General features: G+C 54.4%; 51 protein-coding genes and 1 tRNA gene (1 of these 52 running past the window's edge). 21 read left to right on the top strand and 31 right to left on the bottom strand.

The genetic code is table 11. The features are described 5' to 3' along the window. Window positions 1–394 carry the beginning of a LysR family transcriptional regulator gene (locus D9N13_RS14375; RefSeq protein WP_290591537.1) on the bottom strand. 518 nt of this gene lie to the left of the window's left edge, so only the first 394 of its 912 coding nucleotides appear in the window; the start codon lies at window positions 392–394; its stop codon lies beyond the left edge, outside the window. A 90-nt stretch (window positions 395–484) separates the two neighbouring features. Here D9N13_RS14375 and D9N13_RS14370 point away from each other — a divergent pair, with 90 nt between their 5' ends. The 5 genes from D9N13_RS14370 (at window position 485) to D9N13_RS14350 (ending at window position 5,222) form a co-directional block, all read left to right on the top strand. Then, entirely contained in the window at window positions 485–1,699 is a 1,215-nt protein-coding gene (locus D9N13_RS14370; RefSeq protein ID WP_290591535.1) for an acyl-CoA dehydrogenase family protein, read from the top strand. 25 nt (window positions 1,700–1,724) lie between these two features. Next, on the top strand, window positions 1,725–2,546 hold the full coding sequence (locus D9N13_RS14365) for an SDR family oxidoreductase (protein WP_290591533.1): 822 nt from the start codon (window positions 1,725–1,727) through the stop codon (window positions 2,544–2,546). A gap of 21 nt (window positions 2,547–2,567) precedes the next feature. After that, the gene (locus tag D9N13_RS14360) at window positions 2,568–3,641 is read left to right on the top strand and encodes a phosphotransferase family protein (RefSeq protein ID WP_290591531.1); all 1,074 of its coding nucleotides are present in this window, start codon (window positions 2,568–2,570) and stop codon (window positions 3,639–3,641) included. A 13-nt stretch (window positions 3,642–3,654) separates the two neighbouring features. Next, the gene (locus tag D9N13_RS14355) at window positions 3,655–4,350 is read left to right on the top strand and encodes a histidine phosphatase family protein (RefSeq protein ID WP_290591529.1); all 696 of its coding nucleotides are present in this window, start codon (window positions 3,655–3,657) and stop codon (window positions 4,348–4,350) included. Between the two features lie 101 nt (window positions 4,351–4,451). Beyond that, window positions 4,452–5,222, top strand: a complete 771-nt coding sequence (locus D9N13_RS14350) for an SDR family oxidoreductase (RefSeq protein ID WP_290591527.1) — start codon at window positions 4,452–4,454, stop codon at window positions 5,220–5,222. A 434-nt stretch (window positions 5,223–5,656) separates the two neighbouring features. Here D9N13_RS14350 and D9N13_RS14345 read toward each other — a convergent pair whose 3' ends face one another. Further along, complete coding sequence (locus D9N13_RS14345) at window positions 5,657–7,003, bottom strand: alpha/beta hydrolase (protein WP_290591525.1); 1,347 nt, start codon at window positions 7,001–7,003, stop codon at window positions 5,657–5,659. Between the two features lie 164 nt (window positions 7,004–7,167). Next, window positions 7,168–8,514: an alpha/beta hydrolase gene (locus D9N13_RS14340; protein WP_290591523.1), complete on the bottom strand. Its 1,347-nt coding sequence runs from the start codon at window positions 8,512–8,514 to the stop codon at window positions 7,168–7,170. A 309-nt stretch (window positions 8,515–8,823) separates the two neighbouring features. On the opposite strand from D9N13_RS14340, the gene xseA reads away from it, so the two are divergent. From xseA to D9N13_RS14320, 4 genes are all read left to right on the top strand, one after another. Next, window positions 8,824–10,179 carry an exodeoxyribonuclease VII large subunit gene (gene xseA / locus D9N13_RS14335; RefSeq protein WP_290591521.1) on the top strand — a complete coding sequence of 452 codons (1,356 nt, stop codon included), beginning with the start codon at window positions 8,824–8,826 and terminating at the stop codon, window positions 10,177–10,179. A gap of 54 nt (window positions 10,180–10,233) precedes the next feature. Beyond that, a complete protein-coding gene (locus D9N13_RS14330; RefSeq protein WP_290591519.1) occupies window positions 10,234–11,196 on the top strand; it encodes a LysR substrate-binding domain-containing protein in 963 nt (320 codons plus the stop codon). A 61-nt stretch (window positions 11,197–11,257) separates the two neighbouring features. Beyond that, entirely contained in the window at window positions 11,258–13,648 is a 2,391-nt protein-coding gene (locus D9N13_RS14325; protein WP_290591517.1) for an efflux RND transporter permease subunit, read from the top strand. A 60-nt stretch (window positions 13,649–13,708) separates the two neighbouring features. Then, on the top strand, window positions 13,709–14,536 hold the full coding sequence (locus D9N13_RS14320; protein ID WP_290591515.1) for a DUF2914 domain-containing protein: 828 nt from the start codon (window positions 13,709–13,711) through the stop codon (window positions 14,534–14,536). Window position 14,537: 1 nt separating this feature from the next. Here D9N13_RS14320 and D9N13_RS14315 read toward each other — a convergent pair whose 3' ends face one another. From D9N13_RS14315 to D9N13_RS14250, 14 genes are all read right to left on the bottom strand, one after another. Continuing rightward, window positions 14,538–15,200: a class II aldolase/adducin family protein gene (locus tag D9N13_RS14315; RefSeq protein WP_290591513.1), complete on the bottom strand. Its 663-nt coding sequence runs from the start codon at window positions 15,198–15,200 to the stop codon at window positions 14,538–14,540. Window positions 15,201–15,291: 91 nt separating this feature from the next. Then, on the bottom strand, window positions 15,292–16,713 hold the full coding sequence (gene der / locus D9N13_RS14310; RefSeq protein ID WP_290591511.1) for a ribosome biogenesis GTPase Der: 1,422 nt from the start codon (window positions 16,711–16,713) through the stop codon (window positions 15,292–15,294). Then, complete coding sequence (gene bamB, locus D9N13_RS14305; RefSeq protein WP_290591509.1) at window positions 16,713–17,912, bottom strand: outer membrane protein assembly factor BamB; 1,200 nt, start codon at window positions 17,910–17,912, stop codon at window positions 16,713–16,715. The genes der and bamB overlap by 1 nt, the downstream gene beginning before the upstream one ends. Then, complete coding sequence (locus D9N13_RS14300) at window positions 17,912–18,598, bottom strand: YfgM family protein (protein ID WP_290591507.1); 687 nt, start codon at window positions 18,596–18,598, stop codon at window positions 17,912–17,914. The genes bamB and D9N13_RS14300 overlap by 1 nt, the downstream gene beginning before the upstream one ends. Before the next feature lie 4 nt (window positions 18,599–18,602). Beyond that, entirely contained in the window at window positions 18,603–19,880 is a 1,278-nt protein-coding gene (gene hisS / locus D9N13_RS14295; protein ID WP_290591505.1) for a histidine--tRNA ligase, read from the bottom strand. 63 nt (window positions 19,881–19,943) lie between these two features. Continuing rightward, a complete protein-coding gene (ispG, locus tag D9N13_RS14290; RefSeq protein ID WP_290591504.1) occupies window positions 19,944–21,068 on the bottom strand; it encodes a flavodoxin-dependent (E)-4-hydroxy-3-methylbut-2-enyl-diphosphate synthase in 1,125 nt (374 codons plus the stop codon). Window positions 21,069–21,140: 72 nt separating this feature from the next. Then, window positions 21,141–22,163, bottom strand: a complete 1,023-nt coding sequence (locus D9N13_RS14285; protein ID WP_290591502.1) for a RodZ domain-containing protein — start codon at window positions 22,161–22,163, stop codon at window positions 21,141–21,143. Window positions 22,164–22,166: 3 nt separating this feature from the next. After that, window positions 22,167–22,949 (bottom strand): type IV pilus biogenesis/stability protein PilW, encoded by a 783-nt coding sequence (pilW, locus tag D9N13_RS14280; protein ID WP_290591500.1) that lies wholly within the window; start codon window positions 22,947–22,949, stop codon window positions 22,167–22,169. A 58-nt stretch (window positions 22,950–23,007) separates the two neighbouring features. Then, entirely contained in the window at window positions 23,008–24,171 is a 1,164-nt protein-coding gene (gene rlmN / locus D9N13_RS14275) for a 23S rRNA (adenine(2503)-C(2))-methyltransferase RlmN (RefSeq protein WP_290591498.1), read from the bottom strand. Window positions 24,172–24,277: 106 nt separating this feature from the next. After that, a complete protein-coding gene (gene ndk / locus D9N13_RS14270) occupies window positions 24,278–24,709 on the bottom strand; it encodes a nucleoside-diphosphate kinase (RefSeq protein WP_290591496.1) in 432 nt (143 codons plus the stop codon). A gap of 117 nt (window positions 24,710–24,826) precedes the next feature. Continuing rightward, window positions 24,827–25,972, bottom strand: coding sequence for an IscS subfamily cysteine desulfurase (locus D9N13_RS14265; protein ID WP_290591494.1), 1,146 nt, complete (start codon window positions 25,970–25,972; stop codon window positions 24,827–24,829). A 92-nt stretch (window positions 25,973–26,064) separates the two neighbouring features. Continuing rightward, window positions 26,065–26,556, bottom strand: a complete 492-nt coding sequence (gene iscR / locus D9N13_RS14260) for a Fe-S cluster assembly transcriptional regulator IscR (protein ID WP_290591492.1) — start codon at window positions 26,554–26,556, stop codon at window positions 26,065–26,067. A gap of 75 nt (window positions 26,557–26,631) precedes the next feature. After that, window positions 26,632–27,426: a serine O-acetyltransferase gene (gene cysE, locus D9N13_RS14255; protein WP_290591490.1), complete on the bottom strand. Its 795-nt coding sequence runs from the start codon at window positions 27,424–27,426 to the stop codon at window positions 26,632–26,634. A 26-nt stretch (window positions 27,427–27,452) separates the two neighbouring features. Beyond that, on the bottom strand, window positions 27,453–28,226 hold the full coding sequence (locus D9N13_RS14250) for an RNA methyltransferase (protein WP_290591488.1): 774 nt from the start codon (window positions 28,224–28,226) through the stop codon (window positions 27,453–27,455). 147 nt (window positions 28,227–28,373) lie between these two features. On the opposite strand from D9N13_RS14250, the gene D9N13_RS14245 reads away from it, so the two are divergent. Next, entirely contained in the window at window positions 28,374–29,171 is a 798-nt protein-coding gene (locus tag D9N13_RS14245) for an inositol monophosphatase family protein (RefSeq protein WP_290591486.1), read from the top strand. A gap of 63 nt (window positions 29,172–29,234) precedes the next feature. Beyond that, a complete protein-coding gene (locus tag D9N13_RS14240) occupies window positions 29,235–29,387 on the top strand; it encodes a hypothetical protein (protein ID WP_290591484.1) in 153 nt (50 codons plus the stop codon). Between the two features lie 113 nt (window positions 29,388–29,500). On the opposite strand, the gene secF is transcribed toward D9N13_RS14240, so the two are convergent. The 5 genes from secF to queA all read right to left on the bottom strand — a co-directional run bounded on the left by secF (window position 29,501) and on the right by queA (window position 34,913). Continuing rightward, entirely contained in the window at window positions 29,501–30,418 is a 918-nt protein-coding gene (gene secF / locus D9N13_RS14235; RefSeq protein ID WP_290591482.1) for a protein translocase subunit SecF, read from the bottom strand. An 8-nt stretch (window positions 30,419–30,426) separates the two neighbouring features. Beyond that, complete coding sequence (secD, locus tag D9N13_RS14230; RefSeq protein ID WP_290591480.1) at window positions 30,427–32,292, bottom strand: protein translocase subunit SecD; 1,866 nt, start codon at window positions 32,290–32,292, stop codon at window positions 30,427–30,429. Between the two features lie 72 nt (window positions 32,293–32,364). Continuing rightward, complete coding sequence (gene yajC, locus D9N13_RS14225) at window positions 32,365–32,700, bottom strand: preprotein translocase subunit YajC (protein WP_317622510.1); 336 nt, start codon at window positions 32,698–32,700, stop codon at window positions 32,365–32,367. Window positions 32,701–32,721: 21 nt separating this feature from the next. Beyond that, entirely contained in the window at window positions 32,722–33,843 is a 1,122-nt protein-coding gene (tgt, locus tag D9N13_RS14220; RefSeq protein ID WP_290591478.1) for a tRNA guanosine(34) transglycosylase Tgt, read from the bottom strand. Window positions 33,844–33,890: 47 nt separating this feature from the next. Then, window positions 33,891–34,913 carry a tRNA preQ1(34) S-adenosylmethionine ribosyltransferase-isomerase QueA gene (queA, locus tag D9N13_RS14215; protein ID WP_290591476.1) on the bottom strand — a complete coding sequence of 341 codons (1,023 nt, stop codon included), beginning with the start codon at window positions 34,911–34,913 and terminating at the stop codon, window positions 33,891–33,893. A 125-nt stretch (window positions 34,914–35,038) separates the two neighbouring features. Between queA and D9N13_RS14210 the strand changes: the two genes are divergently transcribed. Continuing rightward, window positions 35,039–35,125: transfer RNA gene (locus D9N13_RS14210), tRNA-Leu, on the top strand. A 15-nt stretch (window positions 35,126–35,140) separates the two neighbouring features. Further along, a complete protein-coding gene (locus D9N13_RS14205) occupies window positions 35,141–35,653 on the top strand; it encodes an RDD family protein (protein ID WP_290591474.1) in 513 nt (170 codons plus the stop codon). A gap of 4 nt (window positions 35,654–35,657) precedes the next feature. Here the strand turns inward: D9N13_RS14205 and lptG are convergent, their stop codons facing one another. Beyond that, complete coding sequence (gene lptG, locus D9N13_RS14200; protein ID WP_290591472.1) at window positions 35,658–36,719, bottom strand: LPS export ABC transporter permease LptG; 1,062 nt, start codon at window positions 36,717–36,719, stop codon at window positions 35,658–35,660. Further along, window positions 36,716–37,840: an LPS export ABC transporter permease LptF gene (lptF, locus tag D9N13_RS14195; protein WP_290591470.1), complete on the bottom strand. Its 1,125-nt coding sequence runs from the start codon at window positions 37,838–37,840 to the stop codon at window positions 36,716–36,718. The genes lptG and lptF overlap by 4 nt, the downstream gene beginning before the upstream one ends. Window positions 37,841–37,944: 104 nt before the next feature. On the opposite strand from lptF, the gene D9N13_RS14190 reads away from it, so the two are divergent. The 6 genes from D9N13_RS14190 to D9N13_RS14165 all read left to right on the top strand — a co-directional run bounded on the left by D9N13_RS14190 (window position 37,945) and on the right by D9N13_RS14165 (window position 45,393). Beyond that, on the top strand, window positions 37,945–39,438 hold the full coding sequence (locus D9N13_RS14190; RefSeq protein ID WP_290591469.1) for a leucyl aminopeptidase: 1,494 nt from the start codon (window positions 37,945–37,947) through the stop codon (window positions 39,436–39,438). Further along, window positions 39,435–39,851: a DNA polymerase III subunit chi gene (locus D9N13_RS14185; protein WP_290591467.1), complete on the top strand. Its 417-nt coding sequence runs from the start codon at window positions 39,435–39,437 to the stop codon at window positions 39,849–39,851. The genes D9N13_RS14190 and D9N13_RS14185 overlap by 4 nt, the downstream gene beginning before the upstream one ends. A gap of 16 nt (window positions 39,852–39,867) precedes the next feature. After that, window positions 39,868–40,734, top strand: a complete 867-nt coding sequence (locus D9N13_RS14180; RefSeq protein ID WP_290591466.1) for a hypothetical protein — start codon at window positions 39,868–39,870, stop codon at window positions 40,732–40,734. Between the two features lie 218 nt (window positions 40,735–40,952). Next, window positions 40,953–43,817: a valine--tRNA ligase gene (locus D9N13_RS14175; protein ID WP_290593076.1), complete on the top strand. Its 2,865-nt coding sequence runs from the start codon at window positions 40,953–40,955 to the stop codon at window positions 43,815–43,817. Window positions 43,818–43,835: 18 nt separating this feature from the next. Then, window positions 43,836–44,501, top strand: a complete 666-nt coding sequence (rrtA, locus tag D9N13_RS14170) for a rhombosortase (protein WP_290591464.1) — start codon at window positions 43,836–43,838, stop codon at window positions 44,499–44,501. After that, a complete protein-coding gene (locus tag D9N13_RS14165) occupies window positions 44,479–45,393 on the top strand; it encodes a DUF1853 family protein (protein WP_290591462.1) in 915 nt (304 codons plus the stop codon). Before rrtA ends, D9N13_RS14165 begins: the two co-directional genes overlap by 23 nt. Window positions 45,394–45,439: 46 nt before the next feature. On the opposite strand, the gene D9N13_RS14160 is transcribed toward D9N13_RS14165, so the two are convergent. Further along, window positions 45,440–47,323 carry a 7TM diverse intracellular signaling domain-containing protein gene (locus D9N13_RS14160; RefSeq protein WP_290591460.1) on the bottom strand — a complete coding sequence of 628 codons (1,884 nt, stop codon included), beginning with the start codon at window positions 47,321–47,323 and terminating at the stop codon, window positions 45,440–45,442. 146 nt (window positions 47,324–47,469) lie between these two features. On the opposite strand from D9N13_RS14160, the gene D9N13_RS14155 reads away from it, so the two are divergent. Continuing rightward, window positions 47,470–47,682, top strand: a complete 213-nt coding sequence (locus D9N13_RS14155; protein WP_290591456.1) for a DUF1653 domain-containing protein — start codon at window positions 47,470–47,472, stop codon at window positions 47,680–47,682. A 20-nt stretch (window positions 47,683–47,702) separates the two neighbouring features. Here D9N13_RS14155 and D9N13_RS14150 read toward each other — a convergent pair whose 3' ends face one another. Both D9N13_RS14150 and D9N13_RS14145 read right to left on the bottom strand, forming a co-directional pair. Next, window positions 47,703–48,869 carry a two-component system response regulator gene (locus D9N13_RS14150; RefSeq protein WP_290591454.1) on the bottom strand — a complete coding sequence of 389 codons (1,167 nt, stop codon included), beginning with the start codon at window positions 48,867–48,869 and terminating at the stop codon, window positions 47,703–47,705. Between the two features lie 119 nt (window positions 48,870–48,988). Further along, on the bottom strand, window positions 48,989–49,705 hold the full coding sequence (locus D9N13_RS14145; RefSeq protein ID WP_290591451.1) for a TetR/AcrR family transcriptional regulator: 717 nt from the start codon (window positions 49,703–49,705) through the stop codon (window positions 48,989–48,991). Between the two features lie 247 nt (window positions 49,706–49,952). Here D9N13_RS14145 and D9N13_RS14140 point away from each other — a divergent pair, with 247 nt between their 5' ends. Continuing rightward, entirely contained in the window at window positions 49,953–51,665 is a 1,713-nt protein-coding gene (locus D9N13_RS14140; protein WP_290591448.1) for a hypothetical protein, read from the top strand. A gap of 12 nt (window positions 51,666–51,677) precedes the next feature. Here the strand turns inward: D9N13_RS14140 and D9N13_RS14135 are convergent, their stop codons facing one another. The 4 genes from D9N13_RS14135 to D9N13_RS14120 form a co-directional block, all read right to left on the bottom strand. Beyond that, window positions 51,678–53,747: a TonB-dependent receptor plug domain-containing protein gene (locus D9N13_RS14135; protein ID WP_290591445.1), complete on the bottom strand. Its 2,070-nt coding sequence runs from the start codon at window positions 53,745–53,747 to the stop codon at window positions 51,678–51,680. A 275-nt stretch (window positions 53,748–54,022) separates the two neighbouring features. Further along, window positions 54,023–54,814: a citrate/2-methylcitrate synthase gene (locus tag D9N13_RS14130; RefSeq protein ID WP_290591442.1), complete on the bottom strand. Its 792-nt coding sequence runs from the start codon at window positions 54,812–54,814 to the stop codon at window positions 54,023–54,025. Beyond that, window positions 54,811–55,641: a citryl-CoA lyase gene (locus tag D9N13_RS14125; RefSeq protein ID WP_290591439.1), complete on the bottom strand. Its 831-nt coding sequence runs from the start codon at window positions 55,639–55,641 to the stop codon at window positions 54,811–54,813. The genes D9N13_RS14130 and D9N13_RS14125 overlap by 4 nt, the downstream gene beginning before the upstream one ends. Continuing rightward, the gene (locus D9N13_RS14120) at window positions 55,634–57,373 is read right to left on the bottom strand and encodes a thiamine pyrophosphate-binding protein (protein ID WP_290591436.1); all 1,740 of its coding nucleotides are present in this window, start codon (window positions 57,371–57,373) and stop codon (window positions 55,634–55,636) included. Before D9N13_RS14120 ends, D9N13_RS14125 begins: the two co-directional genes overlap by 8 nt. Between the last annotated feature and the right edge of the window lie 298 nt (window positions 57,374–57,671).

Below are 57,671 nucleotides of genomic sequence, written 5' to 3'. Positions count from 1 at the left end.
GCACACTGCTAAACTGCATCAGAGGAGCCTGATCTTCCAGCTCGGCCACCAGCTCCGGCAGCAACACTGATTCCACCACCCCGCGCATGGCCAGCACCACCTGCTTGCTGTTGGTGGCGGGGTCGAACACCTGGGGCGCGGCGAAGGTGGTCTGCAATTGCTGCAGGGCTTCACGCACCGGCTGAATGATGGAGCGGGTCACCGTGGTGGGCACCATACGATTGCCGGAGCGCACAAACAACTGATCCCCGTAGGTCTCCCGCAACCGGGCCAGCGCATGACTGACGGCAGGCTGGGTCAGGTTCAAGCGGGCCGCCGCCCGGGTGATGGAGCCCTCACGATAAATGGCATCCAGTACCACAAACAGGTTCAGATCGACTCGACCAATATGCATACAATTTATAACCTTTGATAAGGACTATTCATTGGTTTAATTATGACAAGTCTTCTAATCTAGGCGCAAATCATAAAAAGGAGCCCCGCCATGGATTTCTCTCACTCCCCCAAAGCACAGGAAATGATTGCCCGTGTACAAGGCTTTATGGATAAGCACATCATCGCCAACGAGCTGAAATACATGGAGCAGGTGGATGAACACAACGGTGACTGGACCCAATGGCAGGTGCCACCGCTGATGGAAGAATGGAAAGAACGGGCCAAAGAGGAAGGCCTGTGGAACCTGTTTCTGCCGGATGAGGAATACGGCGCCGGCCTCAGTAACAGCGAATACGCCCCCCTGGCGGAAATCATGGGTTATTGCCCGTTTGCCTCGGAAGCCTTCAACTGCAGCGCGCCGGACACCGGCAATATGGAAGTGCTGGTGAAGTACGGCTCTGAACAACAGAAAAAACAATGGCTTGAACCGCTACTGGCGGGCGACATCCGCTCTGTTTTCTTTATGACCGAGCCTGGCGTGGCCTCCTCCGATGCCACCAATATGGAAGCCACCTGTGTGGTGGACGGTGATGACGTGGTGCTCAACGGCCGTAAATGGTGGAGTTCCGGTGTGGGCCACCCCCACTGCAAAATCGGAATCTTTATGGGCGTCACGGATCCGCAGGCCCCCCGCCACAGCCAGCATTCCATGGTGTTGGTACCCTTGGACACCCCCGGCGTCAAGATCGAGCGCATGTTGCCGGTATTCAACCGCTTTGACGCACCGGAGGGTCACGGGGAAGTGTCCTTCACCAATGTGCGGGTGCCCAAGGAAAACATCATTGCCGGCCCGGGCCGGGGCTTCGAAATCGCCCAGGGGCGGCTTGGCCCGGGCCGCATTCATCACTGCATGCGCCTTATCGGGGCGGCGGAGCGGGGCCTCAAGCATTTGATCGAGCGCTCCCTGCAACGCACCGCCTTCCACAAGCCTCTGGCCAAATTAGGTGGGAACGGTGACATCATTGCCAATTCCCGGGTGGAAATTGACATGGCGCGCCTGTTAACTCTCAAAGCCGCCTACCTGATGGACACCGTTGGCGTGTTCGGCGCCATGACCGAAATCTCCGCCATCAAGGTGGTAGCACCAAATGTTGCAACAAAAGTGATCGATGCGGCCATTCAAATCCATGGGGGAGGTGGTGTATCTAATGACTTCCCATTGGCACTGCTCTATGGCTACGCCCGGGTACTGCGTTTGGCCGATGGCCCGGACGAGGTGCACCGCGGCCTGATTGCCCGTATCGAGTTAAATAAATACAAGTAATACACAAGGTATCAGTAGGCACGATATGACAAATCAGGTAAAAACAGTCGCCATCACCGGTGGCGCCAGCGGACTAGGTAAAGCCATGGCGCTGCGTTATGCCAGGGCCGGTTGGGGTGTCGCCATTGCTGACATTCATGAGGAACGCGGCGCAGCCACACTGCAGGAACTGAAAGACCTGTGTGGCGACGCCTGCTACCAACAGGTGGATGTGCGGGATGCCAGCGCGGTTGAGGCCTGGCGCGACACCATTCTGGAACGCTGGGGCCACATCGATGTGGTGATCAACAATGCGGGCATTGCCTCCCATGGCGGCATCGCGGAAAGCTCACTGGAAGACTGGGAGTTCACCATCGACATCAATCTGATGGGTGTGGTGCGCGGCTGCAAGTTGTTCAGCCAGGTGATGAAACAACAGGGCCACGGGCATATCGTCAATATTGCCTCCATGGCCGGCTTGATTCATTCGCCGGAGATGAACAGTTACAACGCCACCAAAGCCGCCGTGGTCGCCCTGTCGGAAACCATGCTGTTTGAGCTGGCGCCGTTTGGCATTGGCATCACCGTGGTGTGCCCCGGCTTCTTCCAGACCAATCTGGCGGAATCCACCCGCTCACCGGACTCCCACGCCCAGGCACACGTGAGTAAAATGTTGGCCACATCCGACATAACAGCGGATGATATAGCAGACCAAGTGTTCACGGCGGTGGCCGGCAATCAGTTTATGTTGCTGCCCCACAAAACCTACCGCAACACCTGGTATTGGAAACGGTTTATGCCGTCACTGTATAACAACAAAATGGGACAATACGGCGCCAAGCTGGCAGCCATGCGCCGACAAACTTAAAGATTCTGATGGAGTGACTACATGAGTGAAGTGTTAGACCAGGCTGGGCAGGTTCGGGAAGGCGAAGAGCTGGATCCCAAAATCATCACCGATTACATCAAATCCGTGGTACCGGATGTTAAAGGGGAAGCGGTGATTACCCAGTTCCCCGGTGGCGCCTCCAACCTTACTTATTCCGTGAAGTTCGCCAACCGGGATTACATCCTGCGGCGTCCGCCCTTTGGCACCAAGGCCAAGTCTGCCCATGATATGGGGCGCGAATACAAGGTCATGAGCAAGCTCAAGCCGGTCTATCCCTACGTGCCGGAAATGATTTCTTTCTGCGCCGAAGAAGGCAGTCCGTTGGGTTGTGAGTTCTACATCATGGAACGCCTGGTGGGGATCATTCCCCGCAACGAATTGCCCGCCGGCCTGAACCTGACCACCGACCAGGTGCGCAGGCTCAGTGAGAACGTGGTGGATCGCTTCGCCGAGTTGCACAACGTGGATTATGAAGCCGCCGGCCTGCAGGATCTGGGCAAAGGCATGGGTTACGTGGAGCGCCAGATCGGTGGCTGGTGTAAACGCTTTGCCGCAGCCAAGACCGACGACGTTCCTGATTTCGAAAAAATCATGGGCTGGCTGAACGACAACATCAAGCCCCAGGCAAAAGTCACCCTCATACACAACGATTACCGCATGGATAACGTGGTACTGAGCCCGCAGGACCCAACGGAAGTCATCGGTGTACTGGACTGGGAAATGGCCACCCTGGGTGATCCCCTGATGGACCTGGGTAACTCACTGGCCTACTGGATCCAGGCGGATGATCCCGCCGAGCAACTGATGATGCGCCGCCAACCCACCCACCTGCCCGGCATGCTGACGCGGGATGAAGTGGTGGCCCGTTATCTGGATAAAACCGGCCTGCAATGCGACGATTTCCTGTTCTACAAAGTCTACGGGGTGTTTCGTCTGGCGGTCATTCTCCAGCAGATCTACTACCGCTATTATCATGGCCAAACCACAGACAAGCGCTTCGCTGCCTTTGGCCCCGGTGTGGCTGTGCTGGAACGACAGGCAGCCAAACTGCTGCAGGACGCCGGCCAACTGTGATGGGTGATGATTGATGGCTGCCATCTATTTGATTCGCCACGGGCAGGCTTCGTTTAACAGCGATGACTACGATCAACTGAGCCCCGTTGGCAAACAGCAATCTGAAGCTTTGGGTGCCGCGTTACAGCAACGCGGCATCCGCTTTGATGCCGTCTATGCCGGCTCCATGAAACGCCATGCGCAGACCGCCTCAGGCTGTCTCAAGGCCATGGGCTGCACTATCACCCCCACTGTCCTTGCAGGCTTCAACGAATACGATCACGAAGAGGTTCTGCAGCGGCACCGGCCCGAGTTCGGCAACAAACTGCAACTGGCGCAATACCTGTCGCAGCACCCCAATCCGCGGAAAGCCTTTCAGACCGAGTTTGAACTGGCGCTGCATCGCTGGCGGGCGGGGGATTACGATCATGAATACAATGAAACCTGGGAGCACTTCAACCAGCGTTGCAGCGCTGCCCTGAATCACGTACGCGATCACAGCGGCGATGCAAAATCCATTGCCGTGTTTTCCTCCGGCGGCCCCATCGCCATCGCCACCGGACACTGTCTGGATCTGAACGACGAGCACGTTGCCGAACTGAGCTGGTCAATCATGAACGCATCGGTGACCTGCCTGCTGTTCAACCGGGATAAAATCACGCTGCGTTACTTCAATGACTTTTCCCATTTTGATTATGGTGAGGACAAATCACTGCTCACCCATCGCTAAATTATTACGCCATGAGAAAATCCGCTGAGACGAATGGTTCACTATCAGCAGATCATAATAATGGCACCAAGCTCACCCACTATTGAGAAGAGGCCCAACCCATGGACATGAAAAACCCTTTTGACCTCAGTGGTCGCATTGCCCTGGTGACCGGCGCGTCCCGCGGCATCGGCGAAAGCATCGCAAAATTGCTGGCAAGCCAGGGTGCCCACGTAATCATATCCAGCCGCAAAATCGATGACTGCCAACGGGTAGCGGACGACATTAAAAACGATGGCGGCAGCGCCGAAGCCTGCGCCTGCCACATCGGGGATATGGAGCAAATCAGCAGTATCTTTGCCCACATCAAAAATACCCACGGCAAACTCAACATACTGGTCAACAACGCTGCGGCCAACCCCTATTTCGGCCACGTGCTGGATACTGATCTGGGTGCCTATCAGAAAACTGTCGATGTGAATATTCGGGGCTATTTTTTTATGTCGGTGGAAGGCGGCAAACTGATGCGTGAGGGCGGCGGCGGCTCCATTATCAACGTTGCCTCGGTCAACGGCATCATCCCCGGGGCCATGCAGGGCATCTACTCCATCACCAAAGCGGCGGTGATCTCCATGACCAAGACCTTTGCCAAGGAGTGTGCCGGTGCCGGCATTCGCGTTAACGCATTACTGCCCGGTGCAACCGATACCAAATTTGCCTCGGCACTGGTGAAGAATGACGCCATTTTGAATCAATTGTTACCCCATGTTCCCCTCAACCGGGTTGCTCAGCCGGACGAAATGGCCGGCGCCGTTTTGTATCTGGCATCCGATGCCTCCAGCTACACAACCGGCACCAGCCTGGCAGTGGACGGCGGTTACCTGATCGGCTAAATCGATTCATGATCAGAGCATCCCGCCTTACAACGGGATGTTCTAACGCATGCTTTTCATCCTGTTTTTATTCCTTTTGCTTGTATGCAACCCCTGCTAATGCACCCTGGTTATAGGTAAGATCCTGTTACAAACCGCCACGTTGACGATTGCCTGCCATGGGCGCACCATGGGTTCGTCAACGCGCAATGTCGCGCGTGTCGAAATTGATATCACACTGATATTGATCACGACAAGACACAGGAGACTGACTCATGAAAATTGCGTTTGATAAAGACGTGCTGTTCAGCCTAACCAGCAAAGAAGAAGAACAGATGTTGAACAGGCTACATGAATATTTGGATTATATGTATTTTGCCAATTGAAGATGACTGAATTTAAAAAGGGCTCCCGCATGGGAGCCTTTTTCTTGATACCGACTTTGTGCGCATCAATTACAACGCGTTCAACCAGGCGGCCATTGCTGGAAAGGACACCAGCGGCGCCTGATTACCATTAACCACATCAATGTGGCCACTACCGGGCACCTCGATCCAGCTGTCACGGGGATCTTTGGTTTTACCATCAAACAGAATACCCACCATGGTTTCCGTATCCACCAGCGCCGACGACTCAGAAAATACCGCAAATGCCGGCACCGTCATTCTGGACATGTTATCCCCATAGTAATAATAACCATCACCAACAGTACGATCCGGCGGCATCACCACATCACGGTTTTCATATCCATTCTGCCAGTGCTCCCGAAACACACCATTGATCGCCCAATCGGAATACTGGGCCGTCACCCCCATATAAAAACTGGAAATCACCAGCCGCGCGTGAAAATCCTCTACATAACCGTTCATATTTGCCGTGCGCCAGAAATCCAACGCACCGAAAATATTAGCCCACTGCGGCAAACCGCTTGGAAACGCGTTGGCAAAAGCCGTAATCGTCTTAAAGGTCAGATCCAGGGCGCCGGAAACAATAACCGGTGGCAGCAAAGACATAACCCAGGGCAACACGGCATCCAGATCCACTAGCCCGCCCTGCGCCAAGCCGGCGAACATCGAAGGATTATCCAACAGCCAGGTATAGGGGTAGAAGGGAATCCCGGCCGGGTCCAAGCCGAGAAATCCCAGCACTTGTTGATTACGTATCTGCGCCAGCTCAGCACTGGACGTTACGTGTGGCAAATAATTCCCGGCGGCAACCACAGCCGCATCCATGGTAATGCCCTGCAAGTAAAGATAGGCGCACAGCCCCCCGGTGGAGTGGCCGCCGATGACCGGCCGTTTGTTGGTGACTGCGATCACTTTTTCAATGGCCGCCGGCACATCCAACGCACACCAGACATCCAGATTGGCGTTGGGATGCCCGTGCTCACTGTCATAGCCACCGCGACCCACCCCCCGGTAATTGGGCATCCACACATCGTAACCCTGGCGGTACAGGTAATGGGCAAGGCTGAAATATTTGAGATTGTCTTTCTCGATTGCAGCATCCGACCATGCCCATTCCGGGGCGTCATCGGGCAAGCGATAGTTATAGCTGTTGAGCCACGCCGGCGAATGCACATCGAACTGATGATTATTCAGGGTTATACCAGGGAACAACACCACGGGAGTGCCATTGCTATAGGCTGCACCCGGGTCGGGCCGGTAACGACGCATTTTAATATTGATGCCGTCTGCAGTGTTGGCCACATATAAGCCTTCAACGCCGCTACCACCACATGCGGTTAATAACAGAGTGAACAGCAACAGGATTGAGAGGGGCGCTATCCTTAAATCCAGCATGACGGATTCCAGCCTTGTTTTTGTTAGGTCATCTACGGTTGACCACTGTATTTGGGTGTCATGGGTAGCAGGAAGCCGAGCACAAAAAAATGGCCTCTCTGACAGCGCAGAGAGGCCATTTCAAATTGCTTTACTACAAGCCTGCTGGTGCAGGCCTGGCCTTTTTACAGGCTATCCAACCAGTCAGCGATGGCCGGGAATGAAACCGTCGGCGCCTGGTTTCCGTTTACCACATCGATGTGGCCGGAGTTGGGCACTTCGATCCAGGCATCTTTGCTGTTGTAGGTTTTACCATTGTAGATGGTATCCACCATAGTGGCAGTATCCACCAGACCCGAGCTGGCCGAGAACACAGAGAACGCCGGTACAGTCATACGGGACATATAGTCATTGAAGTAGTAGTAACCATCGCCCGGTGCACGGTTAGGTGGCACTACCAGGTTGGCGTTCTCCTGACCATTCTGCCAATGCTCGCGGAACTCACCGTTGATACCCCAATCCGCATACTGTGCGATGCCGCCCAGATAGAAAGAGGAGAACGCGATACGGCCAGTGAAGTCTTCTACATAGGGATCCATGTTCACCACACTCCAGAAATCCAGTGCGCCGAACAGGTCCGCCCAAGCAGGCAGATAGTTGGGGAACGCATCCGCCAGATTACCAATGGTAATAAACACCAGGTCAATTGCGCCACTGGTGATCACCGGTGGAAACAGGGACATGACCCATGGCATCACCGCATCCAGGTCAATCAGAACTTCCAATGCCAGAAGGTCGAAAATCAATGCGTTGTCGATCAGCCATTCATAGGCCAGAATGGGCGAGCCAGCAGGATCAATACCAACAAATGCCAGGGTATTGGCGTTGCGCTCAGCCGCCAGGGCTGCACTGGAGGTCACATGGGGCAGGTACTCACCGGCCGCCACAGTGGCCGCGTCCATGGTGACGCCCTGCAGGTACAGATAAGCACACAGGCCACCGGTGGAATGCCCGCCAATAACAGGTTTCTTACCGGTTACCGCACGCACCTTATCCACTGCCGCCGGGAAATCCAGAGCACACCAGACATCCAGATCCGTGTTGCCGTTGCCCTCTTCACTGGCATAGTCATCACGACCCACACCGCGATAGTTCATCATCCATACGTCGTAACCGCGCAGATACAGATAATGCGCGGTGCTGAAGTATTTCATGTTGTCTTCCTGGATGATGGGGTCGTTCTTGGCCCAGGCGGGTGCATCATCCGGTAATTCAAATTTGTAGCTGTTCAAGTATGGTGGTGTAAACGTATCCCACTGGTGGTTGTTAAGAGTGATCCCGTTCGCCAGCAGAATGGGCGTACCGTTACTGTAATTGTGACTGGGTGATGGACGATAGCGTTTCATCCCAATTTTAACGCCATCTGCGGTGGTGGTATTGTAGAGGCCTTCCACGCCACCGCCGCCGCAACCGGTCAATACGATTGCAACGCACATCAACAGCGCGCTGCCTAATGGTTTTATCAATTTCATAAATTACCCTACCCTAAACTCTGTTGTCTCATTTTTTTTATCGTGCAGTTTTTATTATCCAGCTCTTCACGAGCTTTCCTGGATTGTGTAAACCACCAAATCATCCTAACAAAGATCAGTCCCGGAAATTTGTATCAGTGGGACAGTTACTACAGGCTGTGACCATTTCCAGCCGATATTTACCCAAATAGGCGTAACTTTATGTAATCGTAGCGGATACCTAAGTTTCGGTTCTGTAACGTTTTTCTTGAAAGCCCTATTAAGTCAAGTGATGTAGCGCCGTTATCAGGAATTGAGTATGATGCGGCCATGAACGAAGACATACCCGCCCTACCACAACGACACGTTTTCTCGGTGTCAGAACTCAATAACAGTGTCAAACGTTTGCTGGAACACCAGTTTCCGGCCATCTGGCTTGAAGCGGAAATATCGAATCTGGTTCAGCCCCGTTCCGGCCACCTGTATCTGACGCTGAAAGACGATCAGTCCCAACTGCGATCCGCCATGTTTCGCGGCAACAATATCCGCCTGCCATTTCAACCCAAGGATGGCATGCAGGTGCTGGTACGGGGGCGCTTGAGCCTGTTTGCCCCCCGCGGTGACTATCAGTTGATTATCGATCATATGGAAGAAGCCGGATTGGGGGCCCTGCAACGGGCCTTCGAGCAGCTGAAGGCAAAACTGGGGGCAGAAGGGCTGTTTGAAGCAGATCGAAAGCAACCGGTTCCCACCCGTCCGCGGCGCATCGGCGTGGTAACCTCTGCCACCGGTGCGGCCATACACGATATTCTGTCAGTACTGAAACGCCGCTTTCCGCTGACTGAAGTGGTGCTGTACCCCTCCCTGGTGCAGGGCAGGGAAGCCGTAAATGCCCTTTGCCAGGCCATCGCTGCCGCCAACCGCCGCAACGAATGTGATGTATTGATTGTGGGCCGCGGTGGCGGCTCATTGGAAGACCTCTGGTGTTTTAACGACGAGCAGGTAGCCCGCGCCATTACCGCCAGCAAGTTGCCCGTGGTCAGCGCGGTGGGGCACGAAACGGATTTCACCATAGCGGATTTCGTGGCCGACGTCCGGGCACCGACGCCATCGGCGGCAGCAGAATTGCTGAGTGCCGATGGGCGGGAACTGCTGGACAAGCTGTCGGGCTTTCAGACCTGGCTTACAGAACACCTGCGGCGGCGCTTGATGGAGCAGCAGCAAACACTGGACTGGCTGAGCCGCCAGCTCAAGCATCCCGGCAAACGCCTGCAGGAACACAGCCGGCGCCTGGAAGAGCTGGAATGGCGTCTGCGGCAATCCATACAACGCACTTTGCAACTGCAGCAGAATCAACTGCACAGTGCCCGGATTCGCCTGCACAACCAAAGTCCCGGCATGCAGATCAACACACTGGCCAAGGACATTGCACAACTGGAGGCCCGGCTCAAACGCGGCTTCAGCCAACACGCCGGAAATCGTTCCACGCAGCTCCAGCACCTGGCGCAACGGCTCAACACGGTGAGTCCGCTGGCAACCCTGTCGCGGGGCTATTCCATCACCAAAACCCGGGAAAACACCATTCTGCGCAGCAGTGATCAGGTCCAGCGCGGCGACACGATCCGGACCCAGTTACACCAGGGGGCTCTGATCTGCACAGTGGAGCAAACCGAAAAGCCGCAATAGTACCGGCACCTGCTATAATCAGATGATTCAAATTCATCCGAGAACCAGTGCGAAATGGCATATAAAGGCCCTTCCCTACAGACGTTACGTGTTTTTCAGGTCGCCGCCAGAGAACTCAGTTTCAAGCGCGCGGCGGCTGAACTCAATGTGACCCCATCCGCCGTCAGCCACCAGATCAAAGGGTTGGAGCAACAGCTGCAGTTCAGCCTGTTTCGACGCCTGAACCGGGCTCTGGGCCTGACCCCGGCGGGGGAGGAGTTGCTGCAGGCCGTGGATCTGCATCTGTCGCAGCTGCAGAGGGCGGTGGGGCAGGTCAGCCGCCGCCACGGCGCCCCCGCCATCCGGGCCCATATTCTGCCGTTCATGGCCACCGAAATCGTAATTCCCAGGCTCTACGAGTTCCAGCAGGACAATCCCGGCCTGGAACTGCGCATCGAAACCAGTTACTCCTCCAGTGACCAGTTCACCCTATCCGACTGCGATCTGGGCGTGCGCTTCGGCACCGGCAGCTGGCCCGGACTGATGGCGGAAAAACTCATGAGCCTGCGCGTAACACCGGTGTGCTCGCCTGAATTCCAACGCCAGCACAAAATGAAAACCCTGGCGGATATTCGCGGCAAGACCCTGATCAATCTGCCCATGGAACCCAATCCGTGGCAACGCCTGGCAGAGGAATCCGGCATTGCCCCCCTGCCCCCGCACCAGGAAATCACCCTGGACAATTACCTCAGCAATCTCACCGCCGCGGAACAGAACCTGGGACTTGCCCTGGGGTTGCTGCCCATGGCCTTCCCCATGCTGCAAAAGAACCGCTTGATCGCCCCCTTCGACGTGCACTTCAGCATAGATGAGTCATACTGGGTGGTGTACCGACCGCAGGACGCGCAGCGGCCGGAAGTGCAGACATTCAAACGCTGGCTGATTGGGCTCTTTGCCACCCTGCAGAACAGTTCAGATGAATTTTATTCATTCGAGGCGCAAAAGGTTTCGTTTGTCGCTAATCCACATACCCACTAGCCTCAAATATCCACTTGTGACCTTACATTGAATCTTAACCCGACAAGAGCGTTCATCCGTTATGCTGCAGGACCGCCTGAATCACTATCTGGTTAACCATCCGCTGCTCATCATTGCCTTCAGCCTGGTGCTGGTCGTTGCCCTTGGGGCCGGCCTGCCGCCACAAATCACCACTGATTTTGAAGAATTCTTCCCCGACGAAGACGAAAACCTGGTGGCTTACCACCATCTGCAAACCACCTATACCAACGTGGACAACGTCTACTTTGCCATCGCTCCCAAAAGCGGGGTGGTGTTCGATCAGGATACGCTGGGCATCATCGCCCACATGACCGAACAGGCTTGGCAGCTGCCCTATTCCCAACGGGTGGATTCCCTCACCAATTTCCAGCATACCGTTGCCGAAGAAGATGACCTGCTGGTGGAAGATCTGGTTGTGAACCCCCGCCAGGCCAGCCGGGAACAACTGACAACAGCCAAAGCAGTGGCCCTGGCGGAACCACAACTGGTCAACCGCCTGGTGGACCCCGCTGCCCGGGTGGCCGGGATCAACGTCATCGTTAATTTTCACAATGCCGCCGACAAAAGCACGGCCATACCTGAAGTGGTGCAGGCCGCCCGCGCCTTTCGGCAACAGTTCGAGGCCAAATACCCACAGGCGGATTTTTATCTGGTGGGTAAAGTGATGAACAACAACGCGTTCAAGGAAGCCACCCTGTACGACATGAAAACCCTGGTGCCCATCGCCTTTTTGTTCGCCCTGGCCTGCGTTGCCGCGTTTATGTTTTATGCCAGCGGCAGCGTACTGACCAGCATCATGGGCACCCTGGCCACCTTGACCGTGATCGTCACCTCCGTGGTGGCGGCCATGGGTGCCATGTCATGGCTGGGTATTCATATCTCCCCCCCGGTGGCCAATGCTCCCACCATGATTCTGACCCTGGCCATTGCCGACAGCATGCATATTCTGGCCACCTACTTTCAAAATATGCAGCAGGGCATGAACAAACGCGCAGCGATGGAAAGCAGCCTCAACCTGAACTATCAGCCGGTGATGCTCACCAGCCTCACCACGGTGATCGGTTTTCTATCATTGAATTTCAGCGCCTCACCACCGTTCCGTGATCTGGGTAACGTGGTGGCCATTGGTGTGTTTGCCGCCTGGATCTTTTCCATTGGTCTGCTGCCCGCACTGGTGGTGTTGCTGCCGTTCAACATCAAGCAACATAAATTGCAACAAGGGGCAAGCAACGATGCATTGGCCAATTTCGTCATTCGGCGCCGCGTACCAATTTTCATTGCCGCCAGTGTCCTGATTGTCATCAGCACTTCCTTCCTGCTGGACAACCGCCTCAATGATGTTTGGGCGGAGTACTTCGATGAGCGCACAGAGGTGCGCATGCATTCTGATTTTGTCCGCAACAACCTGACCACCAACAATACCATCTCCTTTTCGCTGGATTCCGGCGAGGAAGGCGGCATCAGCGATCCGGCGTTTCTGCAAACCAGTGAACAATTTGCCCGCTGGTTGCAGGCGCAGCCGGAGGTGATTCATGTGGCAACCTATACGGACATAATGAAACGCCTCAACAAGACCATGCATGGCGATGATCCCGCCTGGTACCGATTACCCGAAGAGCGGGAACTGGCTGCGCAATACCTGTTGCTGTACGAGTTCAGCCTGCCGTTCGGACTCGACACCAACAATCTGCTGGATGCCGGCAAAGCGTCGACCCGCATCACCGCCACGGTGGCGGACTCCTCCACCGATAACATTCTCGGCCTGCAGCAACGTTCGCAACAATGGCTGCGGGACAATGCACCCAGCGCCATGTACCACCCGGGCACCAGTTCCGACATCATGTTTGCGCACATGGGCTACAGTAACATTCGCAGCATGCTGGAAGGCTCTGCCCTGGCATTGCTGATCATTTCCCTTATTCTGGGCTTTGCCCTGCGCTCGGTGAAATTCGGTCTGATCAGCCTGATACCCAATCTGATTCCAGCGGCGGTTGGCTTTGGTGCCTGGGGTATGCTGGTGGGACAGATTGGTCTGGGGCTGTCTGCCGTGGCCGGCATGACACTGGGCATTGTGGTGGACTATACGGTGCACTTCCTCAGCAAGTACCTGCGCGCCAAGCGGGAGCAGAACCTGAACGAACCGGATGCCATCCGTTACGCCTTTCGCACAGTGGGCACCGCCCTGTTCGTCACCACGTTGATTCTGACCGCCAACTTTGGTGTACTGGCGCTGTCCGATTTTCGACTCAGCTCGGACATGGGGATACTCACCGCCGGCACCATTATCGTTGCTTTGCTGGTGGACTTTTTCTTTCTGCCACCCCTGCTGATGTTCCTTGCCCGTAAACCGTCGTCACAATCGATACCGGGCACCGACGACAATCCCCAGCAGCCTCATTCCACTCCGAAATCACCACTGGAATCATTGTGATCCCGCTGCAAACTGGCTATGCTCGTGGCCTTTAAATCAAGGCCACGGGCAGCCACCGGCATGAGTAAAACTGAGCGCACTGAGTTCAATCATTACCAACACAACGCACCGGAATACACAGAAGACATTCTCTGGCATCGTGTCTATGGTGTGATCGGGGGGATTGTATTGATCATCGCCCTGCTGGGCTTAGGGGCGTACAGTTTATTCAGCAGCGGCAATCCGGAACCCACATTCAATGTGGAGACACTGGCAGCGAGCGGCGCCATCCCGGCTGCCGAAGACAGCAGCACTGCTGCATCACCCCAGGCCGCGCCTGTGACAAAGCCAGTGACGAAAGAGGCACAGGCTAATGCGCCGTTGCTGAGCAGTGAACGGGGGCATGCACAGCCGGTTGAGGATCAGCCGGTTGACGAGATCCAGACTCAGACCCAGGCAATATTGGCGACAGAGCCAGCACCGGCTCAAACTCAATCGCAAACTCAAACCACACAAGCGGATAATGGTACCGCCACCCCTGCCGGTCATGAAGTGCACATCACCATCTTAAGCGACGACCTGAGCGCTGCAATTCTGACCGACGCCATGGATGGCCTGGCGCCAAAGAGGCAACTGAGTCACACCGACGAGCTGGGCGAAGGTTTTATCAAACTGTACTTTTATACCGATTTACAGGGCCGCGCGGGGGACACCCTCACCTACAGTTGGTACCGCAATGACAAACGGGTGGCCAAAGTCAGAATTCCGGTGGGCAGTGACCGCTGGCGCAGCCATGCCAGCAAAAACATCAGTGCCAGGATGCGAGGCAACTGGAAAGTGGTGGTGACGGATCACCGGGGTAACAGGTTGGCCGAATCAGAATTCTATTTGCCCACGCCGGCTTCCTGAATCAATGCTGGCTAAAATAGTGCTCATCCAGTTGATGGGCATCCAGCACTGCCTGCAATAATCGGGAGCCGGCGTTTTCCACATCCGCCCCATAGACGATGATGCCATCCTCATGGCCCTGCATGGCGATGATCCCTTCTGCTGTGTCATCTTCCACAACCAGCCTGCGTACGGCATCGGCCATGGCTGGCGTGCCATAGGCAACACTGCGCGGTGTCATCTTCATGTTCAGTTTTTCGGCCCGCTGCCATAGCAATGGGGAATGCACATGGATAACCGTTTGAATGGCAGTGGCAGCCTGATAGAGCGCAGCATGGGTCAGGGCTTCTGACGAGGGAGGTAATGGGCCACGGGCGCGGATACGGTTGCGCCGGACATCGGTTTCTTCCACCAGCACGTAATGTTCCCGGCACAACAACGGTAAGTGTCCGGTCTGGGTGCCGGAAATCACAAAGCTGTCCTGCTCTGCCCGATGGCTCAGGTTGCCATAACCCAAGCCGCCATAACGGGCTGGATCCTGACCGATAAAACCCAGGCGATGCAGGTAGCTTCGCCACACGTTGAGTTCGGCAAACTGGGGGCAGTCGATATAGTGATCCGTAACAAAATCCAGCTGATACTGGATTACGCCTTCTTGTGGTGGGGTGTCAGGTCGTTGTCCCATGCCAGCACTCCGCTTGTAATGCTCGTCTGACGGCTCAAGCCAGCCACCGGGGTCTGATGAGAGGGCCCAATTTCTTGGTCGACTTCAGACCTTAGCGTTTTTTCTTTTTCTTCTCCAGCTTTTTATGATGAGTCACCATGCGCTTTTTCTTGTGAATCTGCCTTGGCGTCAGCGTATTACGGCGCCCGGCATAGGGATTGTCGCCGGTTTTGAATTCGATACGAATGGGGGTGCCTTCGATATCCATAATGCGCCGGAAGGTGTTTTCCAGATAACGCCGATATGATTTAGGCACACTTTCGGTCTGATTACCGTGAATCACCACCAATGGCGGGTTGCTGCCGCCCATGTGGGCATAGCGCAATTTGATCCGGCGCCCGTTTACCATCGGGGGTTGATGATCGGACAACGCATCTTCCAGAATTTTGGTGAGAAACGGTGTCGACAGTTTTTTAAACGCACACTGGTAGGCTTTCTGGATGGATCGGTACAGCTCACCCACGCCGGTACCGTGTTTGGCGGAGATAAAATGTATTTTTGCGAAATCCACAAAGACCAGGCGACGCTCCAACTCAGACTTGATGCGCTCTTTCGCTTCCGCCTCCATGCCATCCCATTTGTTGATGGCGATCACCAGGGAGCGGCCGCTTTCCAGTACAAAGCCCAACAGGTGCAGATCCTGTTCCACAATGTTCTCACGGGCATCCAGCACCATCACCACCACATTGGCGTCTTCGATGGCCTGCAGGGTTTTGATCACCGAAAACTTTTCCACTGCCTCGTTGACACGGCCCCGTTTGCGAACGCCCGCCGTATCGATGATGGTGTAACGCTGACCATGACGCTCGTAAGGTATATAGACACTGTCGCGGGTGGTACCCGGCATATCGAACACCACCACCCGGTCTTCCCCCAGCATGCGGTTAACCAGGGTCGACTTGCCCACATTGGGGCGGCCGACAATCGCCATCTTGATGCCTTTCTCTGCCTCTTCCTGCGCTTCGGCTGATTCCTGTACCGGTTCGGGCATCTCTTCAAAAACGTGATCGATCAACTGGCTGACGCCACGACCATGAGCCGCTGCGATGGCCAACGGATCGCCCAGGCCCAGGCTGTAAAAATCCGCCACCACCACATCCTGATTGAGGCCATCGATTTTGTTGACCACCAGGAACACCGGTTTTTGACGGGCCCGCAGCACCTGCGCCAGCATCTCATCTGCCGCCGTCACCCCCGCCTGGGCATCCACCAGAAACAACACCATATGGGCTTCTTCAACCGCCTGCAGAGATTGATCGCGCATATAGGAATCGATGCCTTCCTCGTCACCGGAGATACCACCGGTATCAATCACAATGAACTCACGCTCGCCCAGCCGGGCATCGCCATACTGGCGGTCACGGGTCAGCCCCGGCATGTCGGCAACGATGGCGTCGCGGGTCCGGGTCAAACGATTGAACAGTGTGGATTTACCCACATTGGGGCGGCCTACCAGCGCGATTACCGGTTTCATTATTCCTCAACTACCTTATAGGCAGCCAGCTCACCACTGTTGCCCTGCACATAAACGATATCATCATAGACCACCGGTTCCGCCCGTAAACCATCGGCCGGGTCGGTGACGCGACGTAACGACTGGGCCTTCTGGCTGGCAAACTGGTAACGCTTGACCCCCACCTTGGCGCGGGCCAGAAAACTGCCATCCCGATAGGAAAGCCAGTACAGAAACCCTTCAAAATCCCCCACCAGCACGTAACGATCATAAGCCGTGGGGGCACCCAGGCCACGCCCTTTCAAATCGTCCAACTGCCAGATATCGGTACCGGAGACTGAATCCTTGGCGTACAAAACACTGTCTTCATCCACCACATACACTTGGGACAGAAACTCAGAAACGCCGCTGTAGGAAGACAAGGGCTTGCTCCACAGCACCCGGCCGGAGGGAACATCAATGGCCGCTAGGCCACCCTGATACGTGACGGCATAGACGATCTTACCGGACACCCAGAAACGGCCATCCAGATCAATCAAACGCTCCAGCTCGGAGCGCCCTTTGGGTTCACCGATCAAGCGTTCCCAGGCCACGAAGCCACTGTCCGTATCCAGTGCCACCAGCTTGCCATTGGCAAATCCCGCCAGCGTAGCCCCACCCATTACCACCGGGCTGCTCTCACCCCGCAAGGTAAGAATGGGAATGCTGGTATCAAACAGCCAAACCGTTTTGCCATCCTGGCGGTCCAGGCCATGCAGACGACCGTCAATGGTTTGCACCACCAACCGCTCACTGCCGAACGCCGGAGCCGACATGATTTGCCCGCCCAGCGCTTTTTCCCACAGGATGCTGCCATCCTCTTCGTTCAGAACAATGATTTCACCGTTGGCGGAACCCAGGGCCACCATGCCATAGGCCGCACTCACACCACCGGTGATTTTTCGATCCAAATCCACACGCCATTCACGGGCACCAGTCTTGCGATCCAGCTTGTACACTTCACCATCGATTGCAGCAGCAAAGGCCCAACGCTCCGTCAGCGCAGGCTTCAGGCTCAGATACGCCTCACCCACCCCATCACTGATGCGCGCGGTCCACAGCTTTTCGATATCCAGCTGGGCTTTGAATTGTGGTACGGGGGAAGGGGCCACCACGCTTTCGTCACTACTGCAGGCCATCAGCAGCAACGGCAGCAGTAAAACCAGTACTCGGTAACCCATCAGTTCCCCGCCACCAGCAAATTATCGTACTTGAATTTCAAAATGGGACGACTCTGGCCTTCATTCTGGTCGGCACTCAGCTCCATGGCTTTTTTGTAGGCCTCCCGTGCTTTGTCCTGATCGCCCATGGCCACATAGATGTCACCGCGCACTTCCTCGTACGCATCCGCCTGTGAGCCGGGCTGAACTGAATCCAGCGCCGTCAAGGCGGCATCATACTGTTCCTGCGCCGCCAGCACCCGGGCCAGCCGCAAATTGGCAATCAAACGGGTAGCCGCACTGCTGGTATGCTCCATGGCCCACTTCAGCTGCGGCGCGGCAGATTCCTGGTCGCCTTCCATGACGGCTTCCTTGGCCAGCATCAATGCACCAAATACAGCGTATTCACTGTCGCTGAAGTCGGTCTTCAGCTGTTCACCCAGGTGGTTCAAGGTTGCCAACTGGCCTTCCAGCTCTTCGGTATTGCCCTGCATCCGGTTCTGATCCGCCGCCGTTGCCGCTTCGATCACCTGCCCGTAGAGCATGGCTGCGGCTTCGCTGTTTTCCTGCTGGCTTTGAGTCCAGCTGTGATAACCGAAGACGGCCGCAATGGCCAGTACAATACCGATCAGCACGCTGTTACCGTTGGTTTGCCACCATTTCTTGATTGCTTCGATTTGTTGTTCTTCTGTGCTGTACACGTCCACGTTATTACTCCTGGCTAATCAGGTTTTCTGCAAAAAAGTTTGATAGTTGATCCTGCATAATGACCACCTGCTCGCGTTGCTCACGTAAAAATTTGACGGCCACCTGCTGATTCTGAATTTCCTGTTCCCCCAACACCAGGGCCACACGGGCTCCGGAATCGTCGGCTTTCTTGATCTGCTTTTTGAACTTGCCGCCACCGCAGTGGCATTGGACACGCAATGCGGGTAATTGGTTTCGCACTCTTTCCGCCAGCAACAGGCCCTGAATACTGTCTTCAGAGATGATGTACACATCCGGTGCCGGATTGATATGGCCAACCACGTCGCAGGCTTCCAGCAGCAGCACCAAACGCTCGATGCCCATGGCAAATCCCACCGCCGGCGTGCTTTTACCACCCAATTGCTGTACCAGCCCATCGTAACGGCCACCGGCACACACGGTGCCCTGGGCACCCAAGGCGTCGGTCACCCATTCAAAAACGGTTTTACAGTAGTAGTCGAGGCCACGCACCAGGTTCGGGTTTATCTCGTATGACACTCCGGCGGCATCCAGCGTTGCCTTCAGTTGCTCAAAATGGAGGCTGGACTCTTCATCCAGGTAATCGTGCAAACTGGGAGCATGCTTCAGTATTGCCTGGGTGGCTTCATCTTTACTGTCCAACACGCGCAAGGGGTTGCTCTCCAGGCGGCGCTGACTGTCGGCATCCAACTGTTCGGCGTGCTGCTGCAGAAACGCGACCAGGGCATCACGGAATTCAGCCCGCGCCTCGTTGGAGCCCAGGCTGTTAAGCTGCAGTGTTACCCGATCCGCAATGCCCAGCGCTTTCCACAAACCCGCGGTCAGCATGATCAGCTCGGCATCGATATCCGGACCCGCCAGGCCGAAGGTTTCCACACCAATCTGGTGAAATTGACGATAACGCCCTTTCTGCGGCTTTTCATAGCGAAACATGGGGCCCATATACCATAGGCGCTGAACCTGGTTGTAAAGCAGCCCATGCTCTTCTCCGGCCCGCACGCAACCGGCTGTCCCCTCAGGGCGTAAGGTCAGGCTCTCCTGATTGCGATCCAGAAAGGTATACATTTCTTTCTCGACGATATCAGTGACTTCACCAATGGAACGTTTGAACAGATCGGTGTATTCCACGATCGGCAGGCGGATTTCCCCATAGCTGTATTGATTCAACAGCTGACGTACAGTGCTCTCAAGGTACTGCCAAACAGCGGAATCCTGCGGCAGGATATCGTTCATGCCGCGGATGGCTTTGATTCGCTTGCTCAATTCTGATGTTCCTAACTCAATTCGCTGACGGAGACAATTAAAAGCGGCCGATTATAAGCCAGATCAGGCTCCGAGTGTTATTTTTACCGGTGTTTCGCCACCTTCAGCGTCCACCTCTTCCGCCTTGGCCCGGATCACTTTTTCCAGCTCGGCAATCAGATCCGAGTTATCCACTTTGTGACTGGGCTTGCCTTCGCGGAAGATCAGGTTATTGGGGGAGCCACCAGTGAGCCCGATATGGGCTTCCTTGGCCTCGCCGGGGCCATTCACCACACAGCCGATAATGGCCACATCCAGGGGTGTTTTAATGTCTTCCAAACGGGATTCCAGCGCGTTAACCGTACTGATGACGTCAAAGTTCTGCCGGGAACAACTGGGGCAGGCAATAAAATTAATGCCCTTGGTACGCAACCCCAGGCTCTTAAGAATATCAAATCCCACCTTCACTTCTTCGACCGGATCGGCCGCCAGAGAGATGCGCAGGGTATCGCCAATCCCTTCCATCAACAGAGAGCCCAGGGCAATGGCGGACTTCACGGTACCGGAGCGCAGCCCCCCGGCTTCCGTCACCCCCAGGTGCAGGGGATTATCGATCTGGGCTGCAATCAGGCGATAGGCCGCAACGGTCATAAACACGTTGGACGCTTTCAGGCTCAATTTGAAATTTTGAAAGTCCAGCTTGTCGAGGATGTCCACATGCCGCATGGCCGATTCCATCAAAGCCTCCGGCGTGGGTTCGCCATACTTTTTCTGCAGGTCTTTCTCCAGCGATCCGGCATTGACCCCGATGCGAATGGGGATGTTCTTGTCCCGCGCACAATCCACGACGGCCCGGATGCGGTCCTCGCGGCCGATATTGCCTGGGTTGATACGCAAACAATCGACCCCCTGCTCCGCCACCGCCAAGGCAATCTTGTAGTCAAAGTGGATATCCGCCACCAGGGGTACAGAAACCTGCTTTTTTATCGCACCAAAGGCTTCCGCTGCGTCCATGGAGGGCACGGAAACCCGCACGATATCCACACCGGCCTCCTCCAGGCGCTGGATTTGGCCTACCGTGGCGGCCACATCGGTGGTTTCGGTATTGGTCATACTCTGCACGCTGATCGGCGCATCACCACCCACGGGTACATTGCCAACCATAATCTGACGGGATTGACGGCGTTTTATTGGTGATTCAAAGTGCATGTTGGACTCCTACCCTAGCTGGACAGGGCGGTATGTTAAGGCTTATTGCGGTGTATTGCCATGCAGGCGGTGCTATTCGCCCAATCGGACCCGAACAACATTATGAGGAGGAACGCGGAACGAAACCGGCTGACCATTATAACGGACCGATACCACATTGCCGTTACCCAATTTGGCCTCCAGGGGAGGCTCGCCGGTAATACTCAGTGACTCGCCATTACGCCGCAGATTGGAGTAGATGAGCGCACCGCTGGCATCCCGGATCTCAACCCAGCAATCGCCGGTGAACGCCATACTGATCTGGCCCTGAGGCGCGGTGACCTGGGAGTCCGGCAGGGCGGCATCCGACGCCAAATCTGCAGCGGCCTGCAGCGCCGGTTGCATCACCTCTGCGGCATCGGGTTCGGGCGCCGGCGTATCCGGGTCAATGACCGGTTCAATATTCTCGGCTTCTGCGGCCTCGGCTTCTTCAGGCATGGGCTCGGATGACACCAGCGCTTCGCGCTCAAGCTCAAGGGAAACCTCGGTATCGAGGCTGTCCGCAGCGGGCTGGTCTGGCGGCGTAACCGGTTCGGCATCAACGGCCGGTGTGGTCTCGATTACAGCCTCACCCTGTGGCGCAGCCGCGTCTTCTGCCAACGGAGCAACGGCCTCCGGTTCACCGCTTGCGGGCCACAGCAGATAGGCCACCATCACCACCACCAAACCCAGCAGTCCAAACCGCAACGGCGTGGCGAAACGGGGGGCGGTACGGGGGGTCTCAATGGGCTGTACCGGCTGTGGCTTCCCACTGCCGGTGATGGCTTCATAGGAACGGACCAGCTCTTCGCCACCGATCCCCAACAAGCGGGAGTAACTGCGCAAATAGCCCTTCACGAAGGTGGCGTTGGGTAAGGCGCGATAGTCATCGGCTTCCAGCGCCTTCACCACACCCGGGGACAGATGCAGGGCGTCCGCAGCTTCATTGACCGTCAGGTTTGCCGCTTCCCGGGCCCGTTGCAAGCGCGCCCCCGGGGAGGAAGCCAGCAACTTGTCGACCCCGCTTCCATTATCCGGCGAGGCGTTTGCAGCTGGTTTTCCGGGCAATGCAGTCATAACTTACAATGATGCCTTATATGCTTTGTATTCATCCGAGCCAGGGAACAGGTTTTTTAACGCAAGTTCATAACTGGCCAGCTTGTTCTGGTCGCCCAGCACCCGTTGCAGGCGTATTCCCAACCACAACTGTTTTGGTGAGGGTTTGGCAACCGATTCATGCTTTTTCAGGTAGCGGGCGGCCATCATATTGTTGCCCTCCGCCATCGACAATTCAGCCATCTCCAGCAAGGATACCGGCAGGTTTGGATTCAACTGCAACGCCCGGTTGAACGCCGCTTTGGCAGATTCAATGTCGTCTTTTTCCAGGTAGCAGATACCCAGATTCTCAAACGCCTTGTAACGCCGGGGGTAACGATAATCCTTGGTCACCCGCTCCAGCTGTTTGATGGCATCGTCGTAGCGCTTTTTCTCAAACAGGTAAGCCGCATAGTTATTGCGTGCCTGGGAAAACTCCGGATCCACCGATAACGCTTTATCGAAGTGGCGGACCACTTGCTCATCTTCGCCTTCCATGATGTAAAACAGAGCCAGCGCATTGTTGACCGCTGGATCATCCGGCGCAATTTCATAGGCGCGGGTGAGGGTGCGATTGGCGTGCTCCATCTGCCGCAGTTTCATATACTGGGTACCGGCTTCCACATAGTTGCGAGCGGCCTTCGCCGGGTCACGGTTCTGGGCAAGTGGATCATTGGTCTCAGTAACGCATCCAGCGAGTCCCTGCCCCAGCAGCAACCCCAGCAACATTGCCTTGAATATCGTTCTGTACGGATCCAGCTGCCTCAATTTCTCCATCCTTTTTTTGTAGATCTATCAACAAACACGCAAGCAGCCTGCTGCAGTATCAGGAGCCTGCCTGGTGTACCGGTATCTTGTTATTTCCTTGTGCCGCGACCTTGGCCCGCCACTGGGCCGAACGCCGGGTTCGATCCTGAACCTTGCCCACCAGCTGACCACAGGCCGCATCGATATCATCACCGCGGGTGGTACGGATAGTGGTTACGAATCCTGCTTTCATCAGCCTGTCCTGAAACGCCTTGATACGCAAGCCATTTGGGCGCTTATATCCGGAATCGGGAAAGGGATTAAACGGAATCAGATTGATTTTGGAAGGCACATTTTGCAGTAACGCTATCAACTGCTCCGCGTGCTCGAATTTGTCGTTCACCCCATCAATCAGCACATATTCCATCGTTACCCTGCGCGTGTCCGGGAACCTGTCCACATATTCACGGCATGCCGCCATCAATTCCGACAGAGGGTACTTTTTATTAACAGGAACAAGCACATCACGCAACTCATCAGTGGGCGCGTGCAATGAAACCGCCAGGGCTACGTCTATACGGTCATACAGCTCGTACATCCTGGGCACTACTCCGGACGTGCTCAAGGTGAGGCGTTTCTTCGCCACACCATAACCCAGATCATCCTTCATCAATTCCATTGCACTGATGACGTTCTCAAAATTCAGCAGGGGCTCCCCCATGCCCATCATCACCACATTGGTAATGTTGCGCACGCCCCGGTTTTCCGGCGCACCAAAGGAACGTTGTGCGATCCAGACCTGGCCGACGATTTCAGCCACGGTGAGATCACGATGAAAACCCTGCTTGCCGGTGGAGCAAAAGCTGCAGTCCAGGGCGCACCCCACTTGCGAGGATACGCACAAGGTACCGCGCTTGCCATCCGGGATAAATACCGTTTCAACTTTGTTGCCCTGATCCAGCTCCACCACCCATTTGCGGGTGCCATCATTGGAAAAATGCTCCAGGGCAACCTTGGGGCCCCGAATCTCTGCCAGCTGAGCCAACTTACCGCGCAGCGCCTTGCCCAGGTTTGTCATCGCTTCAAAATCATCAGCCCCAAAGAAATGAATCCACTTCATGACCTGGTGGGCACGAAACCGTTTTTCTCCAATGGACTCGAAGAAATCCTCCATTTGCTGACGGGTCAACCCCAGCAAATTAACCTTGTTCGTGCTGTCATTTTGAACAGACTCGGAACTCATGATGACACCTGTCTTGGGCCTGAATAGCCCTGTTTAGATATGACAAATGGAGTCATCAAGACTCCATTTGTCATTAAGCGTAGCGTAAATTGCTGTTTTCAGGCAATTATCGGGTGCGCGGACACAATTCGCTTTCGGCGAAGAAATACGCAATTTCACGGGCGGCAGAGGTTTCTGAGTCGGAACCGTGCACGGCATTCTCATCAATGGTTTGAGCGAAATCGGCGCGGATAGTTCCCGCCTCGGCTTCTTTAGGGTTGGTGGCCCCCATCAGTTCACGGTTCAGTGCCACCGCATTCTCACCTTCCAGTACCTGCACCACCACCGGCCCGGAGGTCATGAACTTCACCAAATCAGCAAAGAAAGGGCGCTCTTTGTGTTCGGCGTAAAAACCACCGGCAGTCTGCTCTGACAGATGAACCATTTTGGAAGCAACCACTTTCAGACCGGCTTTTTCGAAGCGGGTCAGGATTTCACCAATAACATTCTTGGCAACTGCGTCAGGCTTGATGATGGAAAAGGTGCGTTGTACCGCCATGGGTTTCTCCAAATTATATTAAATTTCAAATGGTTAGAATAAAAGATCGTGGACGTTTCCGTGGCAACAGCCCAGCTTCGCCGCGATTATACTCAGGTTTTGTGGCAATGAATACAATCAGCCCCGCAGGCGGCTCACCGTGTCGGTGACACGCTGGATAGCAAAATCGATTTCTTCTTCAGTGGTGAAGCGCCCAAGGGAGAACCGCACCGAGGACAAGGCCAGCTCATCGCTTATCCCCAAACTCTTTACCACATAGGAGGGCGCCACCGTGGCTGAATTACAGGCGCTGCCGGAGGACACCGCCAGGTCATCCAGCGCCATCATCAGGGTTTCACCTTCGACCCCGGAAAACGCCACATTTAATATGCCACATACCCGTTGCCGGGGGTGCCCGTTCATTCGCACCCCTCCCAGCGGTTCAATACCTTGCCACAGGCGCTGGCGCAGCTGTTCGATGCGGGCGGATTCCTGCGGCCACTGCTGTTGGGCCAACTGAAACGCCTCCCCCATGCCCACAATCTGATGGGTTGCCAGGGTGCCCGAGCGCATGCCTCGCTCGTGGCCACCACCATGAATCTGCGCCGCCACGCGCACCTGGGGATTGCGCCGTACGTACAATGCCCCCATCCCCTTTGGCCCATAGACTTTGTGGGAAGACAGGGACATCAGATCCACCGGAGTTTGCTGCAGATCGATGGCCATTTTACCGGCACTCTGCGCCGCATCCACATGCAACAGCACACCACGCTCCCGGGTAATGGAGGCTATCGCATCCATGTCCGTGATGGTGCCCAACTCGTTGTTCACCTGCATCAGGGATACCAGCACCGTATCGTCCCCGATCGCTGCGGCCACGGCATCTGGTTGTATAATGCCATCCTCATCCGGTTGCAGATAGGTCACCCGGCAGCCCCTACTCTCCAGATATTGACAGGTGTCCAGTACCGCCTTGTGCTCAATGGCCGAAGTGACAATGTGATTCCCCCGCTCAGCGTAGGCCTCCATTACCCCTTTGATGGCCAGGTTATCCGACTCGGTCGCACCGGAGGTCCAGACGATTTCCCGTGGTTCCGCGCCAATCAGGCCGGCCACCTGGCGGCGCGCCGATTCCACCGCCTCTTCTGCCTGCCAGCCATACAAATGCGAACGGGAAGCCGGATTGGCGAATATGCCAGCCAGAGTAAGGCAATGCCCCATCTTTTCCGCAACAACAGGGTCAACTGGGGTGGTGGCAGCGTAATCGAGGTATACCGGTCGCATGAGAGAGATCAGAAAATGAAATGAGGGCGGGATTATAAAGCAGGCTGGCGGACCGGGCAAAAATCATTGACCGGTTCGCACCAGGATGCACCCTAATTGATTTCGCTTAAGGGTACCCGATCGGAACCCTTACTGTTGCGTTCCTGCTGGTATTTGTCCTGCCGTTCGGCAACCGCCCGCACTTCTTGACGGTCGACCAGGTTCTGCAGGCTGATACCGGACAGAAAATCATGCAATTGCTTGCTCAGATCCTGCCACAAATCATGGGTCAAGCAGGTTTCCCCATCCTGGCAATCACCGTTCCCGCTGCATCGGGTGACATCCACTTTTTCATCCACGGCATCAATGATTTGCGCCACGTAAACCTGGGCGCCGTCACGACTCAAACGATAGCCTCCACCCGGCCCCCGAACACTGGAAACCAGATCATTCTTCCGCAGTTTGGCAAACAGCTGCTCCAGATAGGAGATGGAAATACCCTGGCGCTCGGAAATATCTGCCAGGCTGACAGGCCCGGTTTTCGCGTGCAGCGCCAGATCCAGCATGGCAGTCACCGCGTACCGACCTTTGGTGGTGAGTTTCATAGATTGGGGGCCTCCAGTAATACTGCCACTCTGCCGCAACAGAGACTGACCCCCATTTTGCTATCTCCTACTATTTCAGTCAACTTTTGATGAGGTGGATGCCGGACTCTCTTTCGGCTCTTCCTCAAACAGCTGATCCCGTATCTCCGGCAGGGATTTACCGCAATCGGACCCTAATGCCTCCAAGGCCTTGCCCATGGCATTGACCTTCTGATCCACGGCATGCATATGATCCAACATATTCTTGATGGAGTGGGCAATGGGGTCGGGCATGTCCGGCGTCATCCCATAGGCATCAAAGCCTATTTTACTGGCCATCGCCTGGCGCTTGCGCTCCTCTGCGCAGTCACCATCCCCTTCTTTGCAGATGATACGACCGGGAATGCCCACCACGGTGGCCTCACCGGGCACATCCTTGGTCACTACGGCGTTGGAACCCACCCGGGCGTTCTCACCCACCGTGATCGGGCCCAACACCTTGGCCCCGGCGCCTACCACCACTCCGTTTTTCAGGGTAGGGTGACGCTTGCCTTTGTTCCAGGTGGTGCCCCCCAGGGTAACACCGTGATAGATCGTAACATCATCGCCCACTTCCGCCGTCTCGCCGATCACCACACCCATGCCATGATCAATAAAAAAACGACGGCCGATGGTGGCGCCGGGGTGTATTTCAATACCGGTTAGCCAGCGGGAGAAACTGGATATAAAACGGGCGCTTAGTTTGAAATCCATTGTCCACAACTTGTGCGCCAGCCGGTGCATCAACACCGCATGCAGGCCCGGGTAATTCAGCAGCACTTCCACACTGGTGCGGGCTGCCGGGTCTCGGTGAAACACCGAACGAATGTCTTCGCGAATGCCTTCAAACATGGGGGGTCCTTGAGTTTACCCTGTAGCTAACTGCCCTTGATGCGTTTCTGTACTGTCGACAGCACACCGCGCATCAGATTCATTTCCAATCGATCCATGCGGGTGCGCATAAACAGGCGCCGCGCCCGGGTCATCAACTGTTTGGGATTACTGGGGTCAAAAAAGCCAATATCAAGCAGCGTTTCTTCGAAATGCGTCATAAAGCGCTCCATATCCTGCGCCGACACCAGTGGCTCATCCCAGTCCGCAAACTGTAGCGGCATGGAGGGCTTGGATGGTGGGTCTCCCTGCTGCTGCCCCTGGTGGCGCGCCAACACCCCCATACGCATTTCGTAGCAGATCACCTGCACAGCGGCCGCCACGTTCAACACAGAGTACTCCTGGTTACCGGGAATACAGATGTGATAATGGCAGCGTCGCAGTTCTTCGTTATTAAGGCCAGCGTCTTCTCTGCCAAAGACGATGGCAATACTCGCACCCTCGGGCTCATTCAAGACAAGCTCAGAGGCTTCTCTGGGGCTCATTAGGGGCCAGGGAATGGTGCGCATGCGTGCGCTGGTACCAAACACCATCTGGCAATCTGCAATGGCCTCATCCAAAGTATCCACCACTTTGGCCTTATACAAAAGATCCGCGGCGCCCGTGGCCCGGGCGGTGGCCTTGGCAGTAGGAAACTCCCTGGGAGCAACCAGCACCAGATCCGTCACCCCCATGGTTTTCATGGCCCGGGCCGCCGCACCTATATTGCCGGAGTCACTGGTATTGATCATAACAATGCGGATTCGATTCAGTAATTCCATAGGGCTTCGCTAATCTGTCGTCAAAGTAATGTTTGAAAAAGGCGTCGATGGTACCAGATTTTACTGAAGGTGGCGGGCGCTTTCTGCTATCATTCGGCGCCACAGCCTGTCTGTACGTTCTTTAAACTCAATGAAGGTAGCCGATCCATGCATCCCATGCTGAACACCGCCCTGGGCGTAGCCCGCACCACTGCCGAAATGATCTATAAGGCCTATGAAAAGGTCGACACGATCGATGTGGAAGCTAAGGGTACCAACGACTACGTGACCCAGGTGGATCGGGCCTCCGAAGCACGCATCATCGACGGGCTGCAGAAACGCTATCCGCAGCATTGCTATCTGGGGGAGGAGAATGGCCTGATCGAGGGTACGGATAAAGATTACGTGTGGGTCATCGATCCGCTGGACGGCACCACCAACTTTATTCACGGTATTCCCCAGTTCGCCATATCCATTGCCCTCAAGGTGCGGGGCCAACTGGAGGTGGGTGTCATCATTAATCCCGTTTCCAAAGAGGAATTTACCGCCGCCAAAGGCCGTGGTGCCCAGATGAACGGCCGCCGCATGCGGGTCAGCAAACAGGCCAAGCTGGAAGGCGCCCTGCTCTCCACCGGTTTTCCTTTCCGCCCCGACCAGGCCAAAATCCTCGACGGCTACATGGGCATGTTCCGGGATTTCACCCGTAACACCGCCGGAATTCGGCGGGCCGGGGCTGCCGCCCTGGATCTGGCCTATGTTGCTGCCGGCCGATACGATGGTTTTTGGGAGTTCGGCCTGTCGGAATGGGATATGGCCGCCGGGGCATTAATGGTGACCGAAGCCGGTGGCCTGATCGGCGACCCCAGGGGCGGCATGGATCACCTCAAAACCGGGGATATCGTGTGCGCACCGCCTAAATTGTTTAAGGCAATGCTGCAAACCATTCACCCGCATATGCCGAAGTAGAAAAAATTCGCTATACTGAAAGTAACGCGGCAGGAAATGGCCGTCCACAAGAGGGATTTCAGTATGAACTGGCAAGAAATCAAAACGTCGCTGGCGGCCTTCTTTCAGAGCTTTGCACTTCCCTTCGTGCAGCAGAATGAGGTGGAGCTAAAGCCCATACCCATACCGGTAGAGGCCAATCGAGAAACCCGCAGACTACAGCAGCACCGCTACTGACTCTGCAGCGGTCTCTTCAGCTAAATTTCAGCTAAATGCCAAACATCAAAATATAAAGTCAGCACAAAAAAGCCAGCGTAAGCTGGCTTTTTTGTTGGAGCTCTGCCGGCCGGTTAGGGCACATCATCCACAATGACTTCCTGCTCCAGAAAATCCTCACGGCTGATGTTCTGCACCAACAGCAAATTACTGGCCACATAAATTGAGGAGTAAGTACCAATCACGATGCCCACGATCAACGCCACTGAGAACGCATAAATCATCTCGCCACCCAGCAACGCCAACGCAATCAGTACCAGCAAGGTGGTTAAGGAGGTAATCAAGGTTCGGCTCAGGGTTTGATTGAGGGAATTATTGATGATGCCTTGCGGTGTTTCTTCCCGGTCCTTGCGGAAATTTTCCCGCACCCGGTCAAACACAACAATGGTATCGTTAAGTGAATAACCGATCACCGCCAAAATGGCGGCCAGCGCCGTCAGATCAAAGGTCAAACGGGACACGGAGAAAAAGCCCAGCGTAATAATCACATCATGAAACAAGGCAATCACCGCTCCCACCGCAAACTTGAAGCGAAAGCGCAACGTAACGTAAATCAACATCAGGCCCAGGGCGATGATCATGGCGATGCCGCTTTTATCACGCAGCTCTTCGCCCACCTGCGGCCCCACAAACTCCACCCGCATCAGCTTCACATCCGGCGAATGGGCCTGCAACATTGCCAACACCTGGCTTCCCACTTTGTCTTTGTCTTCACCTTCAATGGGCGGCACCCGCACCAACACCTCTTCCGGGCGACCAAAATGCTGCACACTGGCATCTGAATAGGCGCTGTTTTGCAGAACCTCTCGAATGGGATCCAACTGGGTTGGTGAATCGTATTCCACTTCAATCTGGGTTCCGCCGGTGAAGTCCAGCCCTAACTCCAGAAAATTGGTGGTAATGGAAACCAGCGAGCCGATCACCAGCACGATGGAGAAGGCACCCAGTATCTTGCGGGGCCCCATAAAATTAAAACGGGATGATGTCGCCATGGAGCCTCCTAAATACTCAGTTTCTGCAGCGCGCGGCCGCCATAGATCAGATTAACAATGGACCGGGTGCCGACAATGGCGGTGAACATGGAGGTGAGAATCCCGATGGACAGGGTCACCGCAAAGCCTTTCACCGGCCCGGAACCGAAAGCGAACAACACCAATCCCACCAGCAGCGTGGTAATGTTGGCATCAAGAATGGTCAGAAAGGCACGGTCATAACCGGCATTGATGGCGGCGTGAGGCGTGACGCCATTGGCCATTTCCTCCCGAATACGGGCAAAGATCAGCACGTTGGCATCCACCGCCATACCCACCGTCAAAACGATACCAGCCATACCGGGCAGCGACAGCGTAGCCCCGGGGATAACCGACATGAACGCCACCAGCAGCAACAGGTTCAGCACCAGTGCCACGTTGGCAATCATGCCAAACACTTTGTAGTAACCGATCATAAACAACAGCACCAGGGTAAAGCCCACCACCAGCGACATCAAACCCGCCTCGATGTTCTGCTGTCCCAGGCTCGGCCCCACCGTCCTTTCTTCCACAAAATACATGGGCGCAGCCAAAGCGCCGGCCCGCAGCAACAGTGCCAGCTCTTTTGCTTCCGCCGGACTGTCCAGGCCGGTGATGCGGAAGCTGTTGCCCAGGGCACTCTGAATGGTGGCGACGTTGATCACTTCCCGGGTTTCCTTGGTGAAGACTTTTTCAACTTCTTCACCGTCGATCATGACCTTGCGTTTTTCCGGTTCCAGCTCGATGAACACCACCGCCATGGAATCTTTCACGTGCCGGTTGGTGGTTTTAAACATGCGCCGGCCACCGACACTGTCCAGTTCGATGTTGACCTGGGCGCGACCGTTTTCGTCATAACCGGTGCTGGCACCCACCACACGATCGCCGGTAACGATGACGTCTTTTTTCAATAAAACCTGCTGCCCGGTACCGCGCATGGCAAGAAACTCTGACCCGATGGGTGCGCGCCGCACCGACATGGGATCGTTTTCCCAATCCACCATGCGGAATTCAAGATTGGCTGCACGACCAATAATCCGCTTGGCCTCCGCGGTATCCTGAATGCCGGGCAACTGTATCACTATGCGCTCAGCACCCTGACGTTGCACCACCGGTTCCGCCACACCCAACTCATTGACCCGGTTGCGCAGGCTGGTGAGGTTCTGGCTGATGGCGTAATCCTTGATCTCTTTTGTCGCCTGCTCCGACAGAGCAAGCAACAGGGTAGTGAGGTTGTCGGCCTGCTCCTCCTGGATCAGGTAATCGCGAAACTCTTTTTGCAGCAGACTGCGAGCCTGCGATACACGCTCCTCGGTGGTGAAGGAAAGGCGAATCTGGCTGCCTTCCAGGGTGGCCTGCTTATAACGCACTTTCGCTTCCCGCAGACCATCGCGGATATTATTAAGGTCGTTTTTGAGTTTGTTCTCGGTGGCTTTGGCCATATCCACTTCCATCAGGAAGTGGACCCCACCACGCAGGTCCAGGCCCAACTTGATGGGACCGGCACCGATGGACGACAGCCAGGCGGGCGTATTGGGCGCCAAATTCATGGCTACCACGTAGTCTTCACTTACGGCTTTCTGAACAACTTCCTTGGCGCTGATCTGATCATCCACATTATCAAACCGGATCAGGGCAGAGCCCTGCATCAATTCCGACCGTTTAACGGTAACACCGGCTTTCTTCAGGGATGTAATTGCTCGATCCAGCACATCCTGCTCGGTTTCACCACCGGCTTTCTTGGCGGTGATCTGCAATGCAGGGTCATCAGGGTAGAGGTTTGGTAACGCGTAAATGATTCCGAACAGTGCCACAACCAGCACTAACAGATACTTCCACAGCGGGTACTTATTCATGGGGAAACCCTATTGTTTTTCTTGGTCGGTCCTGACGCGCCACCGTCCCTGGCAGAGCTCACGAGATGACGATTAAATGCTTTTCAGAGTGCCTTTCGGCAAGGTGGCGGTGATGGCCGCTTTCTGGAAGGTGATTTCAGTGTTGTTCGCCACCTCAACCACCACGTACTCCTCCACCACCTTGGTCACTTTACCCATCATGCCGCCGGAAATGACCACTTCATCCCCCTTGGACAGACCTTCCATCAGAGCCTTGTGCTCTTTGTTGCGCTTGGACTGGGGGCGGATGATCATGAAATAGAAGATCGCCACCATGAAGATCATCATGCCCCAGAAAGTCAGGGGATTGCCCTGTTGTGCAGCGGCACCACCGTTTTCGGCCATTGCTTCAGCGATAAAGAAACTCATATTTACCTCAAGTTGATGACATTAATTGGATGCCAGTGGCGGCACTGGTTCGCCCCGCCGCTGGTAGAACTCCGTAACAAAGCGCTCAAATGTACCCGTTTCAATGGCCGTGCGCAAACCATGCATCAGGCGCTGATAGTAGCGCAGGTTATGAATGGTATTAAGCTGGCAGCCAAGGATTTCCTTGCAGCGGTCCAGATGGTGCAGATAGGCCCGGGAAAAGTTCTGGCAGGTGTAACAGTCACAGCCCGGCTCCAGGGGCCCGGTATCCGTTTTATGGGCCGCATTACGGATTTTGACCACACCGTCTGCGGTGAATAAATGGCCATTACGGGCATTGCGGGTGGGCATCACACAATCGAACATATCCACACCCCGGCGCACCGCCTCCACGATATCCTCAGGCTTGCCCACGCCCATCAGGTAGCGCGGACGATCTTTAGGCATATGGGGCTGCAAATAGTTCAATACGTTGAGCATTTCCTCTTTGGGCTCACCCACCGACAGGCCACCGATGGCGTAACCGTCAAAACCGATGTCCGTGAGCCCCGCCAACGACTCCAGGCGCAGGTTTTCGTACATGCCACCCTGCACAATACCGAACAGGGCAGACGGGTTCCCTTGGTGGGCATCTTTGCTGCGCCTGGCCCAGCGCAGAGAGAGGGCCATGGAATCCCGCGCCTGCTGCTCGGTGGCGGGATAAGGGGTGCACTCATCAAAGATCATGACAATGTCCGACCCCAGGTCTTTTTGTACCTGCATGGATATTTCCGGGGTCAGGAAAACCGGGCTGCCGTCCACTGGAGACTGGAATTTCACGCCTTCTTCGGAGATCTTGCGCATTTTACCCAGTGAAAAAACCTGGAAGCCCCCTGAATCAGTAAGGATAGGGCCCTGCCAATGCATAAAATCGTGAAGATCCCCATGCAGGCGGATGATATCGGTACCGGGTCGCAGCATCAGGTGGAAAGTGTTCCCCAGTATGATGTGGGCACCGATATCACCGATATCCCTGGGCAGCATTGCCTTCACGGAACCGTAGGTGCCCACGGGCATAAAGGCCGGCGTCTCCACCACACCACGATCAAATACCAGGCGGCCACGACGGGCGCCGGCGTCAGTACCAGCAAGCTCGAATTTCATAACATCCAACTTTTTATCACTTAATGTCCAGAAATGGGGTTTCAGGTCTACAGGATCAGCATGGCATCGCCATAACTGAAGAATCGATACTCCTGCGCCACCGCATGGTGGTACGCGTTCAGCACCGCCTGCTGCCCGGCAAAGGCGCTCACCAGCATGATGAGGGTGGATTCCGGCAGATGGAAATTGGTGATCAGACCATCCACCACGCTGAATGAATAGCCTGGATAAATAAAAATATCGGTGTCCCCTTCAAACGGCGCAATCTGACCCTGGTTGCAGCTGGCCGCCGTTTCCAGTGAACGTACCGAGGTGGTTCCCACCGCGATCACCCGCCCACCACGGGCCTTGGTGCGGCGAATTTTGTCCACCGTTGCCTGGTCAACCTGCAACCACTCTGAGTGCATCACATGATCGCGGATATCGTCAGCCCGCACCGGTTGAAAGGTGCCGGCACCCACGTGCAACGTAACATAGGCACTGTCCACACCAGCCTCTGCCAGCGCCGACAACAGGGCATCGTCAAAGTGCAACCCAGCGGTGGGGGCGGCGACAGCACCGGGCGTGGACGCATACACGGTCTGATAGCGCTCCTGGTCCAGGCGTTCGTCTTCCCGGTCAATGTAGGGGGGTAATGGCATATGTCCCACCTGCTGCAACCAGTTCAGAAGATCTCCCTGCAGGGATCTCAGGCAAAACAGATCACCACTACGGCCTTCCATCAGCAGGCTGTCGGCGCCCTCCACCAGAATCCTGCTCCCCGGCTTCGGCGCTTTGCTGGCCCGCACATGGGCCAGACAGCTGTCGGGGCTGGTAATCCGCTCCACCAACACTTCCACCCTGCCGCCGGTTTCCTTGCGCCCGAAAATGCGGGCCGGGATCACCCGGGTGTTGTTGAATACCAACAGATCCCCCCCTTGCAACCAGCGCAACACATCCGTAAACCGTTGATCCTGAAGGGCGCCTGATTGCCGGTCCAAACACAGCAAACGGCTCCCGCTGCGTTCCGGCATGGGGTAACGGGCAATCAATCGCTCCGGGAGCTCATAGTGAAAGTCAGCACGCTTCATTAATACCGATTACAGACTCAGCCAAAGGGGCCGCGATTATAGCGGTTTCCGGGATTCTCTTAAATGGCTTGTTGACGCGGCAGAATCCATTGATATAATCCCGCCTCTCTAGTACGAGACACCGTGCCTGGGTGGCGGAACTGGTAGACGCGCCGGATTCAAAATCCGGTTCTGGAAACAGAGTGAGAGTTCGATTCTCTCCCTAGGCACCACTCCTTAAGACTCTCATGACAGATTCTTCCGACAACAACGCTCAATCCTCTGCCATCTCCTATGTGGAGTACCCATCGGCCGGCCTGTTGCGCCGACTGGCCTCCATCGTTTACGACGCCCTGATTGTCATTGCCTTGTGGTTTTTCATCACGGCGATCTATTTGGGGGCAACCGGCGTGGATACCCCCCGCAGCAGTACCGATCTGCAACTGACTCTGTTCCCCTTGTTGATGGCCGCCACCTTCCTGTTCTACTACTGGTTCTGGTCCCATGGCGGGCAAACCCTGGGCATGCGTGCCTGGCGCCTGCAGGTGGTGGACGCCAACCTGGATGGTCGGCCGGTTAATTTTTTTCAGTGCCTGAGCCGTTTTCTGATGGCAACGCTTTCTTTGGGCTGTTTTGGCCTGGGTTATATCTGGGTGCTGTTCAGCGCCAGTGGTGACAGCTGGCACGACAGCCTGTCCAACACCCGAACCCTGGTATTGCCCAAAGACATCAACAAGAAGATCGTACCGGCCAAACGCTGACGGATCAGACCCGCTTCAGCAGATACACTCCGATGGCAAAACTCACCACCAAAGGCACCAGGGCAGCCAAAAACGGCGTCAGGCTGAAAATGATGGTGACGTGCCCCAGGAACTGCTGGGCGTAATGGAACAATAATCCCACAATCACACCCGCCATAATACGCTGCCCCATGGTGACAGACCGCAGCGGACCAAAGACGAAGGAAATGGCAATAAACACCATCACCAGCGTGGTGAAAGGCTGCAACACCTTCTTCCAGAAAGAAAAGAAATAGGATGTGCTTTCCAGTTCCTGGGAATCCAGGTAAGTCGCATACTGAAACAAACCGGTGATGGAAAGATAATCCGGCTTCAGTACCACCACCGACATCACCTGCGGTGTGATCGAGGTGTTGTCCCAGCGCAATGTGTCAAAATGTTCGGACTCGGTACCTTGCTCACTCATACGGGTCTGACGCACTTTTTCCAGCGCCCAGTGGTCCCCCTGATAAATTGCCCGCTCCGAAAAATCCGACCGCACCAGCACGTTGTTTTCATCAAACACAAAGCGGGAAATACCGAACATCACTCCATTGGGCTGCACCACCTGAATATGGGTGTATTGACCGCCTTCGCGATACCAGTAACCGTCGCGGGAACCAATGCTTTCACCCTGATAAAGATGCCGTGCCTTCTCCGATTGGGCAAACTGCTCGGTCTGCGGAACAATGTACTGCCCCAGTGCCAGGCCAAGCAACACGATCCAGATCACCGGTTTGGAGGCGGCAAACACAATACGGGCAATGGACACACCGGCGGCCCGAATTACCGTTAATTCACTGGTGTTTGCCAACGAGCCCAAACCGATCAGGCACCCGATCAACGTGGCAACCGGCATGAAATCATAGATTCGGCGCGGCAGCGTCAACAGAATAAAGATCAGCGCTTCCTGCGCCTGATAGCTGCCCTTGAGGTCATCCAGCTCCGCCAGAAAGGCAAACGAGGCATCCAGACTGATCAACAAAAACAGCACCATGGATACCGAAATCAGTACGGTTTGGCCCACATAGCGATCAAGCAACTTCATGTTGCGGCCCCCGACACCCGATCCATCCGCCGCTTGGAACGCTTAAGCAGAAATTCCGGCCAGTAATTGAGGGCAACCCCCACCAATGCGAACAAGCCATGCACCCAGAAAATACCCAATTCTGGTGGAATACGGCCTTTCTCAATGGCGCCTTTCACCGCCATCAGCAACGACAGGTATGCCAGATACAGCATGATCGCAGGCAGCATTTTCAAATAGCGACCCTGCCTGGGATTCACCTTGGACAACGGCACCGCCATGAACACCACAATGGGCACCATCAACATCAGCGACAGCCGCCATTGCAGCTCCACCCGTGCCTCGATACTGGCATCCGCCAACAGGGCCCGGGTTGATTGATCTTCAATCTCGGTTTGTTCGATGGCTTCCAGCTTGTTCTCCAGTTTAACGGTGTATTCCCCGTAACTGGAGCGCCCGAACTGAGAGCTGCCTGGGTCTACCTCAAAACGCTCACCATCGGACATCACCAGATAGCGGTTGCCGCTGCGATCGATTCGGTAGCGCCCTTCCGCCGCCCGCAACAGCACCACTTTGTCGTACTCCTCATCGCGCCGCTCCCGGTCATAGTTAACAATAAACAGATTTTTCATGACGCCGGCGCTGGAGTCGATGTCTTCCACATAGGTGACCGTGCGGCCATCGGAAGTAGAATGGAAACGCCGCGGGCTCAGCACATCCAGGCCGGAACGGCGTTCCTGCTCCATAATCAACGCATTAGCCTGCTGGGAACCCCAGGGCGACAGATAAAAACTGAAAAATCCAATCACCAGTGACATGCTCAATGCTGGTATCATGGACAACGCCACCAAACGCTTCTGACTGACGCCGCAGGCCTGTAACACCACCATTTCGTTTTCCAGATACATTCGCCCATAGGACAACAAGATGCCAAGAAACAGCCCCAGGGGCAGGATTAACTCAAGAAAATCAGGCAGGCGATAAGCCATAATCATGAACACCGCCGAACCTTCCAATTTACCGACAGCCGCCTGCGACAGGTACTTCAGGAACCGGCTGGAAACCAGAATGAAGGTCAGTACTGAACTCACCGCCAGGGTGGCCCAAAAAAGTTGTCGCGATAGATATCGATAAATAATCATGGAAAAGGCGATGCTTACTCTGGAAAATCAGCAAAATTTTCGTTAGTAATGTGGTTTAACGGCCATTATCCAATAAACATATTCTTTTGTCTTGCGGGGTTTGCATGGACTTCAAAATCAAAAAAGCCACACCGGAAAAAACCAAAACAGACGCCCTGGTTTTACCAGTATTTGAAGGCAATGTTCTGGGCAGCTGCTGCGATCAGTTCAGCGATGCCACCAAGAAAGCGCTCAACGCGGTCATGGCCAACGGAGACATCAAAGGTAAGCCTGGTGACTCACTGGTGTTGAACGCCGTAGCAGACTCTGTAGCCAAGCGCATCATACTGATCGGCCTGGGCAAGGCCGGTGAGCAGACTGAAAGCGCCGTGCGCAAGGCTTTCAGCGCCGCCGCCAACGCGGTCAATGGCACCTCCGCCAAGGATGCGGTGCTGGCCCTGGACGATATTCAGCTCGAAAACCGCGACACTCAGTGGCTGACCCGTCAAGCGGTGGAACTGTTCGCCTACGCCAACTACACCTTCAACGCCTTCAAAAGCAAAGACAACCACAAGCAGCTGGCCCTGAAGAAACTGACCTTCCTCACCACGGTGGACAGTAAGGGCGTGGAAAGCGGCATCAAGAGCGGTGCAGCGATCGCCAATGGCATGTGCTACACCCGCGATCTGGGCAATACACCACCCAACATCTGCAATCCCACCTATCTGGCCCAGGAAGCCAAAAAACTGGCCAGAGAGTGCAAGGCACTGACCACCACCGTGCTGGATGAAAAAGCCATGAAGGCACTGGGCATGGGGGCTCTGTTGTCGGTCGGCAACGGCAGCGACACACCTTCCCGCCTGATTGTGATGGAATACAAAGGCGGCCCCAAGAATCAAAGCCCCCATGTTCTGGTTGGCAAGGGTATCACCTTCGATACCGGGGGCATCTCCCTGAAACCGGCACCCGATATGGATGCCATGAAATGGGATATGTGCGGTGCCGCATCGGTGTTCGGCACCATGCGGGCGGTAATCGACATGGCATTACCCATGAATGTGGTGGGCGTGGTGGCGGCCGCGGAAAACATGCCCAGCGGCAAGGCAAGCCGGCCCGGTGATATCGTCACCACCATGTCCGGCCAAACCGTGGAAATCCTCAACACGGATGCCGAAGGCCGCCTGGTACTGTGCGATGCCCTGACCTATGTGGAGCGTTTCAAACCGGCTTCCGTGGTGGACATTGCCACCCTCACCGGCGCCATCATCGTCGCCCTGGGGCCCTTCGCCAGCGGCTTGATGAGCAACAGTGAAGAGGTTGTGGAAAACCTGCAGGCCGCCGCTGATTACACCCAGGACAAAGTCTGGCGACTGCCCCTGTGGGATGAGTATCAGGCCCTGCTGGACAGCCCGTTTGCGGATATCGGCAATATCGGCAATGCCGGCCCGAAGGCAGGTTCCATCACCGCAGCCTGCTTTCTGTCACGCTTCACCAAAGCCTATCCCTGGGCGCACCTGGATGTGGCCGGCAGCGCTTTCAATGGCGGTGCCAACAAAGGGGCCACCGGGCGCCCGGTACCCCTGCTCACTGAATATCTGCTGCGCCAGGTCAAGGCATGACGCGGGTCGATTTCTATATTCTGCCGGAAGACAACCGTATCTCGCCGCTACTGTACGCGGCGAGACTGGTGGAAAAGGCTTTCCGACGAGGGCATCAGATCTACGTGCACACTCTGGATGAAGCCCAAACCCGGCAGCTGAGCGACGCGCTCTGGCAACGGCCGGATTCCATACTGGGCCATGGCTGCGGCCAGACCACAGAGCATCAGCCGATCCAGGTGTCCCACCAAGGGGAGCCTGGCGAGCATGGGGACGTCATGGTGAACCTGGCGGGCACCATACCCACCTTTTTCTCCCGCTTTCAGCGGGTTGCCGAAATTGTACCGGGGAAACCGGAATCCAGGTCACAAAGCCGGGACAATTTTCGGTTTTACAAGGAAAGAGGCTATGCTTTAAAGACGCACAACATTTAGCTAGTGGTAATGAGACATGAGTCAGGGCGATCAAAAATCTCTTATAAATCAAGAAGAAAAAGACAAAATGCTGGATGACCTGGAATCCCTGAGCCAAATGCTGGACGACGATCCGGATGCAGAGGCGGATAGCCAGATCATTCCTGAGGACATTCCGGTGCTGAAAAGCTTCGTCGATGACGTCCCCGTCCTGAACGAGTCCATGGACAATGACGCCGAAGAAGAGCCGCCGGCCGCGGACTCCGAGGCCGGCGCAGGCGATGCTGAGCCCCCCACACTGCAGGCCACCGACACCATCGACCTGAATGCCGCCAGCTTCAACACCCACCCTGCTGGCCACAACAACAGCAGCCGTCAGCAGGCACTGGACATGAGCTTTCTGGATAAGGATCCCCTCGACATCAGCGAGCGGGTACGCAGCTACCGTCAAAACAACACCCAAGGGTTAGTGGCTGAATCGCACCCCACAGTGGCGCCGGCCGCCGAGAAAGCCGAACCCATTGCACCAAACCCGCCACAGCCCGCCAAAGCAGAGGAAGTAACACGCCCCCTCAATCGCTTCCAGACGTCTTCCGGCTCGGAAAATCCGTTTCTGCCCCGCTCCACCCTGGACAAAATCCGTGAAAATCACGCCTGGGAGCAGAACCGTGGCCAGGATAATGATGCTTCCGCCCAATTACGCAAGCTGTTGCAGGACAATCCTCTGAACAGAGTCACCTTCGATACCAGCTCAAAAGAAGCCCAGGCACTGAGACAGAAGGCCAGCCAGCTGGTGAATGAGGTGATACGCGCCAACATGCCCCGCCTGGAGGCGGAATTGCGCATGAAACTGGAGCAGGAGGTGGACAGAATGTTCAAAGAGATCAAGAAAAATCCCCGCTAGATCGGTATACTTGTCGGCCCACCAGGTTTGGCAGTCTGTAGCCGCTCGGCAGGCAGGATATTTGACTCAGGAAACGCCGTGAACCCACCCCTGGAAGCTCGATGGCCGCACCATGCGGCTGACGTTCCTGAGTCAAATATCCTGCCTGCCCCGCTTAGTTCAGTTCCAAACCCGGCTTCTTAATTTTGCGCAGTTAAAGACAAGAGACACCGGTGACCATGGAAAAAACCTTCAACCCAAGCGACATTGAAACCCGCTGGTATGAAACCTGGGAAGAAAAAGGCTACTTCAAACCGTCCGGCCAGGGCGACGCCTACAGCATCATGATCCCTCCCCCCAATGTCACCGGCAGCCTGCACATGGGGCATGCGTTTCAAGACACCATTATGGACACCTTGATCCGTTGTCAGCGTATGCGCGGCAACAACACCCTGTGGCAGGTAGGAACCGACCACGCCGGCATTGCCACCCAAATGGTGGTTGAACGCCAACTGGCGGCGCAGGATATTTCGCGCCACGACCTGGGGCGCGAGAAGTTCCTGGAAAAAGTCTGGCAATGGAAGGCCGAATCCGGTGGCACCATCACCCGTCAGTTGCGGCGGATGGGGGCCAGCCTGGATTGGTCCCGGGAACGTTTCACCATGGATGAAGGGCTGTCCAATGCGGTGAAAGAGGTGTTTGTTCGACTGCACGAGGAAGGCTTGATCTATCGCGGCAAACGCCTGGTGAACTGGGACCCAAAACTGCACACTGCCATATCCGACCTGGAAGTGGAAAACGTCGATCAAAAAGGCAAGTTGTGGCACTTCCGTTACCCGCTGGCCCATGGCGCCTTAACCGCTGAAGGCCTGGATTACATTGTGGTGGCCACCACCCGCCCGGAAACCATGCTGGGTGACAGTGCAGTGGCCGTGCACCCTCTGGATGAACGCTACCAAAACCTGATCGGCAAAACCGTACTGCTGCCGCTGGTGAACCGTGAGATTCCCATCGTGGCAGATGATTACGTGGAGCGGGAATTCGGTACCGGCTGTGTCAAGATTACGCCGGCCCACGATTTCAACGACTACGAAGTGGGTAAACGTCATAACCTGCCCCTGATCAACGTGCTGACCATTGACGCCGCCATACGCGAGCGGGCAGAAGCCTTCAAACAAAACGGCGAGGTGGACGAGGTAACCGACACCACTCTACCGGCAGACTACGCCGGTCTGGATCGCTTCGCCGCACGCAAGAAGATTGTGGAAGACTTCGAGGCAGAGGGCTTACTGGAGAAAATCGACGATCATGCCCTCAAGGTACCAAAAGGGGATCGATCCGGTGTGGTGGTTGAACCCTTCCTTACCGATCAATGGTATGTGAAAGTTGCCCCGCTGGCAGAGCCCGCCATCAAAGCGGTGGAAAACGGCGACATCCAGTTTGTACCCAAGCAATATGAAAACATGTACTTTGCCTGGATGCGGGATATTCAGGACTGGTGTATTTCACGGCAGTTATGGTGGGGGCACCGCATTCCCGCCTGGTATGATACCGATGGCAATGTGTACGTGGGCCGCAACGAAGCAGAAGTGCGCGAAAAGTACCAACTGGATGCCAATCTGCCCTTGAGCCAGGATGAAGACGTGCTGGATACCTGGTTCAGCTCGGCACTGTGGACCTTCTCCACGCTGGGATGGCCGGAAAAAACGCCGGAGCTGGCAACCTTCCACCCATCCAGTGTTCTGGTGACCGGCTTTGACATCATCTTCTTCTGGGTTGCCCGAATGATTATGATGACCCTGCACTTTATGAAAAACGAGGATGGCTCCGCCCAGGTGCCGTTCAAAAAAGTGTATGTCCATGGTCTGGTGCGTGACTCAGAAGGGCAGAAGATGTCCAAGTCCAAAGGCAACGTGCTGGACCCCCTGGACATCATCGATGGCATCGACCTGGACACCCTGGTTCAGAAGCGGACCACCGGTATGATGCAGCCCCAAATGGCGGAAAAAATCGGTAAGCGTACACGCCGGGAATTTCCCGAAGGTATCGCCTCCTACGGCACCGATGCCCTGCGCTTCACGTTTCTGTCACTGGCCTCCACTGGCCGTGACATCAAGTTTGACACCCATCGCCTGGAAGGCTATCGCAACTTCTGCAACAAACTGTGGAACGCCAGCCGCTATGTGATGATGAATACCCAAGACCAGGATTGCGGCCTGAACCAGCATGAAGTCGAGCTGAGTGTTGCTGATCGCTGGATCATTTCGCGACTGCAACACACTGAGCAACAGGTGGGCAAAGCCATCGATGAGTTTCGCTTTGACCATGCCTCCCAGGCGCTGTATGAATTTGTCTGGAACGAATACTGTGACTGGTATCTGGAGCTGTCCAAGCCGGTGTTGAACGATGCAGACAGCACTGAGGCTGCCAAGCGCGGCACAAGGCGAACACTGGTGCGCGTTCTGGAAACCATTCTGCGTCTGGCGCATCCGTTCATGCCGTTCATCACCGAAGAGATCTGGCAGCAGATTGGCCCCATGGCGGGCAAGGCGGATGCAGAAGCAGGCGATACCATCATGTTACAGCCGTACCCGCAGGCCAACACCGAACAGGAAGACAGCGCAGCGGAAGCCGATATCGAGTGGATAAAAGGTGTCATCGTCGGGATTCGTAATATCCGCGGCGAAATGAACATCTCCCCCGCCAGGCAACTGCCGGTGTTGTTGCAAAAAGGCACGGGCGAAGATGAAAGACGCTTCAATGCCTATTCCGGTTTTCTCAAATCACTGGCCAAACTGGAAAGCCTTACCTGGTTGCAGCCGCAGGATGACGCCCCCATGTCAGCCATCCAACTGGTAGGCGATATGCAGGTATTGGTGCCTATGGCCGGCCTTATCGACAAAGACGCGGAAATCTCCCGACTGCAGAAAGAGATCGACAAGCGCGAGCAGGAAATCAAACGGGTGGAAGGCAAACTGAACAACCCCAAATTTGTCGATCGCGCACCCACCGATGTGGTGGAGAAAGAAAAGCAAAAGATCAGTGAACATCAGGCGGCGCTGAAGGAGCTGCAAACCCAGATGAACAAGATCAAAGCGCTGTAGAGCCGGGTTGCGCAGCCTATGACTGACAAAGAGGTGCTTAGCCAGGAAGCCGCAGCGGCGAAAAACTTTAACGAGTTTTTTCGTCAATGGTGGTTTTCGGTGTCGGTAATGTTGCTGATCTGCCTGACCACGTTGCTGCCTGACCACATCATTCAGCAACTGGCCCTGATTCATGCACCGATCAGCCACGGCGAAATCTGGCGCCTGGTTACCAGTCAGTTTGTGCATCTGGGGTTCAACCACACCTTGCTGAACCTGGTGGGCTATCTGATCGTTGCTGCCAGTTTTCGAGAAGACATCACACCGCGGGAAGAAACCATCGCATTAGGCTTCAGCGTAATCGGTGTAGGCCTGGGCATTTATTGGTTTAACCCCGACATCGCCTGGTACGTGGGCTTATCCGGAGCCATCTATGGCATCCTCACCCACTACTTGATCGTAGGCTGGCGGCGCAGCCCCATGCTGTCTGGTTTTTTTGGCGTATACCTGATCGGCAAATTCGCCTATGAACAGTTTATATCAGGGCCTGACACCGTGACCGCTGACATCATTGGTGGGGCCGTTGCCATCGACAGCCATCTGTACGGTGCCCTGACCGGGCTGGTGACCGGCAGCGTATCATTGCGCTGGTTTCATTCCAAAATCAATAACGCAGGAAGCAATGGAACTGCAGGCCAGGCTTAACCAGTTTCAGTCACCTCAGGTGCGGGATCTGGCGTGGGCCATTCTCAGCCCCAGCCTGATGAAAACCACCGATCACTCGCAGCATTTTTCCGATGTGTTTTTTCAACAATCGTTCTCCGACATACTGCCTCACCTCCAGCAGTTGGACCAGCACCCCGCCCCGTTGATAAGCCATCTCGAACACACCACCAATCACCGGCTGGGCCCCTATTTCGAACGCCTCTGGCTCTACTGGCTGCGGCACAATCCCCGCTATCGCTGTTTGGCCCACAATGTGCAAATTCAAGAGGACGGAAAAACCCTGGGTGAGTTCGATATGATCGTGCAGGATCTGGACTCCGGTGCAATAGAGCATTGGGAGCTGGCTATCAAGTTCTATCTGGGTATTCCACCGCTCAACAATGAGACCCACTGGTTCGGCCCCCATCAAAAAGACCGCCTTGATCTGAAATACCACCACCTGGTTGAAAAACAATTAAAACTGTCGACACAGGCGCTGGCAAAAGACTACTGCCAAAAACAAGGTTGGAATATTTCACGTACCAGGCTATTAAGCAAAGGTCGGCTTTTTTACCCGGTAAACGCCGAGTACAGCCGCCCGAACAACATCGAGAAACACCATCTTACCGGCCGTTGGATGACGCAGCCTGAGTTTGCACAGCAATTTGGCAAACATGAACATGTGCGTTTCCATTGGTTGAATAAAGATGAGTGGATGGTATTGCGAGAGCGAGAGGCAAAATGCTATGAACATATCCAGGAACGCTTCTCGCAGCAACGTTATCCGCATCCAGTACAATTGTTGGTGAGTCAGTGGCAGGAGAAACCGGTGCGACTGTTTGTGGTACCGGAAAATTGGTTACAGCACGCACTCGCTACCCTGGCGGCATGACCATCCGATGTCACCGCGGCCCTTTTACAACCCCCGCTGCGCCGCATCAACTCTCCAGTGTAATGAATTCAGCCCGGTTCCCACCGCTGCTTTTAGCCATGTACACCGCACTTTCAGCGGACATTAACAATTCCCGATATTGCTCCGGCTTCTGCGGTAGAACCGCTGCAACCCCCACACTGACGGACGCCTGAACCTGCGCCACACCAAAATCAAAGGGTTGCTCCGCCACCATCTCCACGACTTTCCTGGCCAGGTGATCTGCGCCCTTTTCATCCGTGCCGGGCAGAATAATACCAAACACTTTGTCCCCATATCGGGTAATACAGTCAGCCGGGCGGGATATGAGACGTTCAAGAATAGACGCAACGTTTTTCAAGCACTCATCCGACGCCACCACACCATAGTCGGCGAGAACATCCCGATAGTTATCCAGCTCAACCACAATCAACGACAACACCTCACGCTCACGATAGGAACGATCCCACTCTTTGTTCAAGGTGGTAATGAAGCTGTTTTCGTTGCCAACACCGGTGACGGAATCAACCTGATTCAATTGTTCAAGCCGCTTATTCATCTGCGACAATTCCGACAGGGCGTTGTGCAGATCCCGCGTTCGTGCCCGTACATTCTTCTCTAACTGTTCAGAATTCATCTTCTCCAGCTCCAAGGCATGCTCTTTTGCCATTAAAGCGGTACGCTCCATCTCACGGGCGTGATCTTCCACCTGTTGACGTCTGATCCGTTCCTGTTTAAGCCTGCCGGCCAACGCAAATGCCAGTAATGCCAGTTCAATGACTGTACCCACCTCGGCACCGTGCTCGGTAACGATGTTGCGCGGAATCAAGCCCAGTTTGTTGAGCGCCAGCAGTAGCGCTCCCACCAGAAAGGCAAACCAGGCAATGGAGAAAAAACGGGCATCCTGCCGCCCCTTACTCCAGGTAATCCAGCCCCCCACCACCGCCAGAAACGTCGCCGGTATCACCAGGGTCACCCCAAAACGTATGGTCCAGAATTCATCAATGAAGGGAACCGCAAGCAACGCCAGTACCGAGAGCACCACCAGAAAACTGTAAATCCTGAAGTTCCAGGCCAGTTTGTCGCGCATTTCGAGGAAGCTGTTCACAAACAGAAAGCTGGAAATCAGGCAGGCATGCAGCAATACTCCGGTGGCCTTGTTCTGCCACCATACCTCTCTGGGCCACAGCAGCTGAAAGGCAAACCCCTGCTGGACAAATTGAAACAGCCCCATAAGAAAGGTAAACATCACGTAGTAAAGGTAGGTGGTTTCCCGGGTGGATAGAAACAGGAAAAGGTTATAGAACCCCATTACCAGCACGAAACCGAAAAATAACCCATGGGCCAATACCCCATGCACTTCATGCTCCAGCAAGGCCGTTGCATCCATCACCGTTACCGGCATCTGTACCGCATAAGGGCCGTTAACGCGGATGTAAACCGACACGACCTCACCAACACCGACGGTCAGCGGGACAATAAAGTTTCGATGTTGAACCGGACGGGCGGAAAATTCAAAGCGTTCACCCAGCTGAAAAATATCCTCTACCTGATCGCCCGATAGCAAAAAAATGTCCAGATCACGAATCAGAGGATAGTCGAGTACCAGGCTCCACTCCGTGTTAACACCCTGATTACGAATATCAAAGCGAAACCATACCGGGTGGCGGTGATAACCCAAATTAGGAATGTCCACCGTGCTCTCTGACCATTGGGCTACCGGCGTCTTCTGTACAGAATAAACGGTGTGACGGCCGTTTTTGTCAAAGAACCACTGCATGTGGGGCCCGGCCCCATAAGTGGATTGCCCCTTGCGCAGCACCAGACCATCGGCAGCAAAAGCAGTACTGCCGATGACACTGATAACCATGATGGCGGTATAACTGAACGCCAGAAAAATAGTCCGACCCAAACAGTGACTCCCTGTCTTGCTATGCACCGTCATAGTAGCAGGAATTGCAAATTGAAAGCAGTACCACGTCAGCAACCTGGACTAATCGGTTGCCTGCCCGGCAAAATCATGATTCCATGTGACACACTCTTGCGAAAGGCACATCTATGTTGCAACCAGGACGCTACCGACATTACAAAGGCAAAGACTACGAGGTCATCGGGGTTGCCCGCCACAGTGAAACCGAAGAGCCACTGGTGGTGTATCGAACCCTATATGGTGAATACGATCTGTGGGTCCGGCCCTATCACATGTTTACCGAAGAAGTCACCGTCAAGGGCGAGGCCATTCCCCGTTTCCGCTTTATTGGCCCGTTGTGAAACAACAGGCTGCCTCAAATCTACAGTTTGTTCAGAACCGAACGCATCTCTTCCACGCTTGCCGGGCCATCGGAATTCAGAGTGTTGTTCAGGTATTCAATCAGTTTACGAAAGCTCTCGTCGATCTTTATACCCTCATTAAACAGCTCACTGATTGAGGTAACCCCCATTTGCATGATGGAGGAAAAGGTTTCTTCCTGGGATTCGGTCAGATCCAGAAACAGGATGGCTTCATCCACCCGCACCGCCATGTCTTCAACCAGATCCGCACAGCGCCGCATAACTTCCTGATAACGATTGTCCACCTGTTCCATCACATCCTGCATTTTAATGGACATACCTTTCATAACATCGCGCTCCATCTCCAGCATGCGGCTGCTGTCGATGGACTTGACTCGGGCATCGGCTCCCTGTAACAAGGCAAACACGTTATCCTTGATGCTACCAAAACGCTTCTCGTCTTCCGGCATATTCTTCACCAGCAACGAGACCTCACCATAATTCATAACACAGCGACGGCCAAAGTCCACATAGCGCCCCCCATCCTTCAGTTCCCATAGCAATCTCGATTCAAGGTCCTTGGGTAAGCCGTTTTCTTCGCTGTTCTTAGTTTCAAATGCACTGCGCAGCTGTAGGCTGCAGCTCAATTGATAGTGCGACAAGGTACGAAACAACAGCATGGCCAACTCATCCAGATTGCTGCACTCATGGCAATGCACCAGAAACTGAATATTGACGCCCAAATCACTGGTATCGGACATGGCGCTGAACGCCATCTCGTTGGCCTGTTTCAGACGACTCTTCAGTTGCCGGTTGGCGATGGTATGGAACACTGATTTATTCAGGCGGGCCAATAGATCCTGCTTGCTGATGCTGGCCTCAATGATGTCATCCGCTCCGGCATCAAAGTAGTCCATTGCATCCAAGCGGCGGTTTGCGGCGCAATAGATGACAATCGGCAGATCTTCGAATCTATCGTCACGCTTCAGGTGCTGACACACCTCCAGGCTGCTCTCCGTATTGTCCGTCATGTCAATGATGATCATCACCAGGTCCCCCTCTTCGGGGCAAAGAGCCTGGGGTGAATCACTTACGGTGACAGAAAATTCATCACTCAGCAGTTCCGCTAACAGACTGCTGCCTGTTGGGTTGTATATGGCAGCCATCCGGGTGGAATTCTTTGACACAAATGCCTCCTGCAATCCTACATTCCATTAGCCCCTCAAAGGGAAACAGGTACCTGAGCATAAGGATCAGGCACCTGTTGAAAGCTTAGACATAAAACGTGGAAATCGCAGCTTTTGGATCAGGCCTTGAGTGGCATCCCCGGCAATGACGCCCATTGGTCCGCGCTGGTCATCGCCACACGGGCGCTGATTGCGCACATGACGGCTTTATATTCCTCGACAATGGCTTGATCACAAGGCAGGTGCGCCAAAATGTTCATTGAGGCACTCTCCATCATCCAGATCAGGGAGTAATATACTTTTGGGTCGAGGTGCACCGCCTCCATCTCGAAGTACTTTTCATCAAATAATTCAACGATATGGGCCAACAGTGTTTCACGGTGGGCGGCCAAGGGTGACCCTGCCCGGCGGGCCTCTTCGGTCATCATTCGAACCAGGGGGCCGAGGTGGGTGTGGTAATCAAAGTAGACTTCAACACATTGCACAATGAACTCGCTCATGGAGCCGGATTCCTTGCGCACGGCCTTGAATCGAACCACCAGTAATTCTGCCGCGACCTGATAAATGCTCTCCAACACGTCTACTTTGTTCTTAAAATACTTATAGAACGTTCGGCGGGAGATATTCGCCGCATCCAGCAAATCCTGTACTGTGGTTTCTTCAATTCCCTTACTGGTGAACACGCCAATGGAATTGAAGAGCACATCGGCTTTTGCCCCTTGCCCAGGAACCGGGAAGTTGAACTTTTCTTTGGCTTGGCCGAGCTCTTTCTGCGTGGCCTTCAGCAGAATATCCACAAACGAAAGATCGTCTGGCTGCTGTACGTGTTGTTCCATTGCTGAAAATCCCCCAACTACTACTTAACGAAACGGGTTTTGCTAACTATTTTAGGCTTAAAAGTGAGCCATTAACAGAGCAATCATAATACTCTTATAAATACAAAAAATACACTTTGTATATACCGAGACAATTGTAGATCTATGCCTCAAAAGTTCCACAGGAAAACGGTGCCAATGCAGTTGAGATCAGCGGGAATCGCCAATAAACTGCCTATCCGAATACAATAATAATGAGCAGTATCCCATGCCTGAACACTTTACCGGCCGCCGAAATCTCATCTTTCTTGCCACGTTTTTACTCTGCATTCCGGCGCTGTTCACCGGATTCATGGGTGACGACTACCTGCACTATGCCCTGCTGAACGCCGATCTTCCCATCGCAAAGCCCGATGATCTGTCACTTTTTGGTTTATTTTCGTTCATTAACGGTGACCCGGAGCGAAACCGCTTGCTTATGGACTATAGCCTGATTCCGTGGTGGACCTACAGTGAGCTGAAATACGCTTTCTGGCGCCCGCTTTCCGAGCTTTCGCACTGGCTAGATTATCAACTGTGGCCAAACCAACCATGGTTGATGCATCTCCACAATATTGTCTGGTACATGGGAGCATTGGTACTGATCGCCAAACTGTACCAGCGCTTCCAGCCCGGCGAAGGGGCAGCGTTACTGGCGCTGTTCCTCTATGCCTTGGACAGCTCCCATGGCTTTACCATCAGTTGGATATCCAATCGCAATGCACTGCTGGCACTGTTGTTCGGTCTGCTGACACTTTATTTTCATTGCCGCTGGCGGGAGGAGAACAGATCCATCCTGTTGCTATGCGCTCTGAGCAGCCAGCTTATGGCGCTCTTTTCTGCGGAGTTGGGGATCTCTGTCTTTGGCTATATTGGCGCTTATGCATTATTCATGGATCGAAAGGGCCCGGTGAAAGGCGTGCTAGCGGCCATTCCTTACTTCGTTGTTATCGTTATCTGGTGGGTAATCTATAAAGATGCTGGCTTTGGTGCGGCACACGCGGATGCCTATTATGTGGACCCCGCCACCCAGCCCACCGCGTTTGTCGTGGCCGCCATTGAACGCCTACCGGTTTTGCTGGCCAGTCAGTGGGGATTGATACCGGCGGATCTTTACACCCTTACCCCTGGGGATAAGCAGGCCTATTCCGTGCTTTGTGGGCTTTTCCTGCTGTTTGTTCTGGTTCCGGTTTGTGCACTGTTGCGCCGCAATAAAACCACGCTGTTCTGGCTCTGCGGTATGGTGTTCTCCATATTACCTGCACTGGCCGCCTCCCCCTATGATCGTTTGTTACTGTTCCCGGGTATAGGGGCCGCCGGGTTACTGGGGCATTTTATGCATATGATCTGGGTGAAAAAGGAGCGCCCCGGCAATACCGCCATGAGGTTCTATACGCTTACGGTCTTCGGCATACTGGCGTTGTTCCATCTGATACTCGCCCCCCTACTTCTACCGGTTATGACTTACAGTACCAAGATCATGGCTGAGGCGGTCTCAGATAAGCCATCCTACTTTGATGCAGTCGAAGACATCGCCAATAAGCGACTGGTTCTGTTTTCACCACCCTTGGCCTCATCACTGGCTATTGCCGGACTGCGCTTTTATCGCAACGAACCCATGCCGGAACGCATCTGGACCATTACCACACTGGAGGGCGAATTTAATACCAGGGCTGACGGGCATAAGATGGTCATCACCCGGGAAGGTGGGTTTATGGCAAACCCCACTGAAGAATCCGTACGCAACCTGAAAAAGTATCCGTTTAAAAACGGCGACCGTGTGGAACTTTCAGGCCTGACCATTGAAGTTTCAAAAACCGGCTCAACTGGCAGACCAACAGAATTAACGCTGCTATTTGATGACCCGGTATCCAGCGATCAATATCAGTTCCTGAAGTGGAACCCGGCAGTGAACCGCTATGAGAAGTTCGAGATCAACTGATGGGCTCCAACGTTAGAAAGTATATCGCAAGGTGATGTCGCCATTCCTGCCCGGTGCAGGATAGTCGTATTCAATCCGTGTCCAGCTGGGAGAACGCCACTGAGAATCAAATACATTGCGTAAACTGAAAGCCAGTTCGCACCCTTGCCAGAGATTGGTGCGGCGTACTGTCAAATTCCAGACCGAGTCACTTTTCACCGGAGGCCGATCATCACCTGGCTCTCGCTGTATCCGGCCGAACCAATGCATCTCAACATTGGCGTGCCAGTTCGATGACAGCACCCAATCTGCCCGTGCGTAAGCCTGATTATTGGGGGCAAACCCCACGTCATCATCAACTGCTAAATTATTAGCTTCCTGATACGAATAATTTGCGCTGAGCTGTACATTTTCTCTTAATTCATGGCCAAGCTCCAGCTCAACCCCCCTGCCATTACGCTCACCAACATTGGCGGCCACCAGATCATCTCCCACTCCGGTAGGCTCGTAAAGAATCATGTCTTTAATCTTGTAGTAAAAGAAATTGAAACTGTAATAACTGCCAGCCTCCAGTTGATGGTGGAACGCCAGCTCGTAAGTATCGATAATCTCTGGATCAAGATCCGGGTTTCCCAATACCACTGGATTGGAAATAATATACAGTTCAGACAAACTGGGGGCTCTGAACGCCCTCCCATACAGGAGTCTTGTCGTCCAGGAGTTCGTGGTTTGCCACACTAAAGCCACCCGCGGGTTGATCGTATCTCCAAAATCCGAATAATGATCGTAACGAAGCCCTGACACCAGCTGCCAATCTTTATTTACTTGCCATTCATCCTGCAGCGAGAGGAAATACAATGTCCGGTCCTCTTCTGGCAACCAGACTTCATCGGTATCACTGACATCGACTAGGCCTTCTGGCTTGGGTGAGAAATCGGTTTCAAAATTCTTTTCTTCGGTTGTTTCATACACGTCACCATAGGTAATACCCGCCGCCACTCTCAAGCGATGACCGTCCCAACCACTGTATATACCGTATTGCTGTAACGTAACCTGGGTTTCCTTATTGCCTGGATTGCCAATAAAACCATCGGGAAATGCCCCACCAAAAGCACCCTCCGGGTATAGCAAATTATTTTCCTTGGGCTCCTGCGACGCGTAATAACCACTCACTTGGGAGACTAGAGTTAAGTCGTCATCCAACAAGGTCGTAGTGTAAGACAGGTCCAGGTTCCCAATATCAGATCGATAACTGGAATTGGGGTCCAGTGCGCCGGCAACGCCATCACCAGACTCCAGGTTATTGCGATTTTGATACCCAAACCGTACACGCCACTCGTCTTTACTAACGTCCACCCTCAGGTCCACATTGTCGTACCCGGTGTTTATTGGCCCCGGGGCATTTGAAATATCAGTGCCAAGCCTAGCGTCCCATGAGGTCTGGTCATCGGATTCAATGATTTCCTTATGGCCATCCGTGGTGCCGGCTTCCAGACTGAACATCACATCCCAGTTACCCACCTGGCCACCATACTGAACCCAGGCATCATAGGTATTGAAGCTACCACCCCGGAACCCTACTTGAGTACCGGCAATATCCTCGCTGGTCTTGGTAATCACATTGATCACACCGGCAAACGCATCAGCACCATAGAGCGCAGAACCCGGGCCCCGAATCACTTCAATGCGCTTCACCGCTTCAACGGGCATACCGCCCCACACGTTGCCTTTGTTACCGGTGGGCAGTGATTTCTGAGGAAAACCATTGATCATCAACAACGCCTGGGGATTCAAGCTGCCGTAGATCCCGCGGAATATGTAGGTGGGAGCATAACCTTGCTCTGAGCGTCCGACGTACAAGCCAGGCACCGACATCAAAGCATCTTCAATGTCTCTGGCCCCCATATTTCTTAGGTCATCGGCGGTGATGACCGTGACAATGGCCGCGGCACGGTTAAGCGGGGCCGGGCTGCCCGTGGCCACCCGGGTAATCTGCACGTTCATCAGTTCGGCGAGCGACAAATCCCATAGTTCGGACTCAGTCTGACTCAGTGCTTGATCGGACATCGTAATTGCGAGCAATAACGTGGAGACACGTTTCATAGATAACTCCCTGGTGCCATATCTGACAAGGCTGGAAGCTCAATTACTACTCATCCCTGAAACCGAACTGTTTTCCAATTGTCATTATGGAAACACGTACAGTGCGTGCTTACCTTTATCCATTATTCAGGCACCCCATATAATCCAGGAAGCCATTTTTATTCCTTTTTAATAATCTAGCAGCATTACACCGAAATGCAACGAAACTAAAATGAGATTCTAAGTTTCTCATAGAAACCCGGAACTCGAATCGCTCTCAGGCACACTGAAACACGTCACCATACCCGTTCAGGTGGGCCGCAATAGGCTATCCCATCACAGGTAACCGGAAAAAAGCTCCCTTCTTTTCTCCTTTTCGCATCCAGATAGCAGGGCACCATACCTGCGACAAACACCAACGTCAGGAATAACTGATATTCTTCCGTTGATAAGCCCATATCCGCCATGGTACTGGCACTGATGGCTGCAATATTCAGAGACAAACCACGCGTTTTCTTCAAGTAACGATGCACGTCCAAGGCCAACTTGAAGTATCGCCCTTCATCCAGGCCAAGTTCTGAAATCACATTCAATGTATGAGCGACACGTTCATCCAAGCGTACCAATGGCCTGCCGTAGCCAAACACTACTTTTCTCTGTGCCACTTCCGCCTCAATCACCTGTTCGAGCGCCTCACCTTCATCGATCTTCTTAGCCGCCCGATAGAAGAAATCCATTGCCCTGCGATCGGGCTTACGACCGTAAAGTCTGGCTTCGGAAACAGCCAGGCCGGCTACCAGGGACAGCGATGGCGTAGAACGGGCAGTTGCTGCCAACGCCGTCACCTGATTGGGCCAGATAGCCGCATCCGGATAGCTGGTAGCCACCCACATGAAATTCAGGTAGCGAATCTGATTCTCAGTGAACTCTTTTCCGGTAATGGCGTACATGAACACGCTTAACCAGTCTTTTTTACCGAGTTCATGATGCAGGTCCTGCCCCCGCATCACCACTCTCTCGGCCAAAAACGCCTTACCGAGCGCCCCTTCCAATGTGCTTACCGCACCCATCAAATCTTCAATACTCATAGCTCAAACCTGCTAATGTCCGGCATGGGAAACGCGCCAGGATCATCACTTAAGTGTATCGCCGGGCCATAGGCCGGAAATTTCTTCCAGCCAAGGTTTTCCTGTTCCAAAGCGTGTACTGCTGCTCCTGGCAGCCTCAGCATCAAATACATCATGATGGATTGAGAGCCGGATAGGCCAAGATCTGAAAAAGCGGCAGCTGCGACTGCTGTCATCGCCAACGGAAACCCTGTCATATGCTCCAAATTCTCTCGGTTCTGACGGAGCCAGCCAAGATTGGATTCAGGCATCAGGTCACCCAGCAACGACAAAGATTGCTGAACAGGGGTCGGGCATGAAACACCATGCGGATCGAAACCCGGCGGATGTTCTATTGGAGACCATACGTCCTCCTGGTAACCTTGGTTTGGGTCACTCAGATACTCTTTCCACTTTGACAAATCACGTCCTAATCGCTGCCACGCCTTTACCAGCAGGAACACCTCGTGAGATCCACCATACTGTCCGGCACCGACAGCCAGTGCCGCTATCAGTGAAGCGGCATCAACCGAGCCCCCAACGCCCCCATTCATTGCCGCTCTGACACTGGGTTCACGTGGGCCGGGATTAGCTAATGCAATGGCCAGCTTTTCAAACAACACAATCTGTTGTCGACAGGGTTTATCGCCTGAAAACAATAACAGAATATACTCAGACCAAGAACTCTTGCGGATCACTTCCCCGTAAACATCATAACCATGAGCCAGGCAACGCCTGGCAACAAATGGGTTATCGCTTTCAGGCTCTTCATACCAAACAGCAGAATGGAATTTAAATGGTTCAGACATAAATCTCTCCCTTATCGGCACCGCTCAACACGCGCATGCGATTACCCATGGGTGGCACTTCCGTAGCATCAATCCGCACGTCCAACAGACAAGGCCCACCATGGGCAAGCAAATGGTCTAAATCGATCTGCTGTAAATCTTCGAAAGAATGAACGGGATAGGCTTGAACCCCCATGGCCTCTGCCATTAACGCAAAATTTACCCGAGGCAATTCAGTGCCGATATTCTCAGCGCCGGCTAGATTTTGCCCGTGCCGGACCATACCAAGACTGGAATCATTCAGAATAATAAAAAGTACGTTCAGATTTTCTTGCAGGGCCGTAGTGATCTCCTGACCACTCATCAGCGCACTACCATCCCCGGTAATACAAATAACCGGTTCGCCTTTTGAACCTGCCGCCGCGCCAACCGAAGCCCCAATGGCCCACCCCATGGAAGAAAAGCCAATGCCGATATGAAAAGGGCTACGACCATTATCCAGTGTTTTCTGAATTCGCCAGTAGTGAATAGCCCATAAGTAACTGCTGCCACTATCTGCGTAAACACGGGCCTGCGGCGTTATGCTCTGACTCAAATACCAGAACAACGCTTGAGGTTTGATGGGGCTACGCTTGTCAACACAGTTCACACCTCCATCAAGTGTGTAATTGGTCGGTAACCCACTGGAAGACAGCTCACATAAATCCCAGCGAGAGGATTTTTGGACATTCAATCTATGATTGAGACGTTTCAGCAGTAATCTGGGGGAGCCCAGGATACAGCGTAACGCACTGGTTGAACGACTTAAGTGATCCGGGTTGTTTGAAATATGGATCAATCGCTTGCGATCAAGCCCCGTGGATTGATCCCAGCCGCCAGTGGTAATTTCATCCAACGCGGTGCCAATCACAACGATACGTTGGGCATTTTCCTGCAGCATCGCACTGCGGGCGCTATAATGCCCGGCAAACCCGAATACACCCCGATATAAACGATGGTTCTCGGGAATTAACCCTTTCGCCCTGGGTGTTGTCACAAGATTCCATTGCCGGGATTCAGCCAATGCAAGAATGTCATCTACCGAATTGGCGCACCCCTCACCGACAAGAATCGTGACAAACTTCTGGTCGCACAGCTCATCGTAAAGCAACCTTTCTGCATCGTAAGTGGGCACAACCTCATGATCGATAAACGCCCATAGATTGCCACTACACCCTTCCGAGTGCACCTCAGTGCGCATAATATCCACGGGCACGCTCAGGTGCACCGGGCCAGGAATATTGCCCATTGCATGGCTTATAGCCATCACAAGCTTTCGTTCCAACTGTGCGGGATGAGAAATCAGCGTATTAAAACGGGTACAGTCCTCAAACATCTTGACCGTATTAATACTGGTACATGAGCCTTCCTGGAGCGCTCCCATACCAAATGTATGCAAAGATGGTTGACCGGTTATGGCCAGTACTGGTGTCGAATCTGCGTAGGCACTTGCAATACCTGTCAGCATATTGGTTGCACCCGGGCCTGAGGTTGCACAGCACACTCCTAGCTTACCTGTTTCCCTGGCATAACCTTCCGCCATAAACGCAGCACCAGTTTCATGGCGCGCTATGACAGCTTTTGGACCTCCATTTCTTTCGCTACGAGCGAGAGCATTGTAAAGTGGTTCTATTGCTCCGCCGGGTACACCAAAAATGTATTCGACACCTAATCTCTCCAAATAGCGGAGAATCAGATCGCCGTAATCATTCATTTTGGTTTCCTACTACGTCTAACTAGACAAGGAAGCAATACCTTACAGGGTTTGGAACGATTAAACCTTCACCAGCGAATAAAAGAAACAAATTAGTGCAGCTTTTGAACAAAGCAGACACTTCTAGACTAATTAGTCTTACAAAGAGCAAAACTCGCACGGTCGTTTTCAATTCCATGTGCCATAGCCGATTTCAATTGGTGCAAGCGTCCAGCCAATAAAAAACCCCGCACAATAGACTTGAGCGGGGTTTTTTATTGAATTAGGAGCCTGACGATGACCTACTCTCACATGGCGA

Origin of the sequence: Ketobacter sp. GenoA1 (assembly GCF_003671475.1) — a bacterium.
In the GTDB taxonomy this organism is placed as follows: Bacteria; Pseudomonadota; Gammaproteobacteria; order Pseudomonadales; family Ketobacteraceae; genus Ketobacter.
The sequence above is the reverse complement of the archived record's forward strand: the minus strand, read 5'-3'. Positions and strand labels throughout refer to the sequence as shown.

Excerpts from the sequence above, each read along its gene's own strand:
- D9N13_RS14180 (WP_290591466.1), top strand. The coding sequence starts at position 39,868 with ATGAGTCAGGGCGATCAAAAATCTCTTATAAATCAAGAAGAAAAAGAC.
- yajC (WP_317622510.1), bottom strand. The coding sequence starts at position 32,700 with ATGAGTTTCTTTATCGCTGAAGCAATGGCCGAAAACGGTGGTGCCGCT.
- D9N13_RS14350 (WP_290591527.1), top strand. The coding sequence starts at position 4,452 with ATGGACATGAAAAACCCTTTTGACCTCAGTGGTCGCATTGCCCTGGTG.
- xseA (WP_290591521.1), top strand. The coding sequence starts at position 8,824 with ATGAACGAAGACATACCCGCCCTACCACAACGACACGTTTTCTCGGTG.
- D9N13_RS14320 (WP_290591515.1), top strand. The coding sequence starts at position 13,709 with ATGAGTAAAACTGAGCGCACTGAGTTCAATCATTACCAACACAACGCA.
- D9N13_RS14355 (WP_290591529.1), top strand. The coding sequence starts at position 3,655 with ATGGCTGCCATCTATTTGATTCGCCACGGGCAGGCTTCGTTTAACAGC.
- D9N13_RS14240 (WP_290591484.1), top strand. The coding sequence starts at position 29,235 with ATGAACTGGCAAGAAATCAAAACGTCGCTGGCGGCCTTCTTTCAGAGC.
- der (WP_290591511.1), bottom strand. The coding sequence starts at position 16,713 with ATGAAACCGGTAATCGCGCTGGTAGGCCGCCCCAATGTGGGTAAATCC.
- D9N13_RS14365 (WP_290591533.1), top strand. The coding sequence starts at position 1,725 with ATGACAAATCAGGTAAAAACAGTCGCCATCACCGGTGGCGCCAGCGGA.
- D9N13_RS14120 (WP_290591436.1), bottom strand. The coding sequence starts at position 57,373 with ATGAATGATTACGGCGATCTGATTCTCCGCTATTTGGAGAGATTAGGT.
- lptG (WP_290591472.1), bottom strand. The coding sequence starts at position 36,719 with ATGAAGTTGCTTGATCGCTATGTGGGCCAAACCGTACTGATTTCGGTA.
- D9N13_RS14190 (WP_290591469.1), top strand. The coding sequence starts at position 37,945 with ATGGACTTCAAAATCAAAAAAGCCACACCGGAAAAAACCAAAACAGAC.
- D9N13_RS14140 (WP_290591448.1), top strand. The coding sequence starts at position 49,953 with ATGCCTGAACACTTTACCGGCCGCCGAAATCTCATCTTTCTTGCCACG.
- tgt (WP_290591478.1), bottom strand. The coding sequence starts at position 33,843 with ATGAAATTCGAGCTTGCTGGTACTGACGCCGGCGCCCGTCGTGGCCGC.
- D9N13_RS14245 (WP_290591486.1), top strand. The coding sequence starts at position 28,374 with ATGCATCCCATGCTGAACACCGCCCTGGGCGTAGCCCGCACCACTGCC.
- secD (WP_290591480.1), bottom strand. The coding sequence starts at position 32,292 with ATGAATAAGTACCCGCTGTGGAAGTATCTGTTAGTGCTGGTTGTGGCA.
- bamB (WP_290591509.1), bottom strand. The coding sequence starts at position 17,912 with ATGGGTTACCGAGTACTGGTTTTACTGCTGCCGTTGCTGCTGATGGCC.
- D9N13_RS14165 (WP_290591462.1), top strand. The coding sequence starts at position 44,479 with ATGGAACTGCAGGCCAGGCTTAACCAGTTTCAGTCACCTCAGGTGCGG.
- D9N13_RS14145 (WP_290591451.1), bottom strand. The coding sequence starts at position 49,705 with ATGGAACAACACGTACAGCAGCCAGACGATCTTTCGTTTGTGGATATT.
- D9N13_RS14285 (WP_290591502.1), bottom strand. The coding sequence starts at position 22,163 with ATGACTGCATTGCCCGGAAAACCAGCTGCAAACGCCTCGCCGGATAAT.
- secF (WP_290591482.1), bottom strand. The coding sequence starts at position 30,418 with ATGGCGACATCATCCCGTTTTAATTTTATGGGGCCCCGCAAGATACTG.
- D9N13_RS14360 (WP_290591531.1), top strand. The coding sequence starts at position 2,568 with ATGAGTGAAGTGTTAGACCAGGCTGGGCAGGTTCGGGAAGGCGAAGAG.
- D9N13_RS14125 (WP_290591439.1), bottom strand. The coding sequence starts at position 55,641 with ATGTCTGAACCATTTAAATTCCATTCTGCTGTTTGGTATGAAGAGCCT.
- D9N13_RS14205 (WP_290591474.1), top strand. The coding sequence starts at position 35,141 with ATGACAGATTCTTCCGACAACAACGCTCAATCCTCTGCCATCTCCTAT.
- cysE (WP_290591490.1), bottom strand. The coding sequence starts at position 27,426 with ATGTTTGAAGGCATTCGCGAAGACATTCGTTCGGTGTTTCACCGAGAC.
- D9N13_RS14325 (WP_290591517.1), top strand. The coding sequence starts at position 11,258 with ATGCTGCAGGACCGCCTGAATCACTATCTGGTTAACCATCCGCTGCTC.
- lptF (WP_290591470.1), bottom strand. The coding sequence starts at position 37,840 with ATGATTATTTATCGATATCTATCGCGACAACTTTTTTGGGCCACCCTG.
- rrtA (WP_290591464.1), top strand. The coding sequence starts at position 43,836 with ATGACTGACAAAGAGGTGCTTAGCCAGGAAGCCGCAGCGGCGAAAAAC.
- D9N13_RS14330 (WP_290591519.1), top strand. The coding sequence starts at position 10,234 with ATGGCATATAAAGGCCCTTCCCTACAGACGTTACGTGTTTTTCAGGTC.
- queA (WP_290591476.1), bottom strand. The coding sequence starts at position 34,913 with ATGAAGCGTGCTGACTTTCACTATGAGCTCCCGGAGCGATTGATTGCC.
- D9N13_RS14155 (WP_290591456.1), top strand. The coding sequence starts at position 47,470 with ATGTTGCAACCAGGACGCTACCGACATTACAAAGGCAAAGACTACGAG.
- D9N13_RS14130 (WP_290591442.1), bottom strand. The coding sequence starts at position 54,814 with ATGAGTATTGAAGATTTGATGGGTGCGGTAAGCACATTGGAAGGGGCG.
- D9N13_RS14315 (WP_290591513.1), bottom strand. The coding sequence starts at position 15,200 with ATGGGACAACGACCTGACACCCCACCACAAGAAGGCGTAATCCAGTAT.
- D9N13_RS14185 (WP_290591467.1), top strand. The coding sequence starts at position 39,435 with ATGACGCGGGTCGATTTCTATATTCTGCCGGAAGACAACCGTATCTCG.
- D9N13_RS14265 (WP_290591494.1), bottom strand. The coding sequence starts at position 25,972 with ATGCGACCGGTATACCTCGATTACGCTGCCACCACCCCAGTTGACCCT.
- D9N13_RS14370 (WP_290591535.1), top strand. The coding sequence starts at position 485 with ATGGATTTCTCTCACTCCCCCAAAGCACAGGAAATGATTGCCCGTGTA.
- D9N13_RS14340 (WP_290591523.1), bottom strand. The coding sequence starts at position 8,514 with ATGAAATTGATAAAACCATTAGGCAGCGCGCTGTTGATGTGCGTTGCA.
- D9N13_RS14135 (WP_290591445.1), bottom strand. The coding sequence starts at position 53,747 with ATGAAACGTGTCTCCACGTTATTGCTCGCAATTACGATGTCCGATCAA.
- iscR (WP_290591492.1), bottom strand. The coding sequence starts at position 26,556 with ATGAAACTCACCACCAAAGGTCGGTACGCGGTGACTGCCATGCTGGAT.
- ndk (WP_290591496.1), bottom strand. The coding sequence starts at position 24,709 with ATGGCGGTACAACGCACCTTTTCCATCATCAAGCCTGACGCAGTTGCC.
- D9N13_RS14345 (WP_290591525.1), bottom strand. The coding sequence starts at position 7,003 with ATGCTGGATTTAAGGATAGCGCCCCTCTCAATCCTGTTGCTGTTCACT.
- rlmN (WP_290591498.1), bottom strand. The coding sequence starts at position 24,171 with ATGAGTTCCGAGTCTGTTCAAAATGACAGCACGAACAAGGTTAATTTG.
- D9N13_RS14250 (WP_290591488.1), bottom strand. The coding sequence starts at position 28,226 with ATGGAATTACTGAATCGAATCCGCATTGTTATGATCAATACCAGTGAC.
- ispG (WP_290591504.1), bottom strand. The coding sequence starts at position 21,068 with ATGCACTTTGAATCACCAATAAAACGCCGTCAATCCCGTCAGATTATG.
- D9N13_RS14175 (WP_290593076.1), top strand. The coding sequence starts at position 40,953 with ATGGAAAAAACCTTCAACCCAAGCGACATTGAAACCCGCTGGTATGAA.